A 54210-nucleotide genomic window follows, 5' to 3' on the forward strand; every position below is an offset into this window, starting at 1 on the left:
GAGGGTGCGCGGCATGCCCGGCATCGGGTGTCCGCCAGGGAAGGTATAGACGTCCTCCGGACTCGCCTTCCCGAGATAGATGGAGGCGATGGCGCGTGCATCCTCGGATGAGATGGTCTCTTTCTCGGCGAGAGCGTTCAGCTGGCTCTGAAGCTCCGCAGAAGCAGCGGGGAGGTCGGCGTGCAGCACGGGGTAGACGAGGACAAGTGCGCGAGGGATCGGACCGCCGGCATCACGAAGTCGCACAGCGGCCCCGGCTGCCAGGTTCCCCCCAGCGCTGGCTCCTCCTAGGAAAACCCGATCCGAGTCGCCGCCCCACTCTCGGGCGTTGTCGCGTGCCCAGTGGAAAGCAGTGACGGTCTGGAGCGAGGCGGTCGGGTATGTCGACCGAGGTCCCGCTGCAGCGATCTCAGCTGCCATGTGTGACAGCACATTCCCCGGATCTCCTTCGTCTTCGAGCGGGCTGAGGGTGTAGTCGACCGAGACGACGGTAGTGCCGAGGGCGCTGAGTCGCCGGGCCGTCTCGTCCGCCTCGGGCATCTCCAGGCTTCCGAACATGAACGCACCCCCGTGCAGCCACACCAGTACAGAACCCGACGGGTGCGGTGCCTGATAGACGCGGACGCGGAATCCGAACCCGTTGGCTGTCAGGTCATGGTCGGACGTGCTGTGCGGAGCGGTCATCCTTGTGCGGTGTCAGCGGCGTTGATGCGAGCCAGCAGCAGCTCCATGGTTTCGCGCCCCGACCCCTCGAGGATGGCTACCGACCACAGTGGGATGTCTGCCAGCATGCGCATGTCCTGCTCGGTATATCCCCCCGCGGCGTCCGACCACGTCTGCGACAGCGCATCTAGGAAGCCGGGGTGGGCGGCCGCTTCCGCGAAGGTCGAGTCGATCGTGAGCGGCCGCGCGACAAGCGTTCCCGGAAGATCCACGGCGGCGTGGACGGAAAGATCGCGGCTCGATCCGCCGACCGAGACCGTGTACCGACCCGGCTCGATCTGCCAAGCGTGGGTCTCGAGATCCCAGTACGCGAGGTCGACGGCAGCGATACGCACGGTCACGCGCTCGGAGGCACCCGGCTCGATGAGCACGTCTGTGAATCCCTTCAGCTCCCTCGGCGGGCGCACGATCTCGGAGCGGACTGTCCCAAGGTAGACCTGGACGACCTCACGCCCGGCGCGCGCGCCGACATTGGTCACGGTCACGGAGACGTCCACGTCGTTGTCGGTGGCAACAACAGAGAGATCGGAGTAGGCGAAGGACGTGTAGGACAGGCCGTGGCCGAAGGCGTAAGCCACGGGTGCATCGCGCTGGTCGTAGCCGCGGTAGCCCATGAAGAGTCCTTCACCGTAGCGCACACCGTTTGCATCGCCAGGAAAGAACGGGTGGCTCGGGACGTCCTCGAGGCGCAGAGGAATCGTCTCGGTCAGCTTGCCGGACGGCACCACGAGGCCGAACAGCATGTCAGCGATGGCCGGACCACCGGCCTGGCCGAGCAGCCAGGACTCCACGAGCGCGCGCGTCCGACCCGCGAACGGCACCAGTACCGAGGCACCGTTGCTGAGGACGACCACCACGTTGTGGTTCACGGCAAGTATGTCGTCGAGGAGAGCGAGCTGCTCGTCGGGAAGATCGAGGGTGTCGCGGTCGTAGCCTTCGGACTCGTGGAGCTCGCCGAGGCCCATGAAGACGACCACCGTGTGGGACTCGCGGGCGAGCGAAACGGCAGTCTCATGAGCATCGGCGGGAGCCGGGACGGCCGGGTCGATGGAGAACCCGGGGGTGAACGGCACGTCGCGGCCGAGGAGGGCCTGGATGGAGTCGAGCGCGCTCGGCAGTTTGGTCGGGTTGACGCGACTGGAGCCCGCGCCCTGGTATCTCGGTGTGCGAGCGAACTCGCCGACGATGGCGATGCTCTCGCCTTGGTCGAGCGGCAGGATGCCATCGTTCTCGAGCAGAACGATGGATCGTTCGGCCACGCGACGCGCCAGTGCGTGGTGCTCGTCGACGGCCAGCTCCGGCCGCTCGTTCTCGGCAGCCACCCGGCTGCGACGTACGACGTTGCTCACGCGCTCGTAGGCGGTCTCGACGATCGACGCGTCCAGACGTCCTTCTGCGATCGCTGCTAAGACCGTTCGGGCGTGATCAGGATCAGCCGGCATGGCGAGGTCGAGGCCTGCGCGAAGCGAGGCGACGGGATCCTTGACTGCGGCCCAGTCCGATACGACGAACCCCTCGAAGCCCCACTCCTCACGGAGGACCTCGGTGAGGAGGAATCGGTTCTCGGCGGCGCGGACGCCGTTGACCTCGTTGTAGGAGCACATGACGGTCCAGGGCTGCGCATTTCTCACGATCGTCTCGAACGCGCGAAGGTACAGCTCACGCAAGGTTCGCTCGTCGACCTGCGAGTCCCGGCGCATGCGATCGGTTTCCTGGTTGTTGGCCGCGAAGTGCTTGACCGACGCGCCGACGCCCGTGGACTGCAAGCCCGTGACGAAGGCGGTGCCCAGCGCACCCGTGATGAAGGGGTCCTCGGAGTAGTACTCGAAGTTTCGTCCGCACAGCGGTGATCGCTTCAAATTCACGCCCGGCCCCAGGACCACGCTGACGCCGAGGGCTCGTGCTTCCTGCCCGAGCGCCGCACCGACCGCCTCGACGAGCGCAGGGTCCCAGGTTGCCGCCTGCGCGACCGACGGCGGAAAACAGGTCGACTGGATCGAGTCGTTGAGTCCGATGTGATCGGCGGCACCGGACTGCTTACGGACGCCGTGCGGTCCGTCGGTCACCATCACGCTCGGAAGCCCTGCCTCCGGGACGGCGGACGTATTCCAGAAGTCAGCACCCGACACGAGGGCGACCTTGGACTCCAGAGGGACTCTCGTCATGGTTGATGCTCCTGGTCTGGTCGGACGGATGGGTGGAATGGGTCGCGCACCTCTAGGCGCACCGGTGCCAGCAGTCCCTGCGGTTGAGTCTCGGAGCTCACGTCCGCCCGGTGACCGCTGGCCACGACGGCATTGCGCAGCGCTGTGCGCACCTCGATCTCGAGCGATCCGTCCGGTGTGAGGGCCTCGCCGAGATCGAGACTGTCGCCGGTCGAATAGGCGGGCCCGAAGCTTCGACCCCCAGCACGCACGACGGCTGACCCGGCGAGTCCGTCGAAATGGACTCGAACGCGCGAACCAGGATGGACCTGCGCCGTCGTGCGGTAGATGCCGATGCCGGAGGCGTGGCGCAGCTGCTCGATCTCACGCCAGTCTCCGGGGCCTTGGCCGGGCAGCACGATCGAGCGCGCGCCGCCGGGCTCCTCGGTCCGGACCTCGAGGTCCCAGTCGCTCAGCGTCGCTTCGCCCACGACTCGGTCGCTCGTGTCCGAGGACGTCGACGGCTCGACTGCTTCGCCGAACTCCAGCACATGGAGACCCAGCGGAGCCATCTCGAGCGTGACGAGGAGTCGGCCGTCGACGAGTTGCGACGCCAGGGGCGTCTTCGATCCGGAGGCCAGGTCGATCGTGCGCGCTCCCCCCGCCGACTCCAGTGAGATCTGGGATTCGACAGCATGGTCAGCCGTGTTGTAGAGCACGAGGTATCGCGCCTCGCCGGCGTCTCGCCACTGTGACAGCAAGGGTGCGTCGTCGAAGGCGGCACGCGGACGCAGGCCCGCCCCGATGAGGGCGTCGGCAGCGTCCGCCATGCAGACCGCGCGCAGGGTGGCGGGCCGCGTCATCAGACGCGTGATCGCCTCAGTCACACGGCGATCGGACTCGGCTGTGTCTTCCAGCCCGTCAGCTCGTGACGGCGGCTCGCCGACGATCACGACCCGGACTCCTGCCGAGGCGGCGCGATCCAGCGCTTCGGCTGTGGCGGCTGGTATCGCACGCTCGTCGACGATGACGGCACGATACGCGGGGCCCTCCGGGAAGACCGCTGCGTCGGCGATCGCCCCGTCCTCGGCGAGTCCCTGGGGATCGATGAGCTGCACGCTGAAGCCCACACGTTCGAGCGCCTCGGCGTCGATCAGGCGCTCTGGAGCCGTGTAGTCCTCGGCGACGTCGAAGACGCCGCGAGCCGCTGTCGTCAGGAATCCGTCCCGATAGACCGCTACGTCGCAGCGGGGTACGCCGGTCTCCAGCACGACGGTGCCGCGCGCCCAGTAGTCGGTGAGTCCCCTCCAGTTCGCCCACTCGGGGAAGTGCGTGTGGTTCCAGCTCTCTGCGACGAGGTCGCCGAACCGGTGCTGCGTGGGCCACTCGGCGGCCGGGTCCTGACTGGCGTACCCATGCACGAACGGCCTGGTGATTCCGGCCGCCCATGCCTTGTCGAGCAACTGGCGGTAGTCGCCCAGCGTGTACGTGTACGCCGCTTGGAACTGCGCGCCGAGCTCGGTGCTGATCCGTACCGCGCCCCCCTGATGGGCACCGCCGACGATCGACCGGCACCAGTCGAGCGCGAACCGCCATGTGGGGTGTTTAGCAGACATGGGAATACGGTCACCCGAGTTGAGCGACTCGCCCTCGGCATGGCCGCCGCGACGGACGAATTCGCGATTGCTGCGGACCGGTTCCAGATTCTGGCCGTACGCGACCTGCGCCTTGTGCCTCATGCCATGGCTGAGGGACCACTCCTGCATGACGAGGAGGTGGTCCTCTACGTACAAGTCCGTCAGAAGGCGGTAATAATCGCGCCGGGCGCGTGCGTCGGAGCCGTCGTCGAAGACGAAGTCGGGCGTCGGTTCCTCGTTGGGGACCCAGTACCGGCACATGCCGTGCACGAGAAGGCCGGGCAGGTACGGGCCGAGGTCATAGCCGTAGTGGGACTCGAAGCGTTCGAGCATCGTCAGAGTCCAGAACAGCGAGTCCGCGTTGAGCTCGAGCGAGTCCTCGAAGAGGTCGGTTCCTGTCCGTCGGAGCAAGCCCGAGATGGTGTCGTCGAACTGGTGCTGGTCGAGGTACTCCGTAGCGGCGACTGCCGCGGCGCGGTCGAGGAAGCTGGTCACCGACTGCTCGCTGTCGCGGAGCCAGAAGCCGAACACAGCCCATTCGCCCTCGCGTGAATCCCATGCCAGGGAGCCGTCGACGACTGCGGACGTCACATCCTGCAACGACGACCGCTCGAGCGTGCCGGGCTCCGCTGCACCTCGCACGACCCGTCGCGAGCCGATGATGCTGTCCTCGTACGCCACTTGTGGGGAGGTCCCACGAGAGACCACGCGGGCGGCAATCACCCGCAGGAGGTGCGACGGTCGCGCGAACTGCGGGTCATCGAACGGGGCCGGGATCTGGATCGAGGATTCCCCGTGATCGATGTACGTGACGCCGTACTGCAACTCGCGTGCGGCGTGCGGGGTGCCTGAGGCTGTGTTGGGCGTCTGCAACGGCCACGCGGCACCGAGCGTGGTCGCTACTCCCACGCCGAGTCGCTGCGCCTCTGCGAGCACAGCCGTGAGACCGTCGCGCTGGTCCTGGTCGGCCCAGAAGCCGGGGACGAAGGCGATCTCGACCTCGCCGAAGCCCGCATCGACGATAGCGCGCAACTCGTCCACGAGGACCTCGGGCGGTAGAGGTGACTGCCACCACCAGCGCATCCCTGGTCGGTCGTTGTTGGGCGGGGCAAGGAGCAGATCGCTTTCGATCGCGCCATCGCGCCGCTCAGGTGCGGTTCCAGCGCCGCTCACGAGCAGCGCTTTTGTTCGTTCTGGACCATTACAAGCCTCTCTCGACGGCAACGATGCCGGATGTCTCGCGGTGCGACCATCGTTCAATTTCGACCGCGGTCAGTATTGGCACTGTAGATGATGCCGGCGACGTGAACAAGGACGCCACCAATACTGTCATCTTTCAAATTTGAGCGTGGTCGGTATTGACGTGGGCTTGATTCTGGCTTAACTTCACAAACATCGCTCGCTCGGAGCGACCGCCGGAGCAGGGGTTTCGGCACCACCACAGCCCGACGGCGCGCTGAGCCGCGATCGTCTCCACCCTGGAGGATGAGAGTGTTCTGGACCAATCGATCGACAGCGGACAAGTCCGCGCGATCCACGAGGCGATCGCGCAGGGCGACAGCGGTCGTTGCTGCAGCCATTGCGATCGCCGCGCTCCTCAGCGCCTGCACCGGCGGCGGCGGCTCGGCGTCGGCGGGGCCGTCGGACAAGCTCACGATCGCGCTGGGGTTCGACCCGGGAGCCCTTGACTGGACCACACTCGGAAGCGCCGGCAGCACGCTGTTGCTCTTCCAGACGGCGTGGGACTCCCTTCTGAAGCAGGAGCCCGACGGCACCTTGGCTCCGAATGCCGCGGAGTCGTGGGAGGTGAACGACGACAACACGGAGTTCACCTTTCGCCTACGGGAGGGTATGAAATTCTCCGACGGCACACCCGTCGACGCGGCCGCATCCAAGGCCTCGATGGAGTACCTGCGTGATGCGAAACAGAACGAGTCCGTTTATCTGGCCGGTGCCGAGATCTCCACCCCGGACGATCTGACGGTCGTGGTCGAGATGCCCGCTCCCAACAAGGTTCTACTCGACTACATGGCAGCGTCCGCCGGCATCATTGCGAACCCGACGAGCCTCGGAAACCCCGACGCCGGCCCGCAGGGTTCGGGACCGTACGCGCTGGACACGTCGCGCACGACGACTGGCTCGACCTACACGTTCGTGCGCAACGAGAACTACTGGAACAAGGATCTCTATCCCTACAACGAGGTGGTCTATTCCGTCTTCACGGACGAGACAGCTGCTCTCTCGGCCCTGAGGACGGGCCAGGTCAATGCCTCCTTCGTTCCGACCCAGTCGGTGGCCCAGGTCGAGAACGACAACTTCAATCTGGCGCAGGTGCAGGTGAACTGGGCGGGGCTCCACATCTTCGACCGCGCGGGCACGTTGGTTCCGGCGCTGGGAGAGGTCAGGGTCCGTCAGGCGATCAACATGGTGTTCGACCGTCAAGCCGTCGTCGACGCGTTGTTCCCCGGAGGGGGCGTGGTGTCGAACCAGATCTTCAACCCGACGTCGCAGAGTCCGGGATACGACCCCGAGGTCGCCGACGAGTACCCCTACGATGTCGACGCCGCGAAGGCACTCATGAGGGATGCGGGTTACGCCGACGGCTTCGACATCCAGCTGCCGAAGATCCCCCTCTACGATGCCGCCAACCCGCTGATCATCCAGCAGCTGAGCCTGTTGAACATTCGCGTCGAGGAGGTCGACGTTCCCATGTCCCAGTTCGGGGACGTGTTCGAGGGCAAATATCCGCTGTTCTACTTCACCCTCGGCTCGACGAATTCTGCTGCCCGCACCGTCGACGAGACCTTGCGACCGGACTCGATCTGGAACCCTCGTCAGTCGAGCACGCCGGAGCTCGAGGCTCTGATCGCCACGGCGGACGCGGCGTCCGACGACAACCAGGCGACTGCCTACCAGGCGATCAGTGACTATCTCGTCGATCAGGCCTGGTATGCGCCGTGGGCGTACTTCACCGACACGTGGGCGACCACATCCGACGTCGATGTCACGGCCTGCGTGACGAACCAGGCACCGTTCCTGTACGCGTTCACTCCCGCCAGCTAGCGGCGGCGTCGGTCGGATCCTTGCCCGCTCTGCGGGTACCGGCCGGCGCAGCCACATCGAAGGACGACATGATCAAATATTCCGTGCGTCAGCTGGCGTCGGCCGTGGCGCTGCTGTTCATCGGCACCGCGCTTACGTTCGCCCTGGTCTACGCCAACACGCGAGGAATCGCGCAGCAGATCCTGGGCTTGAACGCTCAGCCGTCGGCCATCGACGCCAAGAACATCGAGCTGGGTCTCGATCAGCCGGTGGTACAGCAGTACTTCCACTGGATGCTCGACGCTTTCCGTGGCGATCTAGGCCGGAGCTACTACACGAGCCAACCGGTCACCGATCTGCTGAGCACCCGACTCCCGGTGACACTCACGCTCGTGTTCCTGTCCGTCGCCCTCACGCTCGTGCTCAGCGTGCTCGTCGGTGTGACCGCAGCTGTCAAGGGCGGATGGATCGACCAGGCACTTCAAGCCATCGGTGTGCTCGGGAGCGCGATCCCCAACCTCATCGTGGCGGTTGGACTCGTCTTCGCATTCGCCGTCAACTGGGAGATATTTCCCGCCACGGGGTACGTCAGTCCCGACGTCAGTGTCACCGAGTGGACAGCGAGTGTGGCTCTGCCGATCACGGCGATTCTCGTCGGCACCATCGCAGGTGCAGCACTGCAGTTCCGAGGCTCGATGATCGACGCGATGTCGCAGGACTTCATCCGCACCCTGCGCGCTCGCGGCGTCAGTGAGCGCGCCATCGTCTACCGCCATGCCCTCCGCAACGCTGCCATCCCTGGTCTCACGACGATCTCGCTGCAGACAATCGGCCTGATCGGCGGGGTCGTCATCATCGAGCGGATTTTTGCCCTCCCCGGCATTGCTGCTCAGCTCAGCGCCAGCTCGTTGCAGCGCGACATCCCCGTAGTCATGGGTGCTGTGCTGGTCACCATCGCAATGGTCATCGTCGTCAACATCACGCTCGGCATCGTCACCGGCTTGATAAACCCGAAGGCGCGAGTCTCATGAGCATCAACATGGCCATCGAGCCCGAGGGTTCGGCTCCCGGATACGTCGCCGAGCGTCATCTGTTGCGACGCATCATCCGCCGCCCGGTCGCTGCGGTCTCCATCGTCTACATCGGCTTGATTACGCTTCTCGGCGTCCTTGCCCCGCTGATCAGGCCGTTCCGCCCGGATTTCACACAGCTCCAGTTGACGAACGCCGCTCCCTTCCAGTCCGAGTACCTCCTCGGCGGAGACCAGGCGGGTCGTGACATCTTGTCGAGACTTCTGACGTCCACCCTCGGTGCCATGAGCAGTGGTGTCATCCTGCTCGTGGTGTCACTGGCGCTCGGCGTCACCACCGGTCTGATTGCCGGATACTACGGCGGACGTGTCGACGGCGTCCTCACCTGGGTCGCGAGCATCATCTTGACCCTTCCTGGCTTCATCCTGCTGGTGGCGATCTACACGCTGGTCGGTCCGAGGATCACTCTGTACATGGTGGTCTTCGGCGTCCTGGTATCGCCCGGGTTCTTCTACCTGGTGAAGACATTGGTGTACAGCATCCGCGGCGAGCTGTACATCGATGCGGCGCGAGTCGCAGGCCTCGGTGATCGCCGCATCATCGCCCGACACGTCTTGCGCGCGGTGCGTGGGCCGATCATCGTGCAGTCGGCCTTCGTCCTCGCATCAGGAATAGCCATCCAGGCCGCTCTCGAGTTCCTCGGGCTCGGTGGCTCGGGCGTCTCGTGGGGCAGCATGCTCAACGACGCCTTCAACAACATCTACCTGGCACCGTGGAACATCGTATGGCCGGCGGCGCTGATCACGTCCGTGACTCTGGCATTCGTGCTGATCGGTGGCGTCGTCCGTGACGTGGTGCAGGAGTCGGGCACACGTCATCCCGCGCTCAGGCCAAAGGTCATTCGTCACCTGCGGGAGCAGCACGCCGCGCAGCGCGACGATGCGCCGCGGGCAGACGGGCAGGTCGCGGCACCGTTACTCGCCGTGAGAGACCTGGTCGTCGGCTATCCGAAGTCCGGCTCCGACATCGAGCCGGTCGTGAAAGGCGTCGACCTGACCGTCGAGCGTGGCGAGATCCGCGGATTGGTAGGGGAGTCGGGATCGGGTAAGTCGCAGATCGCCTTCGCCATCCTGGGCATTCAGCCGACAGAGGCGGTGACGCTCGGAGGTTCCGTCGAGTTCAACGGGCGTGACCTGCTGAAGGACGGCGGCGTGAAGAAGGTTCGCGGCCGTCAGATCGCCTACATCCCCCAGGAGCCGATGAGCAATCTCGACCCGACGTTCACGGTCGGGCAACAGCTCACCTACGGTCTGAGGGCGGTGAAGAAGGTCGGCAAGCGCGAGGCGAAGCGGACGATCGTCCAGCTTCTCGACCGTGTCGGGATCAAGGACTCCGAAGAGGTCTTCAACCGCTATCCCCATGAGATATCAGGGGGCATGGCGCAGCGTGTACTCATTGCAGGCGCTCTCGCAGGCGATCCGGAGCTGATCATCGCCGACGAGCCCACCACGGCCCTGGACGTCACCGTGCAGGCAGGAGTGCTCGAGCTGCTTCGTGATCTTCAGCGTGAACGCAATCTCGGGATGATCCTGGTCACGCACAACTTCGGCGTCGTGGCAGACCTCTGCGACACGGTGAGTGTCATGCAGCAGGGGCGCATCGTCGAGAGCCGGACGGTCGATGCTCTGTTCGCAGCGCCCGAGCACGAGTACACGCGGCTGCTCCTGTCCTCGTCGCTCGCCAACGCCGAGCCGCGCCCCGAGTTCGTCCCCCTCGAGGAGCGACAGGCATGACCAGTTGCTCGCCTCATGCGTCGTCCCAGCCCGCTACACGAAGGTCGAATCGATGAACTCCAACGGTTCAGAGCCGCTGCTCTCCATCCAGGACCTCCGCGTCGTCTATCCCGGGCGAGGCTTGCGAAGGCGTCCGGTCGAGGTCATCAAAGGGGTGTCGCTCGACATCCAGCGCGGTGAGGCGGTCGGCCTCGTCGGCGAGTCCGGATCGGGAAAGACGACGATCGGGCGAGCACTTCTGGGGCTGGCACCCGTCACCGACGGCAAGATCATCTTTGACGGTCGCGACATCTCGCATCCGTCGAAGAAGGACCGCCGAGCACTGGCCAAGGACATCCAGGTGGTGTTCCAGGATCCGTACTCGTCTCTCAACCCCGCCATGACGATCGAGGACATCCTCACCGAGCCGCTGACTGCCAATGGCATCGAGGACAGTCGAGCGCTCGTGCGTGACCTGCTTGCCAAGGTGCAGCTTCCAGCCGACGCGGGCCGCCGGTTGGCGAGGGAGTTCTCGGGCGGCCAGCGCCAGCGCATCGCTATCGCTCGAGCGCTGGCACTGAGTCCCAAACTGATCGTCTGCGATGAGCCGACGAGTGCACTCGATATGACCACGCAGGCCCGCATCCTCGATCTCCTGTTGGAGATCCAGGACCAGACCAACGTGGCCTTCCTGTTCATCACGCATGATCTCGACGTGGTTCGGGCGATGACACACCGGATCGCCGTGATGCTGGACGGTGAGATCGTCGAGTCGGGTACGGCCCGCCAGATATCGACAGCACCGCAGCACGGATACACCAAACGCCTGCAGATGGCGGCTCCGATCGCTGATCCCGGTCGGCAGCGCGAGCGGCGGGCCCGTCTACAGCAGTTGCAGTAAGGTAATGCCGACCGCACCGTCGGTGTCAGCCCCGCGGGCGAGCGCTCGCCGTGCCAGTACTCTCGCGAGCATGTACTCTCCGCGCAGGTATCTCACCGCTGCACCAGATTTGGACACGCATGAGCGCTGAAACAGATTCCACCGTGAAGCCGCGTGGTCCCTATGCCAAGACCGCACGAGTGCGACACGCCATCGCTGCTGCCGCACTCGAACTGGTCATCGAGCGCGGTCACACAGAGATCACCACCGCGGATATCGCTGAGCGAGCAGGAATGGGCAAGACCGCCGCGCTGTACCACTTCCCCTCGCGTGATCACATGCTGATCGCCGCGTTCTTGGAGCACGAGAACCGCACGCACCTCAACGAGCAAAGCGTGAGCCTGGAGGACTTCCCCGAGCAGGCCGAGCGGGGCGTGCGCCGGGACCGAATCGTCCAGCTGTACCAGTCGATGCTGGCCGAGTCGCATCACCCCGACCACCCTGCGCACGAGTACTTCGCCCAGCATTTCGGGGCCGGCAGTGCGTTCTACGGCGACGAGATCCGGTCTCGTCAGGCCAGGGGCCACGTGTCACCTGATGTCGACCCCGAAATGGCGGCACGAGTCATCCTCGCGGCGTGGGACGGCCTGCAGATTCAATGGCTGAACACGCCTTCCTTCAGCATGTCAGCGGCGATGCAGCTCGTCCTCGATTCCGTTCTGAGGCCGCCTCAGGCATGAATCAGAGAGGCGCGGCGGGATACCGATCGAGGTGGTCGATCAGGGCGCTGTGGTCGCTCGGCTCGTCCTGTTGGGCGAATGCCAGCAAGCTTCGCTCGTGGTCGAGAACCGCGGCCATGTCGTCAGCGGCGTCGGGTGGTGCTTGTTCAGCCAGACGCTCGAACAATGGCAACGACTCGCGCGCGATGGACACGGTCTCGTTCATGAATTGGGCCCAGTTCAGGGATCCGACGCGACGCGCGAAATCCTGTGCTGCGTCGACTGCGTCGACTGCGTCGTCGGACGGGTCGAGAGTGTCACCCATGTGGGCTGCGAGTCGGTGCATTGTCGACAGTTCCAAGTCGCGGAGCAGCACGAGGCTGTCGCGATGGTCGGGGTGAGCGCCCGCGTCGAGAAGAGAGTCGAGAAACTGGACGCCGAAAACTTCGCCGCGGTAAGCCCATTCGACCAGTTCCTGGTACGAGGTGCCTGGAACTGCAAGGCCGCTCAATGTGTGCTCTCTCGGGGTACGTCTTCTACTGGTTCGCGCAGTCGCAGGGGGCTGCGGTCCTGGACGACGCGGCGGATGACGAACAGCACGACGCCGACCAGGATGAGTCCGATGCCCAGGAAGACTTCTTTGAAGCTTCCGACGTAGCTCATACCTGGGTTGAGCACTCCGACGACCAGGATGACGATGTTGAACAGGGCGACGAGTACGGCGATCGGGAGCCAGACGCGTCCCAGTTCGATCGGGCGTGGCCAGTTCGGGCGGTCGCGGCGAAGGAGTAGGAAGGCGATCACTGCGAGGGTGATCGCAAGTATGTAACCGAGGTTGCTGGCGATGAGGATCGCGACCGGGTTGCCGATGAACAGCAGAATGGCGAGATTGACGGCCATGGTCGCCCACAGCGCTCGGCTGGGAACGCCGCGAGTATTCAGCTGGTCGAGCTGGGTGATCGACATCTTCTCGGCCGAGAGCCCGTACAGGGCGCGCCCGGCATCGGCTGACGACGAAATCATGCTCAAAAACAGTGCACCACAGAGAATTACGGTAATCAGGCCGGACAGGCCGCCGGAAATGTGGCCGATGCTGACGATCCCGTACGTGATCGGATTGTTTGCGAATTCCTCTTCGGTCAGCTGCCCTGCCGTGGCGAGAGGCACGATGGTGTAAACGCCGACCATGAACAGCGCAATCGACGTGAGTGCGCGGGAAGTGTCTCGGCTGGTATCGCGGTACTCGGGGGCAAAGATTGCACACAGTTCCGATCCGTAGATCGCCCACGCCGAAACGTACATCCAGACCAAGAATGCGGTCCAGTTTCCGTCGAGGTACGACGTCAGGTTCGTGCTGGACCACTGACCTGATGCGAACGGGCCGATGGCCAGGGCGAGCAGAACCAGCACGAATGCGGCACCGATGATTTGGTTGAAGCGCAACGCAACTCGGATACCGAGTACGTTCAAGGCGGTGCATGCGATCACCGCGACCGCCGAAATCACGTGCGGCAAACCGAACGAGACAGTCCCGAGAGTGAACAGTGTCCACGTACTGTCTGCGAACCACTGGGCGTGAATGAGTTCACCGATGGTCAGTCCGACCAATGCGAGCACCAGTGCCCAACCACACCAGTATCCGAACGCAGCAATCGGTGCGATGGGTGTGAAGTGGCGCTTCCATCCCTCGGCCGCGAACATCGCTACGCCGCCTGGTTTTTCGCCGAACATCGATGCCATCTCGGAGAAGAGTTTGTTCTGGCACAGAGCGACGACGGAGAGTATCAAGCAGATAGCGACTGCGGGTACTGCGCCGATGGCTCCGATTGCGTAGCCGACGGAGATGAACAGACCGTTCGCGATCGGTAGGGCGAGCATGAAGCCGTCGTACCATCGCAGGGTCTTCGGAGGGTGTACATCCGATGCGGAGGTCGGGTTCGGCGAGGATGATTCTGCGGTCATTGGGGGCCTCGATGCGTGGAAGAAGTGCGAGGGTGGGTCAGAACGGGCTGATGGCGTCGTCGGGCATGTCGGTCACTTCGATGTCGACGTTGCCGAGCAACTCGGCCATCGACATGAAGGCGGGCAGGTTCTCTGCGTCGGCATTGGCAGCGTCGGCTGCTTCCTTGGTCTCGTAGATCCACACGTCGATCCACGTTCCGTCGGGTCGTTTGCTGCACAGAGGGACTGACCAGAGCGAGGAGTGAGCGGCTTTCACTTCGCGGATTGCGGCGATTCGACGTTCCAGGAACGTATCGACGTCGGCGTCAGCGATGGTGAAGGTGACAATTTCTGCGCAGTAGCTCATTGTGTGGCTTCTTTCAGTTCGTCGTGGATGGTGCGTGCGCTTCGGAGGCCGGATTCGATGGCACCGTCGATGAAGCCGGCCCATCCGCGGGCGTAGTCGGATCCGGCCAGTCGGATCCGACGAGTGGTGTCGCCGGCTGCGCCGGCGACGGCGTCGAGTTGATGGGGAGCCAGCATCGGCCAGGTCTCTCCCGAGAGTGGATCGGAGGCCCAGTCGTGAGCGTCGACAGCCACCACCTCGAGATCGGGGAGCCACTTTCGCAACTCCGACTCGACCGCACGGGGGTCGTTGAGGTCGATCAGTCCGGTGCGCGGGCCGAACGCGACAATGAGACTGTCGCCCTCGAAGGGGTACTCGTACTGCACGAAATTCAGGACCGCGTCGCTGTCGGCCAGTGCGGCGAACTTCCCGACGTCACCCTTGACCCGAACCCATACCTTGACCCCGGTCGACGTCTGTCCTTCGTCGGCGACGGAGGACAGACGATGATCGAGCTCGGGGGTGACGTCGATGGTGTTGAGGATGTTGAGTGGCAATGTCACGATGACCCGTGCGGCGTGCAGTTTCGTACCGTCGTCGGTGGTGACCGTGACGCCGTCGGCCGACTCGTCGATAGCCGTGACGGTGGTGTCGAGCCGGATGTCGGCTGTGTGGGCGTCCCCTGCGATGGCGTCGAGCAACGATCGGGTGCCACGGGCGAGTTTGTACGTTGCGCACGCCTCGAACATCAGCTTCCAGTCACCTCCGGCCAGTGCGCACCAACGCAGGGCCTGGGTATACGCCCCGCGTGCCGGATCTCCGCTGAAGTTCAGTGCCCACATTCCGTCGAGCAACGCTCGCCGAGTCGGGTCGATGTCCAAGGCCGCGATCTTGTCCCTGATACTGACGTGATCGATTGCATCGATTTCCCCGGACAATGGGTAGTAGTCGTACGGCTGGGGGAGGATCGATCGCGCGTCGGCAAGGATCGCGCACATCGACTCGTCGAGCAGATCCAACATTTCCGTGGCCGTGCCGGTCTCGACACGGTCACAGACGCGCCAGTAGGCGTCATCGAGCTCCGGACTGGAGACGAGGGCGAGGTTGTATCGGGTGATCTCCGCCCACACATGCGGCTGAATCCAGTGCACCCAGGTTCCTCCGAGGTCGAGCTCGCGGCCCAACGTGGTCTCACGCGTCCAGGTCCGTCCTCCCAAACGATCCCGAGCCTCGAGCACAGTGGTGCGCACGCCCTGGTGTGAAAGCTCGCGGGCAGCCGTCATTCCAGCGAACCCGCCGCCGATGACGATGACGTCGGTGTCGTGTTCCATGTGGACCTCATGATCTGTCGAAGTTGTGTGGAAGATGCGATGAGCAAGACCGGCGCTCCGCTGCGCCGCGAGAACCCAAACCGGCCAGACGGCCAGTTGTGATGTGGAACATAATATGCCCCAACTCGACGAACTGGTCAAGTGGAAAGCCAAGGCGATTCGGGGCAACGGGCATACTGATGAACGAGTGCCTGGCCATTGCACAGTGGCCGAACCGGACCTGACGAAGAGAGAAGGCGCATGAGTGTCGCCGAGGCCTCGCGTAAGCGGCCGTCACCGAAATATGGAGAAGGACGCACCGCCCTGCTCCATGCGGCAATACGGGTAGTCGCCGATCAGGGGCTACGAAAGTTGACCTATCGTGCGGTGGCGCGCGAAGCCGGAATGTCGCACGGTTCAGTGGACCATCATTTCGGTAGTCGAGACGCGCTACTGGAGGAGGCGCTTCGCTACTCCCTCGATCGAGCGGTCACCTCGATCAGCACCCGTCCGGGTAGCGGCGATCTGAATGCTCTTTTCGACGGACTGTCGACCATGGTCGAGAACAACCCCGAAGATCAAGCATTCCAATACGAGTTGATTCTCGAGTGCAGGCGACGCCCAGAACTCAGGCCGTACGTGGAAAAAATCTACGAGGGATTCATCGCAGTCATCCAGTTCGAACTCGAGTGTGCCGGCATGGTTCACGACGCCTCGCTCGGACACCTTGTGTACACCGCAGCAGACGGGTTGGTGTTTCACCAGATCACCATCGGAACATCGGACATGACCGACCGTGCGCTCGCGCATTTGCGCCGGTTACTGGGGCTGGCCGTCGATTCTTCGAGCACACCGGGCGCGATCGACTGAGCCCTGTGTGCCCGAAGAATCGAGTTCTCCGACACTGTGTTTGGTCAGCCGCTGATGACCTGCGGTGCCGAGACCGATTTGAGTCCCTCCACACCGAACTCCAGGCCGTAGCCGGACATCTTGATGCCACCGAACGGGACCATCGGGTGCACGCCGCCGTGACTGTTGATCCATACCGTGCCGGCTTGAATCCGAGCGGCTATCTTTCGGGCAGCATCGCGGTCGGAACTCCACACCGAAGCTCCGAGTCCGACATCGAGACCGTTGGCGAGTTCGATTGCTTCGTCGACTGTTTCATATCGAACGATGGGTAAGGCCGGGCCGAACTGCTCCTCTGTCACCAGAGCGTTGTCGTTGTCGATGTCCGACACCAGAGTCGTTGGGTAGAAGTGCCCGGGCGCGTCGGCGTCCGGGTTCCCGCCGAGCAGCATGGTGGCACCTGACTCGCGGGCACGCTCGACAAGGTTCGCGACGATGTCGTACTGCGCCTTGTTCTGCAACGGGCCCAACACGTTGTCCTCATCCAGACCGCGGCCCATCGGCATAGCCTCCGCGACCGCCGCGAGTTCGGTGCAGACGGCGTCGTAGACATCGGTGTGCACGTACAGGCGCTTGAGGGCGGCGCAGGTCTGGCCGGTATTGATGAAGGCTCCCCAGAACAGGTCCTGTGCAATGGCTTTGGGATCGACATCCGGCAACACGATACCGGCGTCATTGCCACCGAGCTCGAGGGTGAGCCGCTTGACCGTATCGGCGGAGCTCTTGATGATGGCCTGTCCGGTGCGGGTGGATCCGGTGAACATCAGCTTGTCGATGTCGGGATGCGAGGACAGGCGTGCGCCCAGGTCTCCGTCGCCGGCGACGACGGTCAGTACATCCTCGGGCAGCGCCGAGTTGATGACCGTGGCGAGGGCAATGACGCTCAGCGGGGTGTACTCCGACGGCTTGACGACGGTGGTGTTACCCATCCGCAGTGCCGGTGCGATCTGCCAGACGGTGATCATCATGGGCCAGTTCCACGGTCCGATCGCGCCGACGACTCCGAGTGGGCGGTAGTACATTTCGGCGTTACCGTCGTCGCCGTCGAGCAGGGTTGTGCCGGGCAGTTCGGTTGCCGCAGTGGCGCGCAGCCAATTTGCGCAGGCACCGACCTCGAAGCGCGCGTTGGGTCCGTTGAGCGGCTTACCCTGTTCACGCGACAGCAATTCCGCGAGGGGCTCGGTGGCTGCATCGATGGCGTCGGCTGCCTGCAGGAGACGCGTGCTGCGGTCCTCGTCCGTCAGCGCCGCCCATGCTGGTTGCGCTGCCTTCGCGCGGGCAATGACGGCGTCGAGCACCTCGACACCCTCGGATGGGGCTTTGCCGACGACGTCTCCCGTTGCGGGGTCGAAGATCTCCCGTCCACTGGGGTCTGTGATCTCGCTCAAGAGCGAATCGAATGTGATGGTCACTGTCTGTCCTTTCGACGAATTATGCGGAATGCGGATCAGTAGCTGGTGCGCGCGCTGTGCGCCGATGGAGCGATGAAGCGCTGAGCGAGGGCCTCGGAGCCCCGCGCCAGAATCGCAGCGTCGGCACCGACGAGCAGGAACTGTGCGCCGCCCGCAGTGTAGGAATCGGCACGGTCGGGATCGAAAGCATTGACTCCGAACGGCTTTCCGGTGGATGCGATCGCTGTGAACGCGTCGTTCACTGCGGCCACGACGTCGGGATGGTTCTGTTGGCCGAGCAGACCCATCGAGGCAGAAAGATCGCTCGGTCCGAGGAAGACGCCGTCGATCCCCGGTGTCTCCGCAATAGCCTCTGCGTTGGACACCCCTTCGGCCGTCTCGATCTGGACGTACACCGATACGTGATCGGCTCCGTTCGCCAGATAGTCCTCGATTCGATTCCAGCGGGCCGATCGTGCCAGCGCACTGCCGACGCCGCGCCGACCCACTGGTGGGTACTGTGCCGCGGCGGCCACCTCGCGTGCTTGTTCGGCAGTCGAGATCATGGGCACCAGGATGTTCTGGGCACCCAGGTCCAAGACTTGTTTGATGATCACCGCGTCGCCGACGGGTACGCGCACCACCGGCGTCACGGGGTAGGCCGATACCGCATACAGCTGTGCGAGAACCGATTCGAGGCCGTTGGGTGCGTGCTCCATGTCGATGAGTACCCAGTCCAGGCCCGAACCGGCCATGATCTCGGCGGCGACGGGCGAGCCGGTGGTGATCCAGCCGCCGTACAACGGCCGGTCAGCCTCCGCCAACGCCTCCCGGAAGGTCTTGTTCAGGCGAAGCGGCATGAGATCGTCCCCATCGGTCCGTAGTCGGCGAGCACGCTGTCGCCCTGGTGCACCCACATCGGGCGGGTGAACGATCCGGCCAGCACGATTTCACCGGCTTCGAGCCGATCGTCGTGCTGAGATAGCTTGTTGGCCAACCACGCCACGCCCGTCGCCGGATGATTGAGCACCGCGGCAGCGACCCCGGACTCTTCGATGGTCTCGTTGCGGTAGAGCAGCGCCGAGATCCACCGCATGTCGACAGCCGAGGGGTCGGTGGGGTTGCCGCCGTAGACCATCGCGCCCAGTGCGGCGTTGTCGCTGATGGTGTCGACGATGGTGCGTCCCTCCATTTCGATCCGCGAACTGAGGATCTCGAGGGCAGGGACGACGTACTCGGTTGCCTTCAGAACGTCGAAGATCGTCGCTGTCGGACCGGTCAGTGGGCTCCCGAGAACGAAGGCGAGCTCGACCTCGATGCGCACGTTGGAGAAGCGTCCGTGCTCGATCACCGATCCGTTGTCGAAAACTTGGTCGTCGAAGATCGCGCCGTAGTCGGGCTCGGTGATGCCGGTCGCGACCTGCATCACCTTGCTCGTCAAGCCGATCTTGCGGCCGACCAGGCGTCGACCTGACTCGACCTTGCGTCGACGCCACTCGTTCTGCACCGCGTAGGAATCCTCGAAGGTCATGTCGGGATAGCGAGCTGTGAGCCGCGGGATCATCGTCCGCGTCCGTTCGGCTTCTTCGAGTTGGTCGGCGATGGCCGTGATGGTGTTCGGGGGGAGCATGGATTCTCCTGTGCCGTAGGGGAATGAGTCGTTACTACAGCTGCGCGCCGAGCTTGAACTCGCCCTTCTTCCAGTCCGGCATCTCGTCGGTGTCCTCTTTACGGGTGTACGAGAAGCCGTCCGCCCCGATGGTGACGGCCATTTCGGAATCGTCGGTCCGCGCGATGACCGGCTTGGGGTTGCCGTCGAGATCCAGGACGATCGAGGCGTCGGTGTACCAGCTGGGGACAACCGGGGTGCCCCACCAGTCGCGGCGCTGGTTGTCGTGCACGTCCCAGGTGACTACCGGATTATCGGGATCGCCGGTGTAGTAGTCCTGGGTGTAGATCTCGATGCGGTGGCCATCCGGGTCACGGAGGTAGAGGTAGAAGGCGTTCGAAACCCCGTGCCGTCCCGGCCCTCGTTCGATGTGGTCGGACATCCGCAGCGAGCCGAGTTTGTCACAGATGGCGATGATGTTGTGCTTTTCGTGGGTGGCGAAGGCGACGTGATGCATGCGTGGTCCGTCGCCGCCGGTCATGGCGGTGTCGTGCACCGTGGACTTGCGACGCATCCAGGCCGCGTACGTCGTCCCGGCCGCGTCCTGGATGTCCTCGGTGACACGGAATCCGAGATCCTCCATGTACGCCACGGCGCGGGGGACATCGGGGGTGACCTGGTTGAAGTGGTCCAGGCGTACGAGCGCACCGGGGGTGTAGAGGTGGTAGTGCCAGGCGAGGCGCTCGACGTGTTCGACGTCGTAAAAGAACTCGTACGGGAAGCCGAGCGGATCCTCGACGCGCACCGAATCGCCGATACCCTTGTTGTACCCGTTGGGGTTTCGCTCGACGCGGCAGCCGAGCTCGGAGTAGAACGCAACGGCCTTGTCCAGATCCTCCGGGCTGCGGACTCGATAGGAGAACGCTGCGACACCGGCGACCGGGCCCTTGCGCAGGACGAGGTTGTGGTGAATGAATTCCTCGAACGAGCGAAGGTAGACGGTGTTCTCGTCCTCCTCGGTCACCACGAGGTCGAGCACGTCGACGTAGAACTTGCGCGAACGCTCGAGGTCGGTGACGACCAATTCCATGTAGGCGCAACGCAGTACGTCCGGGGGAGTGGCCTGCGGGGTGGGAACCGGGTTGTCCGATCGGATCGGGCTGCTGCGCGTCACGACGGGCTCGGGGGAATCGGGAGTGATGGTCATGTCATGGTCCTTATCGAAAAGGGAGAGGAGTCAGTGCTTGTCTGCGTCTGCTTTGCCGAATGTCGGGTTGTGTACCTCGCCGAGCGTGATGTGCACGGCCTGCTGCTGGGTGTAGAAGTCGATCGAGCGGTAGCCACCCTCATGCCCCAGACCCGAAGCCTTGACCCCACCGAACGGCGTGCGGAGATCGCGAACGTTATTGGAGTTGAGCCACACCATGCCCGCATCGATGGCCTGGGCGAAGTTGTGCGAACGCTTGAGGTCGTTGGTCCAGACATAGGCTGCGAGACCGTATTTGACGCCGTTCGCCAGCTCGAGCGCTTCGTCGTCGGTATCGAACGGGGTGATCGCCACGACCGGTCCGAAGATCTCTTCCTGGAAGATACGGGCGTCCGGTGAAACGTCAGCGAACACGGTGGGGGTCACGAAGTTGCCCTGGTCGAAGCCCTCTGCCCGGCCGCCGCCGGCGACGAGGCGGGCTTCGCTCTTCCCGATCTCGATGTAGCTCATCACCTTGTCGTAGTGCTCGGGGTGCACCAATGCTCCGACCTCGGTCGTGGGATCGTGCGGGTAGCCCACCTTCACCCGCTTGGCCTGTGCGGCGTAGCGTTCGACGAACTCGTCGTAGATGGACCTCTCGACGAGGATGCGGCTGCCCGCGGTGCAGCGTTCGCCGTTGAGGGAGAACACACCGAAGATCGTGGCATCCACTGCGGCCTCGAGGTCGGCATCGGCAAACACGATGGCTGGGCTCTTTCCGCCCAGCTCCATCGACAGACCCTTCAAGAAGGGGGCTGCATTGCCGAAAATGAGCTGGCCGGTGCTGGATTCGCCGGTGAAGGAGATCAAGGGAACGTCGGGGTGCTTGACGAGTGCGTCGCCTGCGTCTTCGCCGAGACCGTTGACGAGGTTGAACACGCCCTCCGGGAGGCCGGCTTCCTCGAAGATGCCCGCCCACAACGATGCCGACAGGGGAGTGAACTCGGCGGGCTTGAGGACGACGGTGTTGCCGGTGGCCAGTGCTGGGCCGAGCTTCCATGATTCGAGCATGAACGGGGTGTTCCACGGGGTGATCAAACCGGCGACCCCGATGGGGGTGCGGTTGACGTAGTTGATCTGCCGTCCTGGGACCTTGTAGGTGTCGTCGGCCTGAGCCACGATGAGGTCTGCGAAGAACCGGAAGTTCTCGGCGGCGCGCCGAGCTTGACCGAGTGCCTGCGTGATGGGCAGGCCTGAGTCGAAGGATTCGAGTTCGGCCAGCCGTGCATCGCGTGATTCGACGATGTCGGCTATGCGATGCAGGATCCGGGAGCGCTCGCGCGGCAGCATGCGCGGCCACGGGCCTTCCTTGAATGCTTTCTTGGCGGCCTCGACAGCGCGGTCGATGTCGGCCTTCTTGCCGGCGGCGGCCTGCAGATAGACCTCATTGGACACCGGGTCGAGAACGTCGAAAGTGTCGCCGTCGATCGAATCGACGAACGCGCCGCCGATGTAGTGCTGGATCTTGCTGGGAAGGTCGGTGGGGACGTGGCGTTGCGCCTGTTCGGCGACAGTGTTCGTCATGAATGCTCCAATATCGGGATCGGGTGTCTGATCTGATTCAGTAGGCCGGCAGGCCGATGGTTTCGTCGGGGTGCTCGTGGACGAGGTAGGCGTCGAGCGTTGCGGATCGGTGTCGTCGAGCCGCCTTCTCGATTTCGCCCAGGGGTGCACCGATTTCGATGAGCCGCACGATGTTTTCGTGCTCGTGCACCGATTCGCGCGCGCGACCGGGAACGAACGCGAACGTCGATGCGCGCAAGTGTCCGAGGCGGCCCCACTCGGCTTCGACGAGTGTCAGCATTCGTGGGTTCACACATTTCGCGAACAGAATCTGGTGAAACTCCTTGTTCAGCGACGTGAACAGGTGCGGATCGAAATGATCGAGAGACTGAATCATGTGTTCGTTCACGGCACGGGCTTTCCGAATGTCGTCCTCCGACAATCGGCGTGCGGCCATCGCAGTGGCAGCGCCCTCGAGAATGCTCAAACTCTGCATGCTGTAGCGATATTGGGTGTCGTCCACCATCGCCACGTGGGCACCGACGTTCCGCTCGAACGTCACCAGACCTTCCGCCTCGAGTTGCCGGATCGCCTCACGAACCGGAACGACACTCATGTCGAGATCTTTTGCGATCGAGCCGAGTACCAGGCGGTAACCAGGCGTGTATTCCTGCCGCGCTATCCGGTCCTTGATGTAATGGTAGGCGGCCTGCGACTTGCTCTGTGTCACTGAGTGACTCCCTGGCTCTGCCGCCACTGCTCGTACTTACGCTTCCACTCTGCGTTCGGGGGGAAGAGTCCGTCGAGCGGATGCCCGGCAGCCACCTGGTCGGTAACCCACGCATCCTGGTCCTCTTGTGCGAGTGCCTCGTCGACGACCTCCTCGACCAACGCCGGCGGAATCACGATCACTCCGTCGCTGTCGCCGACGATGACGTCGCCGGGCTGTACAGTCGCTCCGCCGCAGGCGATGGTCAGGTCGAAATCCCATGGGACGTGGCGGCGGCCCAACACTGCGGGGTGGGCGGTCGCGGCGAACACGGGGAGGCCGATCTCGGCTACGGCGTCGCGATCGCGGACTCCTCCGTCGGTCACCACGCCGACGGCACCGCGGGATCGGGCTCGCAGGGCAAGTATGTCGCCCAGAGTGCCGGAGCCGAGTTCGCCGCGGGCCTCGATGACGATGATTTCGCCGTCGTTCACGGCGTCGAACGCTCGTTTCTGGGCGTTGTAACCCCCACCGTGGGAGACGAACAGGTCTTCGCGGTTGGGTACGAACCGCAGTGTCCTGGCCGTTCCGACGATCTTGTCGCCGGTATTCAGTGCGCGAACACCGTCGATCGACACGTTGTTCAGTCCCCGCTTGCGAAGCTGGGCCGACAGACCCGCCACCGGTACCCGGGTGAGTTTGTCTCGTAACTGGGGGTTCAAACCTGTTCGAGGCGTGGTGATTCCGGCCGCTTCGGCCGAGCCCCACGCGTCCTCTCGCTGCGCATCGTCTGCCGCCGGCAGAGAGCCGAGCCCTGGGTCGAATTCGTTCTCGCCCTGGGTGACGGTCGTGACGAGGCGACCGGACGTGGCAACGCCGTCGATCGTGCTGACCTCGACCTCGACGATGTCTCCGGGAACGACGACCGATGATCCGGCAGGTGTGCCGGTGAGGATGACATCGCCGGGTTCGAGTGTGAAGTGCTGCGACAGGTCGGCTATCAGTTGAGGCAGCGAGAAGATCAGGCCGGCCGTGGTGTCGTCCTGGGTCGCGGTTCCGTTGACCCAGGTGCGGATTCGCAGTGCAGTCGGGTCGACAGATCGGGCGTCGATGACCTCGGGGCCCAGGGGGGTGTAGCCGTCTGCGCCCTTGGACCGAACGTTGGATCCCTTGTCATTCGCACGCAGATCGTAGAGGCCGAAGTCGTTGGCTGCCGTGATGCCCGAGACGTGGCTCCACGCATCATCGATCGATACCCACCGGGTCGGGGTCCCGATGATCAGGGCGATCTCACCCTCGAACGCGAGAAGCTCGGTGCCTGCCGGACGCTCGATCGTATCGCCTGTGGACGCCAGGGAACTCGACGGCTTGAGGAAGTACGACGGGTGAGCCGGACGGCGGCCTCGCTGATCTGCCCGCGATGCGTAGCTCAGATGTACCGCGACGATCTTGCCGGGCCTGTTTCTCTCGCTCTTCATGTTCCTCCTCGATAGCGACCCTTGCATCGTATCTCAGATCGTATACGATGAGTGATGTAGATCGCAATGAATCCACGCAGTGCTTTGAGGCACTCGAGCCCACAAGAGAATCGGCGAAGGTCCAGCAATGCAATTTCATCACCATGGTTATGTCTCCGGTGACCCCCGAGTCCAGCAAGCCTCGGGAACCGGCATCGACCGACCCGAGGAGCTTCCCGAGTACGTCGATGTGCTCATCGTCGGCACCGGTCCGGCAGGAATGATGACCGCTGCGCAGCTTTCGCAGTTTCCCGGAGTGACGACGCGCATCGTCGAGCGCCGTACGGGGCGGCTCGCTATCGGACAGGCCGACGGGATTCAGGCCCGTAGTGTCGAGACCTTCCAGGCGTTCGGGTTCGCGGATCGCATCACGGCCGAGGCATACCGGATTACCGAAATGGCCTTCTGGAAGCCCGATCCCGAGGATGCCTCGAAGATCGTGCGCACTGCGCGGACGCCCGACGACGCAACCGGCATCAGTGAATTCCCGCATCTGATCGTCAATCAGGCTCGCGTGCTGGATTACTTCGCCGAGGTCATGGCTCTGTCGCCCACTCGGATGAAGCCGGATTTCGGTTACGAATTCTGCACGCTGGAGGTCGGGGAGGGCGACTACCCCGTCACGGTCACGCTCGAACACACCGGTGGCGATCACGTGGGGCAGAAGCGAACGGTCCATGCCAAGTACGTCGTCGGCTCCGACGGTGCACGCAGCGCCGTGCGCGACACGATCGGATGCAAGCCGGTCGGAGACAAGGCGTTCCACGCCTGGGGTGTGATGGACGTTCTCGCTGTCACCGACTTTCCCGACATTCGCCTCAAGTGCGCCATCCAGTCCGGCTCGGGCGGGAGCATCCTGCACATCCCGCGCGAGGGCGGTCACCTGTTCCGCATGTACGTCGACCTCGGAGAAGTTGCCGAGGACGACAACGGCAAGGTGCGCACCACCAGCATCGACCAGATCATCGCGCAGGCCAACGAGATTCTGCATCCCTACACCCTCGACGTGAAAAATGTTGCATGGCACAGCGTCTACGAGGTCGGCCACCGCGTGACCGACCGCTTCGACGATGTTCCGGCCGAGGAGGTCGGCGTGCGTATGCCGCACGTCTTTATTACCGGCGATGCGTGCCACACCCACAGCGCCAAGGCGGGCCAGGGAATGAACGTATCGATGCAGGACGGATTCAACCTCGGCTGGAAACTCGGGCATGTACTCGACGGCCGAGCGCCCGAAAGCCTGCTTGCCACCTACACCGCCGAACGTCAGGTCATCGCACAGAACCTGATCGATTTCGACAAACAGTGGTCGGCCATGATGGCAAAGCGCCCGGAGGACTTCGACAGCCCTTCTGAGCTCGAAGATTTCTACGTCAAGACCGGAGAATTTCCTGCTGGGTTCATGACCGAGTACCAGCCGTCGATGATCATCGGTGACACCACCCACCAGAATCTGGCCACAGGATTCCCGGTGGGCAAGCGGTTCAAGTCGGCACCGGTGGTGCGAGTATGCGATGCCAACCCGATGCATCTCGGTCACCATCACCGTGCGGACGGGCGCTGGCGAATCTACGTTTTCGCCGATGCGGCCGCCGCCGGCATTCACTCGAACAGCGTCGCGTTGAGCAAATTGTCCTCGTGGCTCCTCGAATCACCCGAGTCGCCGATCGTGCGATACACCCCGCAGGGGACCGATGTCGACAGTGCCTTCGACGTCAAGGTGATCTACCAGCAGGACCATGCATCGGTCGACATCGGCGCGGTGCATCCCGTGTATCTCCCCAGCGTGGGCCCGTTCGGGCTCGTCGACTACGAGAAGGTTTTCGCAACCGATCCACAGATCGACATCTTCACCGAGCGCGGGATCGACCGCGACGGCGCAATCGTGGTGGTCCGCCCCGATCAGTATGTGGCCCAAATTCTTCCACTCCATGCAACGGACGAGCTGGCGACGTTCTTCGCAGGAACCATGCTGCCGCGCAACACGGCCTCCAACCCGAAGGAATTGGTATGACCGATCTCGAGAAGAAGCTTCTCGACTCCGTCCCGAACGAACTGTTGATCGGGGGACACTGGCGCGCGTCGTCCTCGGACACAACTCTGGCCGTTCATGATCCGGCAACGGGGGAGGTCGTTCGTGACATCGCCGACGCCACCCCCGAGGACGGGATGGCTGCACTCGACGCAGCCGTCGCCGCGGCCGACTCGTGGGCGTCGACGCCGGCCCGTGAGCGAGCCGAAATTCTGCGGCGTGCTTTCGATCTGCTGCAGGCGCGAAAAGAGGACTTTGCGCTCCTGATGACCATCGAGATGGGCAAACCGTTGGCCGAGGCCAGGGGAGAGGTGGCCTACGGAGGCGAGTTCCTGCGGTGGTTCAGCGAGGAGACCACCCGCGTCCAGGGTCGGTACGGCGCAAACCCCGAGAACACCGGCCGGATGTTCGTCACCCAGCATCCCGTCGGTCCGTGTTTTCTCATCACTCCGTGGAACTTCCCTCTGGCCATGGCAACTCGAAAGATTGCCCCTGCTCTGGCTGCGGGCTGCACTGTAGTGGTCAAACCGGCTGCGCTCACTCCGTTGACGACTCTGCTGCTGGTCAAAATTCTGCAGGAGGCAGGACTGCCCGACGGGGTCGTCAACGTGGTGACCACATCGTCGTCGTCGGCGGTATCCGGTCCGATCATCGCCGACCCCAGATTGCGGAAGCTGTCTTTCACCGGTTCGACCCCCGTCGGTCAGGCTCTGCTGCGTCAGGCCGCGACCGGGGTTCTCCGAACGTCGATGGAACTCGGTGGGAATGCCCCGTTCGTGGTGTTCGGTGATGCCGATCTGGACAAGGCCGTCGACGGGGCCATTGCCGCGAAGTTCCGCAACATCGGTCAAGCCTGCACGGCGGCGAACCGGTTCATCGTGCACAGCTCGATAGCAACCGAGTTTGCGCGCCGGGTCACCGAACGAGTCGACGCGTTCGCAATCGGACGCGGGACCGAAGAAGGGGTGACGATCGGTCCGCTCATCGACGGTAAGGCGGTGGCCAAGGCCGAGGAGTTGGTAACCGATGCCGTACAGCGTGGGGCAACGGTCACCACCGGCGGGGCAGCGATAGACCGGCCTGGGACCTTCTTCGCCCCAACGGTTCTGACGAACGTAGCCCCGGGTAGCGATATCCTCCGTGAGGAGATTTTCGGCCCGGTACTCGCCATCGCAACCTTCGACACGGACGAAGAGGCAGTCTCGTTGGCGAACGACACCGAGTACGGGCTGGTGTCCTACGTCTACACGGAGGACTTCGCGCGCGGTCAGCGCATGATCGAGCGTCTGCAGACCGGAATGATGGGCCTGAACGTCGGTGTGGTCTCCAACGCCGCGGCACCGTTCGGTGGCTGGAAGATGTCAGGCCTGGGACGTGAAGGTGGAGTCGAAGGGATCCACGAGTACCTGCAGACGAAGTACACGCTCACCCCGTCGCCCTTCGCCTGATCGGCTTCGGCGGAACTGAGTATTCTCCACCTGTTGACCGGTGCACTCGTCGGTCGACGGGTGGTGGTCTCGGCTATCCGCTGGATGTAGAGCACCCCGGTTGCGCCGAGGACCCTACGCATTCGTCGGGCAGGCACCGTACGTGTTCCAGGTGATCGTCGGAGGCACTCGGGATGTGAAGTACTGGGCAAGAGTCCGGCTGTCACGAACAGACGCGACGAACCGGTCCGCGATCAGCGCAGTCCCCGCGGCATTGGGATGCAGCTTGTCTTCGAGGAAGGCCTCGTCTGTCGGACCGAAAAGCGTTGGTCCGTCGATGTAGTGGACGGTTTGCTCATCTCTGACGGCAAGCACAGTGGCTATCAAGTCGCGCACTCGGCTCAACGTGAGTGCGTCCTTTCGAGGTGTCTTTGCAGCGCTGGCGATGCCCGCCGCATCCAGCTCGATCGGACCGGCGCTGTGCTCGAAGACAGAACACGAGAACGGAGAAATCAGGATCAGGGGCCTGTCGGGAGAACTGCTGCGGAAACGATCCAGAAAGCCGTGAAGCGCAGGGACGAAGGTACGTTCGATGTGTGAATCCCAATTCACTACGTTGATACCGAGTTCGAGAGAGACGACATCAGCTTCGAGACTTGCCAGTTCCTCCGCGACGCATGGATCGAGCAGGCTGTTGCCAGGCAGGCTGGCATTGAGAACTTCGACTCCGAGTGCGTCGGCCGCTGCTACCGGCCACGCCAGCCGCGGATCGAGTAGATGTCCACCTTGACTGATGGAGCTACCGTGGTGCAGCCACCGAGCCACCGGCAGAGTCGTCCGCGGGCTGACCGCGCCATCTGCCGAAACGCTGATCAATCTCACTGCCGCGCTCGCTGGAAGATAGACATCGATTGCGTCCGACTCGGATTCCGTAGGCCGGATCAACTCGACGATCGCAGTCGGACCGGTGACAGTATGAAGATTCCCGTCCTCGTCCTCCCGCACGGCTCGACCGAAGTCCGGTCCTAATTCCACCGGTTCCCATTCCGTGCTGCTGTCGGTGGCGACGAATACAGCTGAGGGAATGTCGTCGCCCAAAGAGAATCGTTCGAGGGCGACCACCAAACGAATCGTCTGGGCGCAGGTGGTCAATCGCAGTCGGGAACCGCCGGCTGCCGAAGCAACTATGCGAAACCATTCCGAGGGGACCCGATCGGTGACCCATGAGGAGAAATGCGACGGGGCAACGGTCGTAGCGTCGAGAACCACGTGTGCACAGCCGGAAAGGGATTCGACGATTTCGTCCGGTGTCAGAGCATGAGAAAACGTGGAGTCCGAGGACCTTCCGGTTTCAATTCCGTCTGTCGTCATAGCTCCACGTTCTGTTCGGTTCGATGTGTCGAATGTTCATGGTCGCTGGCGGCGGGATGCAGGTGCGTGCCACACGGGTGGAAATGTTGTGGCGACTGCACGTCGCAATCTGTCCAGGTCGCCTGTGATCAGCGCGTGCGTTCGCGCTTGTACGAGAACGTTTCCCAATGCCGTGGCTTCGATCGGACCGGCTACCACGGCGAGTCCGAGTCGATCGGCAAGAGCGGTGCACAGCAGTGTGTTCTGCGCGCCCCCGCCGACGAGGTGCACTTGCCGAACCGTGATGCCGGCGACCGATGCAGCGTCGTGCACTGCGCGGGCGAACGCCGACGCGAGCGATTCGACGATGGCGCGAACCATCTCGGCGCGGGAGTTCGGTGCGCGCAGATCTCTGTCGGTGTACCAGGTGCAAATTCGCTCCGGCATGTCGCCGCGGGGCAAGAAGATCGGGTCGTCGGCATCGAACGAGTGTGGTGGAGCAGGGCAGTCTGCAGCGGCGGCCAACATGGCCGGTAGGTCGACCTGCGTGCCGTCCGCTCGGCTCCATTCGCGAACGGTCTCGGACAGCAGCCACAGTCCCATGACATTGCGCAACAAGCGGTTTCGTCCGTCGACGCCTGCCTCGTTGGTGAAGCCGGCGTCCTGCACGTGGGCATTGACTACGGGTGACCGTGTTTCGGCACCGACCAGCCCCCAGGTTCCGCACGAGATGTAGACCGCCGAATCGGGGTCCATCGGCACCGCAGCGACCGCCGATGCGGTGTCGTGCGAACCGACTGCAGTCACCGCGGCGCTCGTACCGACATCGAGGACACCCGGAAGGACGCCACCCAGAATCGACCCCGGATCGACGCTCGGTGCGAACAGTGATGTACCGATGCCGAGTCGGTCGAGCAGTGCTCTATCGAGCGCTCCGTCTGTACCGAACACACCCGTGGTCGACGCATTCGTGCGTTCGGTTGTCTCGCGGCCGGTCAGCCAGTACGAGATGAGGTCCGGTATCAGCAGTAGTCGGTCGGCGGGTTCGAGCAGACCGTCGGCTCGGTCCACCGCCAGCTGGTAGATGGTGTTGAAGGGTAGGAACTGTAAACCGTTGCGCATGAACAACTCCGCGCGCCCGACCACCGACTCCACCAGCTCGACCCCGCGTTCGGACCGCTCGTCGCGGTAGTGGTGCGGAAGCCCGAGCAATCGACCGGCGCGCAGCAGCCCGTAGTCCACTGCCCAGGAATCGACGCCGATACTGACCAGGTTCTCGCCGGCGCGTACTGCGTCGTCGAGTCCTCGGCGGACGTGACCGAACAGGGCGGGCACGTCCGTGTGCAGAGCTGCCCGCGTTCCGTTCCACAATCTGAGCGGTTCGTTCGGGAACCGCGCGACGACGTCGAGTTCGAGGACGTCGCGCCCGGATGTGTCGGTGCCGACCGTACCGACCACGACGCGACCGCTCGTCGCGCCGAGGTCGACAGCGGCGACCTGTGCCGTACTCATCTCAGGAATGCGGCCGCGACACCCGCGTCGACGGGTACGTGCAGACCTGTGGTGTGCGAGAAGTCGGAGGTACACAGTGCGAACGCGGCATTGGCGATGTTCTCGGGCAACACTTCTCGCTTCAGCAGAGTTCTCTGTGCATAGAACTTTCCGAGATCGGCTTCGTCGACGCCGTAGACCGCGGCGCGCGAGGCACCCCAGCCTGCGGCGAAGATGCCGGATCCTTGGACGACTCCGTCCGGGTTGATGCCGTTCACTTTCACGCCGTGTTCGCCGAGTTCGGCAGCGAGAAGTCGCACCTGATGCGCCTGATCTGCCTTGGTGGCGGAGTACGCGATGTTGTTGGGCCCGGCGAACACCGAGTTCTTGGAGGAGATGTACAGAATGTCGCCGCCCATCTTCTGCGCGATCAATGCCGCCGCCGCTGCACGTGAGACGAGGAACGACCCCCGCGCCATGACGTCGTGCTGCAGATCCCAGTCGGCGACGGTCGTCTCGAGAAGCGGTTTGGACAGTGAGAGTCCGGCGTTGTTCACGACGAGGTCGATCCCGCCGAAGGCCAGGACCGTGGCGTCGACAGCGGCCTGCACCGCGGCCTCGTCGGTGACGTCGGCGCGCACACCGATAGCTACGTCGGTGCTGCCGATCTCGGCGGCCACGTCGGCGGCTTTCTGCGCGTCGAGGTCGGCAATGACGACGCATGCGCCTTCCGCCGCGAGACGGTGAGCGATGGCCTTGCCGATGCCCGAGGCCGCGCCCGTCACCAGTGCGATGCGAGTGGCGAGAGGTTTCGGCTTCGGCATCCGAGCGAGCTTGGCTTCCTCGAGCGCCCAGTACTCGATGTCGAACTTCTCGGACTCGTCGATCGGGCTGTACGTGGAGACCGATTCGGCACCGCGCATGACGTTGATGGCGTTGACGTAGAACTCGCCCGCCACGCGTGCGGTCTGTTTGTTGGCCCCGAAGCTGAACATGCCCACGCCGGGAACGAGCACGATTGCCGGATCCGCACCGCGCATCGCAGGGGAGTCCTCGGTCGCGTACCGCTCGTAGTACGAGCGATAGTCCTTGCGGTATTCCTCGTGCAGGGTCTGCAGACGTTCCACCGACTGTTCGATCGAGGCGTCGGCGGGCAGATCGAGAACGAGTGGCGTGACCTTGGTGCGCAGGAAGTGGTCCGGGCAGCTGGTTCCCAAGGCGGCCAGTCGCGGATGCTCGGTTGCGGCCAGGAAGTCCAGCACCACATCCGAATCCGTGAAGTGGCCGACCTTCGGCTCGTCCATCGAGGCCAGGCCGCGGATGTGCGGTGCCAACGCTGCGGCTTTGGCCCGGCGTTCGGCCTCCGGCAGGGCTGCGTACCCGTTCATTGCCGGACCGAACGGCTCCGAACGACCGTGTTCGGCGAGGTAGGTCTGTGCGGCGCGGATGATCTCCAGCGAATTTGCCTCCGACTCCTCGGAGGTGTTTCCCCAGGCGGTGATGCCGTGGCCGCCGAGGATGCATCCGATTGCTTGCGGATTGGCGGCTTTGATTGCCGAGATGTCAAGTCCGAGTTGAAATCCGGGGCGACGCCAGGGAACCCACACCACGGTGTCGCCGTAGATCGTGCGCGTCAGCTCCGGGCCGTCGGCCGCTGTGGCGATCGCGATGCCGGAGTCCGGGTGTAGATGGTCGACGTGTGGGGCGTCGACCAGTCCGTGCATGGCGGTGTCGATGGACGGTGCTGCGCCGCCCCTGCCGTGCAGTGTGTAGTCGAATGCGGCGACCATCTCGTCTTCACGGTCGATACCCGGGTAGACATCGACCAGTGAACGGAGACGATCCAGGCGCAACACGGCCAGGCCGTTCTCGGTGAGAGTGCCGAGATCGCCACCGGATCCCTTGACCCACATCAGTTCGACGTCGGAGCCGGTCACCGGGTCGGTGTCGGTGCCTTTGGCCGAGGTGTTCCCGCCGGCGTAGTTCGTGTTGCTGGGGTCCGAGCCCAGACGATTGGATCGGGCCAGCAGCGCTTCGACGGTCGGGTTCATGGTTGTCACTTCCTGATCGTTGGTCATCGGTCATGCTCCCCAGGAGGTTTGGGTTCCGCCGACGCGGTCGGTCTCGATCTTCTGCTGGTAGCCCGAGTCGGCGAACGCCCGCATCGGATCTGCGGGCAGACCGCGACGTTCGCGCCACTCGGCAAGGAAGGGGCGGACGTCGGTGTAGAAGGCGTCCATGAAGATGCCGTTGGCACCGAGCACGTCTCCGGACTCCTGCGCCGCGGTCAGAGCTCCGTTGTCCACAAGAGCGGCACGCAGCGTCATCTCCTGGACATTGAGAACCGAGCGAATCTGGCCGGGGATCTTCGCTTCCACGTTGTGGCATTGATCGAGCATCAGGGCCAGCGCGGAGGACGGGGCGAGTCCGCCGCCGCGAATGACCTCGAACATGATACGGAACAGTTGGAACGGATCGGCAGCCCCGACGATGAGGTCGTCGTCGGCGTAGAAACGAGAGTTGAAGTCGAACGATCCGAGCTTTCCGAGGCGTAGTAGCTGGGCGACGATGAATTCGATATTGGTTCCCGGCGCGTGGTGGCCGGTGTCGAGGCAGACTGCAGCACGCTCGCCGAGAGCGACCGTGTGCGCGTACGACGTTCCCCAATCCGGGACGTCGGTGACGTAGAAGGCGGGCTCGAAGAACTTGTATTCCAACACCAGTCGTTGTTCGGCACCGACGTGCTCATAGATTGCCGACAGCGACTCGGCAAGCCGGTCCTGACGACCGCGGATATCGCCCTGCCCTGGGTAATTCGTGCCATCGGCCAGCCACACCTTCAAATCTCGCGATCCGATGTCCGACATGATCTCGAGGCAGCGCATGTGATGGTCTATTGCCTTCTGCCGCACTGCTTTGTCGGTGTGCGTGAGGCTGCCGAACTTGTAGTCGTCATCCTGGAAGGTGTTGGAGTTGACCGTCCCCAACTGCACGCCGAGCTCGGCGGCATACGTCTTCAGTGCGCCGAAGTCATCGACCAGGTCCCATGGAATGTGCAGTGCAACAGCCGGAGCCAGTCCGGTCATCCGGTGGACGGTGGCTGCGTCGGCGATCTTCTCTTCGATCGTGCGCGGTGTTCCGGGCGTTCCGAAGACCTTGAATCGGGTACCGGAGTTTCCGAACGCCCACGACGGTAGTTCGATGGCAAGGGCATCGAGAACGGCCGACGCGCTGTCGGTCAGAGGTCTGGTCACTGAACTTGCTCCTCGGTGCTGGCCGGGCGACTGCAAGCCGGCTGGGGGGTGCTCTCCGAGCTCATCGTGAGCTTCGCTCGGTTGGATTGAAACGTTTCATTAATTCGTCGACTGTAAATGCAACGGTTCGGGTACGTCAATCCCTCTTCGTGGCGGGGTTACCGCCGCATCCGTCGAGAAGCTCTCACCGTGGTGCGCCGATGAGGTAACCTCGCAGGAATTGAACGGTTCAAAAGTGGAGGAATATGACCATCGAGCGGCGCAGCTCCGACAACCGTTCCGTCGGCGTCCGCGACGTCGCCGAGGTAGCCGGAGTATCGATGGGCACCGTCTCCAACGTCCTGAATCGGCCGGATACGGTCAGCGCCAAGACCCGGGCGCGAGTGCACTCCGCTATCGAGCAACTCGGATTCGTCCGTAACGAATCTGCCCGCCAACTGCGCGCCGGCCGGTCGCGAACCGTCGGGTACATCATGCTCGACGGCACCAATCCGTTCTTTGCGGACGTGGCGCAGGGGATCGAGCACGAGGTCGAGCTCAACGGCCTGACTCTGCTCCTGTGCAATAGCGACAATCGTCCCGATCGAGAGCGGACATATCTGACCCACCTCGAACAACAGCGAGTGCAAGGGATTCTGATTACCCCATCCGATCCCGATGCCGACATTCTCGACGAATTGCCTCGTAGGGGAACACCGGTGGTCATCGTCGACCGGACTCGACGAGCCGGGACCCACTGTTCGGTGTCCGTCGACGACGTGCTGGGGGGCGACCTTGCGGTGGAGCACCTTCTCGAGATGGGCCACAGGAGAATTGCGTTCCTCGGGGGCCCGTTGACCATGGGTCAGGTCAACGATCGTTGGATCGGGGCAGAGCGTGCTTTCGCCCGGTCGGGTCTACCGGAGGTGGGCCTGACGAAGGTGGATACCGGCGCTCTGACCGTGTCGGGAGGTAAGTCGGCCGCCGAACGGTTACTCGGCCTCCCGTCGCGGACTCGTCCCACAGCGGTGTTCTGCGCCAACGATCTTCTGGCGCTGGGTTTCTTGCAGGAGTGTGTGAGCGCCGGAGTCGGTGTGCCGGACGATATGGCAATCGTCGGCTACGACGACATCGAGTTCGCCGCCGCAGCCGCCGTTCCACTGAGTTCGGTCCGACAGCCACGGAAAAAGATCGGCCGTACAGCGGCGATGTTGCTGGTGCGCGAAGAGGAGGATGCCGATCACGCACACGAACAGGTGCTGTTCGCACCGGAATTGGTCGTACGCCGCTCATCCCGCGCTCTGGCCTCGGGGCGCGGACCGGATCCGGCGTTCGACAGAGCGACCGGCCACCCAGCTACTGACTGATCTTTGCTTCGGCGCTTCGGACGATGTCAATCCAGACCCCTCGCAGGAGAGTTCGTCGATACGTGTGTACGACGCAGAACGCGGTGGGTCCCCGGAGCCAACGAGTCGAAGCCGTCGTCGGAACGAACCAGCAGGCGCACCGGTGACTCGATCCGCATCTCTCGGCCCGAAATATCGATCAGCAGTGGACCGTTTCGTGTGATCACAGTTGCGGATAGATCCTCTAGCCCGCCGAGCGATGGCGCAAGTTGCCACGTCCTCCCGGAATCGCCGACCGGTTGCGCACCGAGAACGTGTTTGACGAGGTCACGTGTTGGCGCACTGCTCCATCCGTGCACAGCGGTGCCCCACCCCCACCCTTCGCCGAAGGTGTCGTACCCGTCGTGCAGGAACTCTCGCCAGTCGCGAACCGCGCGAACCAGCTCGGGGATGCACCCTGCTCGAGCCAGGGCGTCGTGCACTACCGCAGAACCGAATGGTTGTGCACGTACGATCTGTGCGTCGACGTCCCAGTCGGGTTCCGGTGCCCGCTGGTTCCATTCTTCGATGGCAGTCGGGTCGAAGCCGAGTTCTGGGTGCCCGATCCACGAGCGTCGGGTGAGTACGGCTGGATCGGCGATCTTCTTGGCGATTGCAGCCCATCGGCTCTTCGGTGCCAGTCCTGACACGATCGCACCGGCAGACGCCAACTGGGATGCAGAGCGGGATCGACGTGAACCGTCGTTCGGTCGATCGAGATAGATCCCGCGGCGTGAATCCCAGAACACCTCGAATCCTGCACGGACGCGGTCGTATTGCACTTTCGCCCACCCCGCTGATCGCTCGTCTCCGCATGCGCGCGCGACGTAGATGTGGTCTTCGAGAGCTCGAGCCCACAGTCCGGTGAGAATACTGCTGCGGCCATCGGTGTACACCGAAGACCAGTCGACGAAGGTCCAGCCGGGCACGTCGCTGAGCACGCCGTCGGGTCCTAGGTAGGGGGTGAACCACCGAAGAATTCGTTCCATGACCGGAAGGTACGACTCGATTTGTTCGGTGACTCCGCGGTGCTCGACGTACAGCGACACGGCGTGAATCCAATGCAGGGACCACGCCGGAGCTGTTGTCCCAGCGGCGGCTTCCACGTCCCCGCCTACGCTCATCGGAAGGAGCCCATCAGCGCGCGGCGAGGCTGCCAATTCGAGATAGCGTTCGGCCAGACTCAGATCCGCATTGGTGTAGAGGTCGACCTCCAGATGTACGACGCCATCGCCGACCCACGCTCGTTGCTCTCGGGTAGGGCAGTCCAAGTAAGCATCTTGGCTGTTCACCTCGACCGTGCGTACGCCCGCCGTCCACAAGGCATCGAGGTCGGGATCGGAACTTGTGAACCTCGCGCCGCCGACCCTGGGATGCAGGCGTTCGCGGACACGAAGAGAGGGGATTTCGAACTGCGTGTCGCCTGCGTCGAGCAGTAGGTAACGGAGACCGTGAGACTCACTCGAAATGAACTTGTCGTCATGTCCACGGCAGATGTATCGAAGGCCGTGTAGTGGCTCGTCCTGGCGTTCGATCGGGTTCTCGCGGAGGTCGAAATTGCACACGGTGCCCGCCGGTGCTTCGATCTCGATCTCGATGATTCCAGCAACTATCCGGCCGAAGTCCACTTCGAGAATCTTTCGGCCGGCGGTCCCGGACGGTTGATCGGCGGCAAGCTTCCGACGAACCGCTCGACTCGGGTGGTCCGCGGCTGAATCGTGAGTCCCCGTGTGGCCGTGGCTCAGCCACCTTCGAGAAACGGGTAGTCGGACGCATTCGAAGGGGTGTGCGAGGAGGCTGTCGGCCACTGGACCGTAGGGGTCTGCGGGTGGACATGCGCGGGCCGCGCCAGCCAGATGACCTACGGCAAGGATGTCAGACCACCCCCACACCGATTCGTCGTCGATGTCGGGCTCCGTCCATCGCGAATGAACAGCTCTGCCGTCCTGGATCTCCGGGGGTAGTCCTTCGACGTCGCTGCGCTCTGCTCGGCTTGCGCCGAAACGCTCCCGAACTCTCCATGAGTCTCCGGAGCGAACCTCGAGTGAGCCGCTATCACCTGTTTGCAGTTCCAGCAGAAGGGCTGCCGTTGTTCCGAGTCCGCCCGTAGCGACTGCTGGCATCCAGATGGCGTTCGCGGTTCCGAAGTAGGTGACCGTGACGGCAATTCTGTTCAGTCCGCGGTTGAGGAACGAGGTCACATCGACCACGTCGGCGAGAAGTCGACCCGGTTGTGATCGAACTGGACCGCGGGCTACTTCGGCACCGTTCAGCCACACGATGTGGCGGCTGTCCGAGGCGACGCGCAGTAGTCCCGAGGCAGGCACTTCGTCCAGTCGAAAGTCGTGTCGAAAGTCGACGACCTGATACTCGCCGGTGAGCGGCACGCCGTCGAGGCCGGCAATGGACCCATCCACTGTCGGGGCACCCGGCGCGGTCATCCACTCGGCTCGCCACCGGTGCTGCGCATTCGGAGTGAACGCGGCTACCTCAGTCTCCATCGAGGGCTCCTCGGGTAGCGGCCGACACCGAGGTAGCGATGACCATGACAGGGTCCTGGAATTCAGCAAGCATCGATCTCGTCCTGACGGTCGTAACAGGGTTGTTGATGTTCGACCCTACTATCCATTTGGAAAGTTTCTTATCCATTTGGACGACAATTTTGGGCGATGGGTCCTAAAGTGCTCTCCAGCGCTTCTCGCCGCACTGGCGTCGTCGACTACGAGAGGATCCACAATGTCCGAGACCTCGAATGTGACTGCCGGGCGTCCACCTAGTGCTCCGCACGGGGACACCGGTTCACCGATCTCCAGACCTGCCACCCGAATCCTCGCGCCGGCCGTCGGGCTCTACAACCTCGGGGTCATCGCAGCGGGGTTGGGGTTCACCACCGTGCTTCTGCCCAATCAGCTGACAGCGCTCGACGCAGACAACAAGGTGACCAATCTGGCCTTGATCTCGTCCATCTCCTTGGTGATGGGAGTTATCGGTCAGCCCGTGGTGGGTGCGATCAGCGACCGCACCCGAAGTCGCTTCGGGCGACGGTTACCGTTCATCGTCGCAGGTGGTCTCCTGATGGCAGCCTCTCTGTTGGCGCTGGCGGTCGTGAACTCGGTGTTCGCCATCCTGGTTCTCGCCTGCGTCGTACAGCTGGGTATGGCCCTCTTCGGAGCTCCTCTGCAGGCGATCGTTGCGGACCGTTACCCCTTGGACAAGCGCGGTTGGATATCGGCCTGGATCGGTCTCGGACTGAACGCGGGATACGCAGCGGGCGTGTTCGGCGCGGGAATGCTGGCAACCGATCTGGGCACGGCGTATGTGACGCTAGGTCTGGTCGTGGCGGCAGCACTGCTCTTCTTCGCGTTTGCCGCACGTGACAGCTCGAGTCTCGACATGGTTGTGCCACAGGCGAGTTGGCGAACGGTGATCGCGGGCTTCTGGATCAATCCGGTCCGACACCAGGACTTCGCCTGGGCCTTCGTCTCGCGCTTCTTCTACATCTTGGCTTACTTCGTCGTGTTCAACTTTCAATTTTTCATCTTGACCGACTTCATCGGACTGAGTCTGGACGACGCGAACGTGGAGATCGGCCTGCTGGCGATCGTAGCGCTAGCCCCGGGTGTACTCGCCTCATACGCGACTGGATGGCTCGCAGACAAGCTGGGCCGGCGCAAGATCTTTCTCTATCTGTCCTGCGTCTTCACCATTCTCGGATACGCGTCGCAGCTGGTATGGCCCACGTTGGAAGGGCAGTACCTCATGGTCGTCCTCACGAGTATCGGGTTCGGCATGTATCTCACCAGCGATATCGTGATCGTGACCCAGGTCTTGCCCGACGCGAGCGGCGCGGCGGCGAAGGATCTGGGAATTCTCAACCTGGCCACCGCGCTGCCGCAGGCCCTCAGCTCGATCGTGGCGGCATTCTTGATTGCGACGTTCGGTGGCTACGACTCACTGTTCGTCACCGGGGCAATAATCGCGGTGGCGGGAGCTCTCAGCGCAACCCAGATAAAGCGCGTCCGATAACCCATGCCGGGTGAGGTCTCCGTTGGACTCGGAGTCGCCGTTCGGGTCCATCGGGATCGTCGAACACCGTCCACGTCATTGTCCGTCGACCGTAGTGCGATCATGAGCTCATGATTTTCACTGGGCGGCGCGAGGGAGATGAGCCGGTCAACGCGCGGGAAGCGCTGATACGGGCAGCTGTTCGAGTAATCGCACGTGATGGTTTACGGGGAATGACCTATCGGGCTGTCGCAAAGGAGTCCGACCTGTCTCACGGTTTGATTGCGTTCCACTTCGGCTCGCGAGCCGCATTGATCGAGGCGACGATGGACTATGCCGCGACACGCAGCTTGTCGGACGCGACCTCGACAGCTGCGACGGCCGACGACCTCACCGAGATCGGTTCTCACCTCCGCGATGTTGCCGAGGACGCCGAGGCCACGCTTGCTTTCCAGCAAGAGATGATCGCCGAGGCGCGTCGTCGTCCCGAGCTGCTGCCACTGGCTCACCGGCTGATTGCCGGGTACGAGCAGGCAGTGGGGGAGCAGTTGCGATCGCGTGGATGGCACGACACCGATCTGGAACTTCTCGTCGCCGCCACGATGGATGGTTTGGTTCAGAGGCAGACCGTGACCGGAGACGGTGATGCCACGGACAGAGGCATGGACAAGCTTCGTGCTCTGATACGACTGGTCGAACCGGACGCCCCGACCCCGTCCAACGTCGAAGATCCTGTCGGATCGTGAGGATTGGGTTGAACCCAGGAACAACGAAGGCGTCCGCCGACCCGGCCACGATCGAACACCTGGCCGCTGCCGTGGAGTAACACAAGGCTCAACGTGCTTTGCATCGAAGGATCCGACAGCTCGATGAGAAGTGGATCGCAGGCGGATCGGAGATCGATGGCACGATATCGTCATGGATGAAGCCGACGGACCTTTTCGACATGTCGGTGCCCGAGAGGCCCTCATCCGTAGCGCGATTCGCGTCATCTCCAAGCACGGCTTGAGGGGAATGACGTACCGCGCCGTAGCCGCAGAGGCCGGTCTCCCGCACAGCCTGATCGCGCACCACTTCGGATCGCGCCAGGCCTTAATGGAAGCGAGCATGCACTACGCCGTGCAACGTGGACTTCGCGATGCCGAGGGTTCCCACTCACGCGGAATCGATGCGGTCGGCTCGCACCTTCGTAAGGTTGCGGACGACGGGGACGGCGTCATTGCGTTCCAACGCGAGATGCTCAACGAGGCTCGTCGTAGGCCCGAGCTCAAACCACTTGCCGAGCGCATGATTCTGGATTTCGAGACAGCCGTACGTAAGCAGTTGCTCGCTGCTGGGATAGACGATGCCGATTTGGTAGTACTGGTCGCGGCGGCAATGGAAGGGCTCGTTCGACGACAGAGCGTCGTCGACGATCAAGACGCGATCGACCGCGCTATGCGACTTCTCCGACATCTGCTCCAGTTGCGAGAGTAGTCATTCCTCCTCGGGCAGGATGATCGCCCTCGCGCGGCGGGCGGCGGGCTTTCCGAAGTGAGAGGCAGTTGCTGTGAGCTGCCGGTCGATGTCTCCCACTCAGTCTCATGGGGAGTGAGCGCGCAGGGTACTCAGTGCTGCACCCAGTCGGCCATGACGTCGGCGAGTGCCTGCACGCCGACATTGCAGTCGTCGGGTTCGGCGAACTCGTCGGGCGAGTGAGAGACGCCGGTGGGATTGCGTACGAACAACATTGCCGTCGGGACCTTGGCGGAGAGAATTCCGGCGTCGTGTCCGGCGGCGGTGGGAATGACCGGAACGTCCCCGAGATGAGCCAATGCGCGTCGGAGCTTCTCTCTCGGCCCCGCCGGGAATTCGACGATGGGCGTGATGGACTCGGCGAACACGTTCAACTCTATTCGGTCGGTCGACGAGTGGGCACGCGCTTCGGCCTCGATGGCAGCGACGAGAGTGCTCAGTGTCCCTTCGTCCGCGGCACGAGCGTCGAGCCATGCCTTGATCTGAGACGGGATGGCATTTGCTCCGTTCGGAAGTACGTGCACTTTTCCGAACGTTGCCACAGCCCCGTGCGCTGTGGCCGCCTCCCTTGCGCTGTGCACCGACGACGCGAAAGCAAGCATCGGATCTCGACGGTCCACCAGTCTCGTCGCGCCCGCGTGGTTCGCTTCCCCGGTGAACGTGAACTCCCACCGGCCATGCGGCCAAATCGATGACGCGACGGCGATGGGCTTGTCGACCAGATCGAGTGCCCGACCCTGTTCGACGTGTAATTCGACGTAGACTCCGACGCGATCGACGAGCGAGTGATCGGCACCGATGTGTTCGGGTGTGCGACCGGCCGTCGTCATTGCCTCGGCGAGTGTGATGCCGTCGGCGTCCCTCAATCCGAGTGCCCGCTCGGGTGTCAGTGCCCCGGTGGTCAATTGGCTACCGACGCAGGCCACCCCGAACCTGGCACCCTCTTCGTCGGAGAATGCGGTGACGGCGATCGGTATGGCGGGCTCGATGCCGCGTTCTCTCAGGATATCGATGGCCGCGAATGCCGAGACGACACCGAGTGGACCGTCGAATGCGCCGCCATCGGGTACGGAGTCCAGATGCGAACCGGTGACGAACGCTCCCGTCGGTTCGCCGACCCAACCTGTGGGCATCCACCACGCCCACAGGTTGCCGTTGCGATCTTCTTCGACGTCCATGCTTCGCGAAGTAGCCTCGCTTCGGAACCATTCGCGCAGTGTCAGATCAGCCTCACCCCAGGCGAAGCGACGATAGCCGCGCGTCGAATGATGCTGTCCGACGTCGAGTATGGATTTCCAGAGGCTGTCGAAGGCCGTCATGGTGCGATGTTGTCCTCTCGGGTAACGAAGGGGGAGTCAGTAGCGGCCGGGAATCCAGTTGGTGCCGGCCAGTGGAACGCGCGCCATTGCCGACGCCTCGACGGTGAGTGCGACGAGGTCCTCGGGTTCGAGGTTGCGCAGATGCGACTTGCCGCACGCACGGGCCAGGGTCTGAGCTTCCATCGTCAGGACGCGCAGGTAGTTGGCCAGGCGTCGTCCGCCTTCGACGGGGTCGAGGTTCTTGGACAATTCCGGATCCTGGGTGGTGATGCCCGCGGGGTCGCGCCCGGCTTGGAAATCGTCGTAGAAGCCGGCGGACGTGCCGAGTTCCTCGTACTGCTTCTGGTAGCGAGGACTGTTGTCTCCGAGCGCAATCAGTGCTGCCGTACCGATGGCAACGGCATCGGCACCGAGCGCCATGGCCTTGGCGACATCGGCACCGGAGCGGATTCCGCCGGACACGATCAACTGCACCTTGCGGTGCACTCCCATCTCCTGGAGCGCCTGCACTGCCTGGGGGATCGCCGCGAGAGTCGGGATGCCGACGTGCTCGATGAACACGTCCTGGGTGGCCGCGGTGCCGCCCTGCATGCCGTCGACGACCACTACGTCAGCGCCTGCCTTCACCGCGAGTTTGACGTCGTAATAGGTACGGGTGGCACCGACCTTGATGTAGATCGGTTTCTCCCAGTTGGTGATCTCACGTAGTTCGATGATCTTGATCGCGAGATCATCGGGCCCGGTCCAGTCGGGGTGGCGGCAGGCCGAGCGCTGGTCGACGCCCATCGGCAACGTACGCATCCCGGCCACGCGCTCGGTGATCTTCTGGCCCAGGAGCATGCCGCCACCACCTGGCTTGGCACCCTGGCCGAGAACGATCTCGATGGCGTCGGCTTTGCGCAGATCGTCCGGGTTCATGCCATAGCGCGACGGAAGATACTGGTACACCAGGTTTTTGGACTGACCACGCTCCTCGGGCGTCATACCTCCGTCGCCGGTGGTGGTGGACGTGCCGACTTCGCTGGCCCCGCGGCCGAGAGCTTCCTTGGCCTGGCCGGACAGTGCGCCGAAGCTCATGCCCGCGATCGTGATCGGAATATCCAAGTGAAGCGGGAACTTGGCGTGGGTGTCACCGAGAACCACGTCGGTGTCGCACTTCTCGCGGTATCCCTCCAAGGGGTAGCGCGACATCGATGCACCGAGGAACAGTAGGTCGTCGAAGTGGGGGAGCTTGCGCTTGGCACCCCATCCGCGAATGTCGTAGATACCGGTCTCTGCGGCGCGCTGTATCTCGGCGATGACGCCGCGGTCGAAAGTGGCAGACTCGCGCGGCTGGGTGTTGGGGGTAGTCATCTCGAGTCTCCTAGTACGCGCTGGCGTTGTCGACGTGGAAGTTGTACAGCTGGCGGGCGGAGCCGTAGCGGGTGAATTCGGTTGGACTGTAATCGAGCCCAGCGGTAGTGAGTAGTTCTTGCAATTCCGCCAGGTGTTCGTCGCGCATCTCTTTCTTGATGCAGTCCGCACCGAGGGACGCGACGGTTCCGCGGACGTAGATACGAGTCTCGTAGATCGAATCACCCAGTGCCTCACCGGCATTGCCACAGACGACGAGACGACCGGCCTGTCCCATGAATGCACTCATGTGACCGATGTTGCCGCCGACGACGATGTCGACGCCTTTCATCGAAATCCCGCATCGCGCGGCAGCATTGCCGTCGATGACAAGTAGGCCGCCGTGAGCGGTGGCACCAGCGGATTGGGATGCGTCGCCTCTGATGTGGACTCGTCCGGACATCATGTTCTCGGCGACGCCGACGCCGGCGTTGCCGGTGACAGTGACGGTGGCCTTCTGGTTCATGCCGGCGCAGTAGTAACCGACGTGTCCTTCGATGGTGACGTCGAGCTCGGCGTCGAGACCGCAGGCGAGAGCATGTGCGCCCTGCGGCCTGGTGATGGTCAGCGCGGTCGGTGCGTCGGGCGAGCTGAGGAGTTCGTTGACCTCACGGGTGGTCGAGGTCTGCAGATCTACGGTCGTCACCTCGCTCGGTGCGGCGGCCTCGATCTGTTCTGTGGTCACTGACGGTGCCATACGTACACCTCTTCCGGTTCAGGCTCGAAGATTCGGGCGTTCTCTATGCCTGGCAGGTGCGCCAGAGCGCGGTATTCGGAGGCCATGGCCACCCAGCGATCGGTCTCGGCGATGATCGCCGGCTTGCAGGAGATGGCGTCGCGTACAACAGCGAACGAGTCGCTGTTGGAGACGAGCAGGGTATAGAAACCGTCGAACGTCTCGTTGAGCATCAACAGTGCCTTCTCGAGATCCACACCTTCGGCGAGCTGCTTCGCCACGAAGCGGGCACCTACTTCGGTGTCGTTCTCGCTGTCGAAGCTCACGCCCTCGCGTTCGAGATCGTGCTTGATCGACATGTGATTGGAGAACGAACCGTTGTGCACCAGGCACTGATCGGGCCCGACGGCGAACGGATGCGAACCCTCCGCTGTAACAGCGGATTCGGTGGCCATGCGGGTGTGCGCGACGCCTTGCCAGCCGCTGGCCTGAGGCAGCCCGAATCGGTGGGCCAGGTCGGTGGGGTTTCCCATGCCCTTGAGGACAGTGAGGTCGTCACCGAATCCGATGATGCGAGCCTCGGGCACCACCTCGCGCACCGCGTCGGTGATGTCATCGGCAGCGGCCGGTGCGTGCAGAACGATGGTCGGTTCCAGATCGAGTCCGGTGACCGTGACACCCAATTTCTCACCGACCTTGTCGGCGAGTTCACCGGCGGCAATGGGTGAATCGAGAAGCGACACAGTCGCTTCGCCTTCCGGTGACCAGGTAGGGTCGCCGTAGACGGCCATACCGGCCGAGTCGGGGCCTCGATCGCACATCGCGTCGAGCATGTCGGTCAGTAGTGCACCGAGTTGGGGGTACAGCGTGGCGTCACGGAGGTGAAGCCCGACGATTCCACACATGAAAGTTCCTTTCCGAGTGTTGCCGGTGTTAGAAAGCGGTGAGGTAGTGGTCGATTTCCCAGGCACTGACGGTGTTGTGCCAGGCGAAGAACTCCTCGCGTTTGGTCCTGGCGAAGTACTCCGCGACGCCCGGTCCTGCGATATCGAGTGCGCCGGTCATGACCTGGTCGGCCTCGAAGGCGTCCATTGCGTGCAGCAGCGTCATCGGAAGCATGTCGCTGGGCGAGTCTCCGCTTCCGGGTTTGCCCGGGTGCAGGTTTCGCCTCACACCGTCGAGCCCGGCAGCGATCGCGCCCGCCGCCGCGAGGTACGGGTTGGCCGATCCGTCTCCGCCGCGAAGCTCCACGCGGTTCTTGTCCGGGATGCGGAGGTAGTGGGTTCGGTCGTTGCCGCCGTAGGTGGCGAACCGCGGCGACCACGTTGCCCCGCTGGCTGTGGCCGTAGCGCCGGTTCGCTTGTATGAGTTGACTGTCGGGGCGATCAGACCCTGCAGCGCGCATGCATGTTCGAGAATCCCCGCGACGAAAGAGTATGCGGTGGGGGAGATGCCCAGGCCCTGCTCGTCGCTCGAGTCCGGGAACACCGGTCCGGCATCATTCCAGAGCGAGAGGTGCATGTGCAGTCCGCTACCGGTGCGCGTGGTGAACGGTTTGGGCATGAATGTCGCTTGCATGCCGCGCTTCTCGGCGATGACCGACAGCAGGTACCGGAGTGTGATGACGCGGTCGGCGGTGGTCATGGCGTCGGCGTAGTCGAAGTTCTGCTCGAACTGACCGTTGCCGTCCTCGTGATCGTTGGCGTAGTTACCCCAGCCGAGGGTGTTCATGGCATCGGCGACCTCGGTGAGGTGGTCGTACATCCGGGTGACGTCGCGGGCGTCGTAACAAGGGTTCTTGCTGGTGTCGCCGCGGTCGGCGGTGACGAGCTCGCCGTCGACGCGATTGACGAGGAAGTACTCGATCTCGGCACCGACGTTGACCGTCATACCTAGTTCGGCTGCCTTGCGCAGCTGTTCCTTGAGGATGACCCGAGGCGCATACGGCCACGGCTTGCCCTCGACGTGGGGATCGCAGTGCACGATCGCCAGACCCGGCTTGATGAACGGGATCGGGGTGAACGACGACACGTCCGGAATGGCAACGAGGTCGGAGTCCTTGGGCTCCTGACCCATATGGCCTGCTGCGTATCCGGCGAATCCGACGCCGTCCTGTTCCAATTGCCCGACTGCCTGGATGGGAACGAGCTTGGCACATGGTTTTCCGGACAGGGTCACGAACAGTGCGAGGATGAACGTGGTCCCGCTGGCGCGAGCGACCTCCGTCAGAGTCGGAGCCCGATGTTCGGTCTGTAGTTCGGCTTCGGCGGTATCGACAGCCATCGCGGTGTCCTTTTCGCTTCGAGTATCGGTGAGCGTCATCGCATTTCCCCTGCGCCCTCGTAAGGATTGAGGCTGAACAACAGATCGCCTTCCGCGAAGCGCGAGTATCGAAAGTCCCGCGGGTTCACGTTCGGCAAGGTGGTCTCACCGTCGATCAGCAGGTCGGCAACGAGCTTGCCGACTGCCGGGGAGATCTTGAACCCGTGCCCGGAGAATCCGGTCGCGAGGAAGAGACCGTCGACGGGGGAGGGCCCGATGATGGGGTTGTAGTCGGGGGTGACGTCGTAGGCACCGACGTAGGAGCTGGTGATGCGGGGGTCGGGCATATCGGGTAACCGGTGTCCGAGCTTCATGATGTTCTTCTCGATCGCGGCGTCGTCGGCCCGATTGACGTACTTGTCGGGGTCGATGTACTCCGGTGCCTGGTGATCGGAGTTACCCACCAGCAGTTCCCCGTTGGGTTCGCGGCAGATGTACTGCAGGCCGGCGAGATCGGACAGCACCGGCACCTCGGGCGTCGGAACACCCTGGTCGATCAAAACCAACTGAGCGCGTTGTGCTTTGACGTCCAGATCGACCCCGACGCTCGCGGCGAGCGCAGGTGCCCAGGGGCCCGTCGCGAGGACGACGTGATCCGCGTGAATTTCGGAACCGTCTTTCAGTGTGACCCCGTAGACCGCGCCTGCGTCGTTCTGCAGCAACCCGACCACCGGCGTGCTCTGCCTGATCTTGACGCCCATTTTTCGAGCGGTCGCGGCGAATGCCATTCCGGCCATGTAGGCCTCGCCGCGGCCGCCGAGGGGTTCGTAGGCGAAGAGAGCAAAGTCGTCGAGGTGCAACCCCGGCCAGAGTTCGGCCATCTTGTCGTGGGCGATGAATTCCGTTGCGATGCCGAGTGATTGCATCATGGCGATGTTGGCTTCGAGTGGTTTGATGTTGTTCTCGCCGACGCCGACGACGTATCCGCACTGACGGAACGCCATGTCGTCGTCGAACAATTCTGTCGCCCGCGTGAAGATGTCGACGCCGTACCAGCTCATAGCGGCGAGCGACGGCGTGCCGTAATGGCAGCGGACGACTCCGCTGGACTTACCTGTCATGCCGGAGCACAGGGTGTCTCGCTCGACGACGAGGATGTCGGTCTCGCCGCGCTCGGCGAGGGAATAGGCGATGGCCAGTCCTTCGAGGCCACCCCCGATGATCAAGAATGTGGCTGAATCTGTCACGTGTTTTTCCTCCGAGAGGGCGAGGTGGCGCGAAACCGGTTCTGGTCCGTCTACCGCGCTGTTTCTTGCTGTGAATCGTGGTCTTCCAATATGAAACAGCAGTTCTGTGACGTCGAAGTTACACCGGCATCAGCAGGCCGTGAACTACTTCGTCGCCACTGCGGTCACGCGAGCAATCAAAATGGTGGCGTCGCCTGTCCACAAGGCTCCGCACTCCCTGGCCAACAGGCATTCGCCCATTGTCGCGACCACCGTGCCGGCCACGGCCCGTCCGGACCGAACGAGCGCAAGGGTGGTGTGGTGTGCACTTGTCCTGATGGATGCTGATTCGAGGTCGTGCAGTTCCACTTCGACCGCGGCGCGCCTACTGTCGACCATCGCATTGAATGCACTCGTTGCTGCACTCGGCCTGCAGAGGGGTCCGTCCGCGCCTGGGAACCGAACAGGCTTCCACGGCAGCACCTCGCGGGACTCCGCCGAGAAATCGAGATGGACCCACGCGCCGCCGATGATGGTGAAAACGCGGTCCATGCCGTCGAAGGGCGAGAATCGCGTACTTCGGTTGGATAGGGTCGCAATGCTGAACCGCCACAAAGGAATTCCGTCGGACTCAGGACCGGCGGCGATCTCGACAGTCGTTCCCGCGCCGTTCTTCCACGGGGTGTGTGGTAGCTCGGATGGCTGAATGAGGAGGGTTTGGTGGGAGGTCATGGTCTCCTTCGTATTTACATACATTTCACGCACGGCCGTTCGCGCGCTACATGAATCTAGGTTTACTGTCCGTGTACAAAAGTTACTGACGAGAATCATCTCATGACATCCGACGGACATCCTCAGAGACAAAGGTGAATTCCCATGAACGAAGCAGTGGCGGCAGCAGATACGGCGTGGTTGCTCGCAGCGTTCGCGGCCGTAGCACTGATGGTGCCCGGTCTGGCGCTCTTCTACGGCGGCATGGTGAGTATCAAGAGCACGCTCAACATGGCGATGATGACGTTCGGGGCATTCGCGGTCGTCGGCGTCCTGTGGATCCTGTTCGGTTACTCCGCGGTGCTCGGGAACTCCATCGGCGGGGCGGGGATACTCGGCAACCCGGTGGAGTTCTTAGGCTCGAACATGCTGCTCGACGCACCAGCCGAACCGGGCCTCCCACCCGCGCTGGTGTCTGCGTTTCAACTTCTGTTCGCGGGCATCACCGTCGCCTTGATCTCCGGGGCCGTGGCGGACCGGATGAAGTTCGGATCTTGGATGGTGTTTGCCGGTCTGTGGGCGACGTTGGTGTACTTTCCCGTCGCGCACTGGGTGTTCGCGTTCGATTCGGAGGACGGGACGATCACCGGTGGCTGGATTGCCAACAAGCTCGGCGCTGTCGACTTCGCGGGCGGCACAGCAGTGCATATCAATGCCGGTGTCGGCGCACTCGCACTGGTGCTGGTGCTCGGTCGTCGTACCTCTTTCTCCAATCCCCCTAGGCCACACAGTCTTCCACTGACGATGCTCGGGTCCGGGATACTGTTCTTCGGTTGGTTCGGCTTCAACGGCGGGTCGGCCCTGGCCGCGAACAACAGTGCAGCGGTCGTCGTGCTGAACACCGTTGCCGCCGCCTGTGCGGGAATCGTCGCGTGGCTGATCACCGAAAAGTTACGCAGAGGCCACGCGACGTCACTAGGCGCGTCGTCGGGTCTGGTCGCTGCACTGGTCGCCATCACCCCGGCATGTGGGGCTGTCTCACCTGTCGGAGCGCTCCTTGTCGGTGGCCTCGCCGGCGCAGTCTGCTGCCTGGCCGTGTCGCTGAAATACCGGCTCGGCTATGACGACGCTCTGGACGTGGTCGGTGTTCATATGGTCGGTGGCATTCTCGGCACCGTGCTGGTCGGCCTGTTGGCAACCGAGTCCGCACCGAATGGTGTGGCAGGGTTGTTCTACGGTGGCGGGTTCGACCTCGTGTGGCGTCAGGTTGTGGCGGTGGTGGCAGTTCTTGCGTATAGCTTCTTCGTCACATGGGTCATTGCCGCCGTGATGTCCATAATCTCCGGCATCCGCGTTGCTCGGGATGTCGAGCAGGAAGGCGTCGACGTGGCAGTGCACGGAGAGACTGCTTACGTTCTCGACGCACACAGCCCGGTTGGGCGGGCGGTCGCCGGCGCAGATGCCGTCGCGACGGCAGAAGAAATCACGCAGTCGGCAACCGTCGAGGACTCGGCCAAAGCTTGAGGGCTCCGAGCCGCCGCCCGATGTGGTGTGTTCGTTCGTAGCGGGCGAACACACCACATCGTCTTACTCCGTGTGCGTGTCCGGATAGGCGGTGATTGCCAGGAAACGGATCGGTAGCCGCACCAGATCATGCGGTCCATGCAGTCCCTCGCCGTCGAGAAGCAACGAATCACCTGGCCGCAGCGTGTATTCGGATTCTCCATGTCCGTAGATCATGACGCCCTCGAGCATGTACAGCATTTCCGTCCCCGCGTGCTGGAACAGAGGAAAGACCTCGCTGGAATCCGTCAGTGTGACGAGAACCGGCTCCAGCCTTTTGTGTTGTCCCCGAAGTGAACCCAGTAATTCGTAGTGGTGTCCGATGCGCGTGCCGCGACCGACGATCACAGCACCGTGGCCTGCTTCCACATACACGGCCTCACGGGCTGAGTCCGCACCACGAAACAGAGACGTCACCGGAACGTCCAGGCCGGCCGCGAGGCGCGCGAGAGTGTTCAGGCTGCACGAGGTCTGCGCGTTCTCGATCTTCGACAACATCGCCTTGGAAATACCGACTTTCGTGGCCATGTCTCCCACTGACAGTCCGGTTGCCCGGCGCAGTGTGCGGACCTGGTTGGCGATCACCCGTTCCAGGTCAGGACCGGTCGCAGCGTCGCCGGGGACTTCCCGTTGAACGGGCGCTGGATCGCCGGTGTCGCGATGGGTCGGTTGTTCCTTCGAGGTCACGTACCCAGTTTAGCGTGGGTTAACTGTCAGTAGACTTCCGTGGTCCATCTACGGGATCGATCTCGGCTTTATTCACACGATCGAAGTGGTTGAAACGCCGTTGTAACAGATTTTCGTGGTTTCATAATAGTACGCAACGTCCACTGACAATATCCGCAACCTAACGTAAGCGCGACGCACCAATCTTTGACAAAGGGAGTAAAACCAATGGTCCAGACCGACAAAACATCCATGATCCCGTTCCGGGTCACGTCCGGGTTTCACGAGTCTCTTCCTCAGATGCCTGTTGCCGATTACCCCGGCACCAAGGGTTTCATCGACGACGTTTTCGCCAACCCGGACGGCTCGGAGATGTCGGCCGGATATTTCGCCCTGGAACGTACGGATCGGGTTCTCGACTACTTCTACGAGTACGACGAGATGAAGGTTGTGCTCGAAGGTGAGTTCAGATTGGAGAACCCGGCTACAGGCCAGGTGGTCATCGCCAGGAAACACGATGCAATCTTCTTCCCGAAGGGATCACGAATTTTGTTCTCGACGCCGGACCGGGCGTTGGCCTACTTCGTCGGCCACCGATCGTTTGCGCCCTAGCAATCGTGGTCGTGAGTATGCGAACGACCAGTGTCCCGCAGTGGAATTCGGACGTCGCGAAGCTCGACTCGAGCCTTACCGAAATGTCCATGAGCCGTCTCGTCGTGATTGCAGACTCCACAGTGAGCGAGCATGACGTAGATCGACTGGTGGCCAGGCAGTCCGCGATCTCGACCCACATGGTGCGGGTGGAACAGTTCGGGAATTCAGAGCAGAGGCGGTTGGGGGACGTTCTCCTCGACGCACGAGTCGGATGGCGTTTTCTGGTTGTGGCAGCGGAGGCGACGGCCGGACGTATACGTGCGGAGTTGCTGCGGAGCGGGGCTATCGCGGCAGAAGTGCTGATGTTGGTCACGGAGGAGCCGGACCTCGAGTCCACTCGTTTCCGACATGTGTTTTGCGCTCACTGTCACGAAACTACTGTCACGGAGTCGGCTGTCGATGCGACCGTTGCATGCTCTGGGTGTTCGACAAATCTGACCGTCTATTACCACTATTCACGACGGCACGGCGCTTACCTCGGCTTCGCGGCCGATGCGGAGGGGATCGAATGAACGGTCGAAACGAGCGGCGACCGACCGCTGATGGGCAGCGCAACTCGATGTATCTCCGTGTCGTAGACACGCGTCTACTGTGTTCCGACATTCGAGAGGTGTCATTCGAGTCGGCCGACGATGTGGCGCTTCCTTCGTTCACTCCGGGCAGCAATCTTTCTGTGGAGTGGTCTGCTGGCCGAAGGAATTCTTATTCACTGACGGGCCCGTCGGTCGAGCCGGACCGATACTCGATCTCGGTCAGGCTCGATCCGTCGGGCAGTGGTGGATCTCGCTGGATGCACAATTTGACCATCGGCGACGTTGTCAGCGCGGGGCACCCGCGAAGTGCATTCGCACCGGTGTTGACCGCACGCCATCATGTGTTCGTCGCCGGCGGCATCGGAATTACGCCGATCTTGTCTCATGTTCGCGCCGCACTCGAGTGGGACCGTTCGTTCGAGGTGTTCTACGTCTTCCGCACCGGGCATGGTGCCCACGTCGACCAGATGAGGGATCTCTGCGGTGAACGCTTGACGATTGTCACATCGGCAACCGAGCTGCGGACACTGCTGGTGACCTCGCTGTCAGATCAGCCTCTGGGTACGCACCTCTATTCGTGCGGGCCCCTGTCGATGATCGATACAGTCGCAGGTTTGGCCCACACTGCTGGTTGGCCCAGGCAACGCGTTCATTCCGAGGCCTTCGGGTCGGGACCATTCGCACCTGGGCGGCCATTCGCCGCGAAGCTGGGGCGTTCGGGGATGCTCGTTCCGGTCGAATCCGACGTGTCACTACTCGAGGCGCTGCTGGACAAGGGGATCGACGTCCCGAACCTCTGTAGGCAGGGTGTGTGCGGTGAGTGCCGGTTGGCCGTCCGTGGAGGTCGAATAGACCACCGCGATCTGTTCCTGACCGAGCAAGAAAAGGCTGCGGGCGAGTCGATCATGCCCTGTGTATCCAGATCGGTCGGCGACTTACTGGAATTGGAGCTCTGACATGACATCTCGGACCATTGGTTACAGCGCAGCAGTGAAGCGATACCCATTCCCTTTCTCGCAGGACCGCTATCGCTACAGCACCAACATCGAACCATCGGGCAATGACCAACGAACCGCAGTGGGAAGTTGGGGCGAGCAGAGGGTGGTGATCGACGAAAACTATTGCACCGAAATCGCCCTCCGAAGTTCCATTCTCGAGAAGGATCCATCCCGGTATCAATGCTTGCCACACATGGCACCGGCAGCATGGGACTGCATGCTGACACTGATGCGAGACCTCGCGCGTGACTACCCCGAATCGATGTCGTTGGACAGGATAGGAAGCGAATGGCGCTGGCGAAACTCGCTTCTCGGTGTCGACCAGCAATTTGTGGTAGGAGACGACTCCACATTGCCGACACCACCCTTGCAGTACATCTGCAGTCAGATTCAGGAGGACATCGTCCTACTCGATCAGCGCGAGGATCAATTGTGGGGTGATGCAGGTGTGGTCACCTTTGCTGCTGACTGGTCGTTCGGCTTCGATACAGGGATGAGCTTCCTCGAGATCCATGGCCCGGTCCCGCGAGTGCACACCGAGAACATCGTCACCCGTGCGCACAACTTTCTGATGAAACTCGAATCCGGGCAAAGTTACCGGCGTACGAACTGGACGTTGACAGTCGATGGAAAGCTGGATACCTCTACCGAGACCTATCTGCAATGGGGCAAAGATCGGCAGGGCATTGCAGAGGGGCCGCTGGAAGAGGTCGGCGATCGGTTGTTCCTACGCACAGAAGTGCAACACCTTGTCCGCCTTCCCAACTCGAACGCAATCATGTTTTTGATCCGCACCTATCTGTTGTCGTTCCGTGAAATTTCGACGGTTCCGCAGTGGGCCGAGCGCTTGCATCACGTGTTGGAGGATCTTCCGTTCGACATGGCCGAGTACAAGGGAATAGACCGAACCCGGGGCCCGGGAATGCGATGGCTTCGAGTACACGGGGGAGTTTCGCTGTGAAGCGTCGACACTATCTTTGATCCCGGTATCCGACCAAGGGACTGTCCCGATCCAGGGCTACAAATCCTTGCCGTATCCATGAGAAGGGCAGCGGTGGAGTTCGTTGACGCAGATGTTGGCCTCATCAGATCCGCCCAGAGGATTGAGGTGTTCACCAGATCGGACACCGGGTCCACGTAGATACGGGAGGGACCGCACTGATCCGGGTGCGTCCTGCCGTTTGTTCTCGTTGACACGAGAGTGACACATCTCGGTACAGATGGGCATGGATTGCCATGCACCTCCATGGACGAAAACTCTTGTGGGGCAGAATAATATGGATTCATGTGTCAGCGGTCACGTAATTCCCCAGGCTTGAGGGGTTGTCCGTCACGTAATTCCT

General features: G+C 63.0%; 44 protein-coding genes (1 of these 44 only partly in view). 17 read left to right on the forward strand and 27 right to left on the reverse strand.

The window, feature by feature from the left end:
• The 3 genes in view from AC5WEY_RS17595 to AC5WEY_RS17605 are tightly spaced (each overlapping or abutting the next) and all read right to left on the reverse strand, a layout consistent with a single transcriptional unit that may run on beyond the window.
• Positions 1 to 684: the 5' portion of an alpha/beta hydrolase fold domain-containing protein gene (locus tag AC5WEY_RS17595; RefSeq protein ID WP_495646865.1), read on the reverse strand. The gene continues 186 nt to the left of window position 1, outside the view; only the first 684 of its 870 coding nucleotides appear in the window; its start codon is at positions 682 to 684; the stop codon falls past the left edge of the window.
• Positions 681 to 2888, reverse strand: a complete 2208-nt coding sequence (locus tag AC5WEY_RS17600; protein WP_495646866.1) for a glycoside hydrolase family 3 C-terminal domain-containing protein — start codon at positions 2886 to 2888, stop codon at positions 681 to 683. Before AC5WEY_RS17600 ends, AC5WEY_RS17595 begins: the two co-directional genes overlap by 4 nt.
• Positions 2885 to 5677 carry a glycosyl hydrolase gene (locus tag AC5WEY_RS17605; RefSeq protein ID WP_495646867.1) on the reverse strand — a complete coding sequence of 931 codons (2793 nt, stop codon included), beginning with the start codon at positions 5675 to 5677 and terminating at the stop codon, positions 2885 to 2887. Before AC5WEY_RS17605 ends, AC5WEY_RS17600 begins: the two co-directional genes overlap by 4 nt.
• Before the next feature lie 318 nt (positions 5678 to 5995).
• Between AC5WEY_RS17605 and AC5WEY_RS17610 the strand changes: the two genes are divergently transcribed.
• The 5 genes from AC5WEY_RS17610 (at position 5996) to AC5WEY_RS17630 (ending at position 11969) form a co-directional block, all read left to right on the forward strand.
• Complete coding sequence (locus AC5WEY_RS17610; protein ID WP_495646868.1) at positions 5996 to 7567, forward strand: ABC transporter substrate-binding protein; 1572 nt, start codon at positions 5996 to 5998, stop codon at positions 7565 to 7567.
• A 68-nt stretch (positions 7568 to 7635) separates the two neighbouring features.
• Positions 7636 to 8577 carry an ABC transporter permease gene (locus AC5WEY_RS17615; RefSeq protein ID WP_495646869.1) on the forward strand — a complete coding sequence of 314 codons (942 nt, stop codon included), beginning with the start codon at positions 7636 to 7638 and terminating at the stop codon, positions 8575 to 8577.
• Positions 8574 to 10370, forward strand: coding sequence for a dipeptide/oligopeptide/nickel ABC transporter permease/ATP-binding protein (locus AC5WEY_RS17620; protein WP_495646870.1), 1797 nt, complete (start codon positions 8574 to 8576; stop codon positions 10368 to 10370). The genes AC5WEY_RS17615 and AC5WEY_RS17620 overlap by 4 nt, the downstream gene beginning before the upstream one ends.
• A 52-nt stretch (positions 10371 to 10422) precedes the next feature.
• Complete coding sequence (locus tag AC5WEY_RS17625) at positions 10423 to 11250, forward strand: ATP-binding cassette domain-containing protein (RefSeq protein ID WP_495646871.1); 828 nt, start codon at positions 10423 to 10425, stop codon at positions 11248 to 11250.
• Positions 11251 to 11369: 119 nt separating this feature from the next.
• The gene (locus tag AC5WEY_RS17630; protein WP_495646872.1) at positions 11370 to 11969 is read left to right on the forward strand and encodes a TetR/AcrR family transcriptional regulator; all 600 of its coding nucleotides are present in this window, start codon (positions 11370 to 11372) and stop codon (positions 11967 to 11969) included.
• 1 nt (position 11970) lies between these two features.
• On the opposite strand, the gene AC5WEY_RS17635 is transcribed toward AC5WEY_RS17630, so the two are convergent.
• From AC5WEY_RS17635 to AC5WEY_RS17650, 4 genes are read right to left on the reverse strand one after another with little or no spacing between them, the layout of a single operon-like run.
• Complete coding sequence (locus AC5WEY_RS17635) at positions 11971 to 12459, reverse strand: hypothetical protein (RefSeq protein ID WP_495646873.1); 489 nt, start codon at positions 12457 to 12459, stop codon at positions 11971 to 11973.
• Positions 12456 to 13910: an APC family permease gene (locus AC5WEY_RS17640; protein ID WP_495646874.1), complete on the reverse strand. Its 1455-nt coding sequence runs from the start codon at positions 13908 to 13910 to the stop codon at positions 12456 to 12458. Before AC5WEY_RS17640 ends, AC5WEY_RS17635 begins: the two co-directional genes overlap by 4 nt.
• A gap of 37 nt (positions 13911 to 13947) precedes the next feature.
• Positions 13948 to 14256 (reverse strand): hypothetical protein, encoded by a 309-nt coding sequence (locus AC5WEY_RS17645; RefSeq protein ID WP_495646875.1) that lies wholly within the window; start codon positions 14254 to 14256, stop codon positions 13948 to 13950.
• Complete coding sequence (locus tag AC5WEY_RS17650) at positions 14253 to 15566, reverse strand: flavin monoamine oxidase family protein (protein WP_495646876.1); 1314 nt, start codon at positions 15564 to 15566, stop codon at positions 14253 to 14255. The genes AC5WEY_RS17645 and AC5WEY_RS17650 overlap by 4 nt, the downstream gene beginning before the upstream one ends.
• Before the next feature lie 240 nt (positions 15567 to 15806).
• On the opposite strand from AC5WEY_RS17650, the gene AC5WEY_RS17655 reads away from it, so the two are divergent.
• Complete coding sequence (locus AC5WEY_RS17655; protein ID WP_495646877.1) at positions 15807 to 16415, forward strand: TetR/AcrR family transcriptional regulator; 609 nt, start codon at positions 15807 to 15809, stop codon at positions 16413 to 16415.
• Between the two features lie 44 nt (positions 16416 to 16459).
• Here the strand turns inward: AC5WEY_RS17655 and AC5WEY_RS17660 are convergent, their stop codons facing one another.
• The 7 genes from AC5WEY_RS17660 to AC5WEY_RS17690 are packed head-to-tail and all read right to left on the reverse strand — an operon-like array spanning position 16460 to position 24390.
• Positions 16460 to 17866, reverse strand: coding sequence for an aldehyde dehydrogenase family protein (locus AC5WEY_RS17660; RefSeq protein ID WP_495646878.1), 1407 nt, complete (start codon positions 17864 to 17866; stop codon positions 16460 to 16462).
• A gap of 35 nt (positions 17867 to 17901) precedes the next feature.
• Positions 17902 to 18705 (reverse strand): HpcH/HpaI aldolase family protein, encoded by an 804-nt coding sequence (locus tag AC5WEY_RS17665; RefSeq protein WP_495646879.1) that lies wholly within the window; start codon positions 18703 to 18705, stop codon positions 17902 to 17904.
• Positions 18690 to 19475, reverse strand: coding sequence for a 2-oxo-hept-4-ene-1,7-dioate hydratase (hpaH, locus tag AC5WEY_RS17670; RefSeq protein WP_495646880.1), 786 nt, complete (start codon positions 19473 to 19475; stop codon positions 18690 to 18692). Before hpaH ends, AC5WEY_RS17665 begins: the two co-directional genes overlap by 16 nt.
• Positions 19476 to 19509: 34 nt before the next feature.
• On the reverse strand, positions 19510 to 20661 hold the full coding sequence (gene hpaD, locus AC5WEY_RS17675) for a 3,4-dihydroxyphenylacetate 2,3-dioxygenase (RefSeq protein WP_495646881.1): 1152 nt from the start codon (positions 20659 to 20661) through the stop codon (positions 19510 to 19512).
• Positions 20662 to 20691: 30 nt separating this feature from the next.
• Positions 20692 to 22224 carry a 5-carboxymethyl-2-hydroxymuconate semialdehyde dehydrogenase gene (gene hpaE, locus AC5WEY_RS17680; RefSeq protein WP_495646882.1) on the reverse strand — a complete coding sequence of 511 codons (1533 nt, stop codon included), beginning with the start codon at positions 22222 to 22224 and terminating at the stop codon, positions 20692 to 20694.
• 37 nt (positions 22225 to 22261) lie between these two features.
• A complete protein-coding gene (locus AC5WEY_RS17685) occupies positions 22262 to 22933 on the reverse strand; it encodes a GntR family transcriptional regulator (RefSeq protein ID WP_495646883.1) in 672 nt (223 codons plus the stop codon).
• Complete coding sequence (locus AC5WEY_RS17690) at positions 22930 to 24390, reverse strand: fumarylacetoacetate hydrolase family protein (protein WP_495646884.1); 1461 nt, start codon at positions 24388 to 24390, stop codon at positions 22930 to 22932. The genes AC5WEY_RS17685 and AC5WEY_RS17690 overlap by 4 nt, the downstream gene beginning before the upstream one ends.
• A gap of 127 nt (positions 24391 to 24517) precedes the next feature.
• Between AC5WEY_RS17690 and AC5WEY_RS17695 the strand changes: the two genes are divergently transcribed.
• Both AC5WEY_RS17695 and AC5WEY_RS17700 read left to right on the forward strand, forming a co-directional pair.
• Positions 24518 to 26443 (forward strand): FAD-binding monooxygenase, encoded by a 1926-nt coding sequence (locus tag AC5WEY_RS17695; protein ID WP_495646885.1) that lies wholly within the window; start codon positions 24518 to 24520, stop codon positions 26441 to 26443.
• Positions 26440 to 27909: an NAD-dependent succinate-semialdehyde dehydrogenase gene (locus AC5WEY_RS17700; protein ID WP_495646886.1), complete on the forward strand. Its 1470-nt coding sequence runs from the start codon at positions 26440 to 26442 to the stop codon at positions 27907 to 27909. Before AC5WEY_RS17695 ends, AC5WEY_RS17700 begins: the two co-directional genes overlap by 4 nt.
• Positions 27910 to 28023: 114 nt before the next feature.
• Here the strand turns inward: AC5WEY_RS17700 and AC5WEY_RS17705 are convergent, their stop codons facing one another.
• From AC5WEY_RS17705 to rhaI, 4 genes are all read right to left on the reverse strand, one after another.
• Positions 28024 to 29010, reverse strand: a complete 987-nt coding sequence (locus AC5WEY_RS17705; RefSeq protein ID WP_495646887.1) for a GDSL-type esterase/lipase family protein — start codon at positions 29008 to 29010, stop codon at positions 28024 to 28026.
• Positions 29011 to 29295: 285 nt separating this feature from the next.
• Positions 29296 to 30750: a rhamnulokinase gene (locus AC5WEY_RS17710; RefSeq protein ID WP_495646888.1), complete on the reverse strand. Its 1455-nt coding sequence runs from the start codon at positions 30748 to 30750 to the stop codon at positions 29296 to 29298.
• Entirely contained in the window at positions 30747 to 32807 is a 2061-nt protein-coding gene (locus AC5WEY_RS17715) for a bifunctional aldolase/short-chain dehydrogenase (RefSeq protein WP_495645691.1), read from the reverse strand. Before AC5WEY_RS17715 ends, AC5WEY_RS17710 begins: the two co-directional genes overlap by 4 nt.
• Positions 32808 to 32810: 3 nt before the next feature.
• Positions 32811 to 33983 (reverse strand): L-rhamnose isomerase, encoded by a 1173-nt coding sequence (gene rhaI, locus AC5WEY_RS17720; RefSeq protein ID WP_495645692.1) that lies wholly within the window; start codon positions 33981 to 33983, stop codon positions 32811 to 32813.
• 245 nt (positions 33984 to 34228) lie between these two features.
• Here rhaI and AC5WEY_RS17725 point away from each other — a divergent pair, with 245 nt between their 5' ends.
• Positions 34229 to 35329 (forward strand): LacI family DNA-binding transcriptional regulator, encoded by a 1101-nt coding sequence (locus AC5WEY_RS17725; RefSeq protein ID WP_495646889.1) that lies wholly within the window; start codon positions 34229 to 34231, stop codon positions 35327 to 35329.
• A gap of 26 nt (positions 35330 to 35355) precedes the next feature.
• Here the strand turns inward: AC5WEY_RS17725 and AC5WEY_RS17730 are convergent, their stop codons facing one another.
• On the reverse strand, positions 35356 to 37848 hold the full coding sequence (locus AC5WEY_RS17730; protein ID WP_495646890.1) for an alpha-L-rhamnosidase-related protein: 2493 nt from the start codon (positions 37846 to 37848) through the stop codon (positions 35356 to 35358).
• Positions 37849 to 38083: 235 nt separating this feature from the next.
• Here AC5WEY_RS17730 and AC5WEY_RS17735 point away from each other — a divergent pair, with 235 nt between their 5' ends.
• The 3 genes from AC5WEY_RS17735 (at position 38084) to AC5WEY_RS17745 (ending at position 40828) form a co-directional block, all read left to right on the forward strand.
• Positions 38084 to 39373: an MFS transporter gene (locus AC5WEY_RS17735; RefSeq protein ID WP_495646891.1), complete on the forward strand. Its 1290-nt coding sequence runs from the start codon at positions 38084 to 38086 to the stop codon at positions 39371 to 39373.
• A gap of 110 nt (positions 39374 to 39483) precedes the next feature.
• Positions 39484 to 40098 carry a TetR/AcrR family transcriptional regulator gene (locus AC5WEY_RS17740; RefSeq protein WP_495646892.1) on the forward strand — a complete coding sequence of 205 codons (615 nt, stop codon included), beginning with the start codon at positions 39484 to 39486 and terminating at the stop codon, positions 40096 to 40098.
• A 172-nt stretch (positions 40099 to 40270) separates the two neighbouring features.
• A complete protein-coding gene (locus AC5WEY_RS17745; protein ID WP_495646893.1) occupies positions 40271 to 40828 on the forward strand; it encodes a TetR/AcrR family transcriptional regulator in 558 nt (185 codons plus the stop codon).
• 131 nt (positions 40829 to 40959) lie between these two features.
• Here the strand turns inward: AC5WEY_RS17745 and AC5WEY_RS17750 are convergent, their stop codons facing one another.
• The 7 genes from AC5WEY_RS17750 to AC5WEY_RS17780 all read right to left on the reverse strand — a co-directional run bounded on the left by AC5WEY_RS17750 (position 40960) and on the right by AC5WEY_RS17780 (position 48474).
• Complete coding sequence (locus tag AC5WEY_RS17750) at positions 40960 to 42186, reverse strand: allantoate amidohydrolase (protein WP_495646894.1); 1227 nt, start codon at positions 42184 to 42186, stop codon at positions 40960 to 40962.
• Between the two features lie 36 nt (positions 42187 to 42222).
• Complete coding sequence (locus AC5WEY_RS17755; RefSeq protein ID WP_495646895.1) at positions 42223 to 43539, reverse strand: FMN-binding glutamate synthase family protein; 1317 nt, start codon at positions 43537 to 43539, stop codon at positions 42223 to 42225.
• A 10-nt stretch (positions 43540 to 43549) separates the two neighbouring features.
• Positions 43550 to 44275 carry a protein glxC gene (locus AC5WEY_RS17760; protein WP_495646896.1) on the reverse strand — a complete coding sequence of 242 codons (726 nt, stop codon included), beginning with the start codon at positions 44273 to 44275 and terminating at the stop codon, positions 43550 to 43552.
• Entirely contained in the window at positions 44260 to 45159 is a 900-nt protein-coding gene (locus AC5WEY_RS17765) for a class II glutamine amidotransferase (protein WP_495646897.1), read from the reverse strand. The genes AC5WEY_RS17760 and AC5WEY_RS17765 overlap by 16 nt, the downstream gene beginning before the upstream one ends.
• Positions 45160 to 45187: 28 nt before the next feature.
• Positions 45188 to 46537, reverse strand: a complete 1350-nt coding sequence (glnT, locus tag AC5WEY_RS17770) for a type III glutamate--ammonia ligase (protein ID WP_495646925.1) — start codon at positions 46535 to 46537, stop codon at positions 45188 to 45190.
• 35 nt (positions 46538 to 46572) lie between these two features.
• Positions 46573 to 47763 carry an NAD(P)/FAD-dependent oxidoreductase gene (locus AC5WEY_RS17775; RefSeq protein WP_495646898.1) on the reverse strand — a complete coding sequence of 397 codons (1191 nt, stop codon included), beginning with the start codon at positions 47761 to 47763 and terminating at the stop codon, positions 46573 to 46575.
• Between the two features lie 144 nt (positions 47764 to 47907).
• Complete coding sequence (locus tag AC5WEY_RS17780) at positions 47908 to 48474, reverse strand: HutD/Ves family protein (protein WP_495646899.1); 567 nt, start codon at positions 48472 to 48474, stop codon at positions 47908 to 47910.
• Between the two features lie 144 nt (positions 48475 to 48618).
• On the opposite strand from AC5WEY_RS17780, the gene AC5WEY_RS17785 reads away from it, so the two are divergent.
• Positions 48619 to 49977: an ammonium transporter gene (locus AC5WEY_RS17785; RefSeq protein WP_495646900.1), complete on the forward strand. Its 1359-nt coding sequence runs from the start codon at positions 48619 to 48621 to the stop codon at positions 49975 to 49977.
• 63 nt (positions 49978 to 50040) lie between these two features.
• On the opposite strand, the gene AC5WEY_RS17790 is transcribed toward AC5WEY_RS17785, so the two are convergent.
• A complete protein-coding gene (locus AC5WEY_RS17790; RefSeq protein WP_495646901.1) occupies positions 50041 to 50703 on the reverse strand; it encodes a helix-turn-helix domain-containing protein in 663 nt (220 codons plus the stop codon).
• Positions 50704 to 50910: 207 nt separating this feature from the next.
• On the opposite strand from AC5WEY_RS17790, the gene AC5WEY_RS17795 reads away from it, so the two are divergent.
• The 4 genes from AC5WEY_RS17795 (at position 50911) to AC5WEY_RS17810 (ending at position 53828) form a co-directional block, all read left to right on the forward strand.
• The gene (locus tag AC5WEY_RS17795) at positions 50911 to 51294 is read left to right on the forward strand and encodes a cupin domain-containing protein (protein ID WP_495646902.1); all 384 of its coding nucleotides are present in this window, start codon (positions 50911 to 50913) and stop codon (positions 51292 to 51294) included.
• Positions 51295 to 51473: 179 nt separating this feature from the next.
• Positions 51474 to 51848 carry a dimethylamine monooxygenase subunit DmmA family protein gene (locus tag AC5WEY_RS17800; protein WP_495646926.1) on the forward strand — a complete coding sequence of 125 codons (375 nt, stop codon included), beginning with the start codon at positions 51474 to 51476 and terminating at the stop codon, positions 51846 to 51848.
• A gap of 47 nt (positions 51849 to 51895) precedes the next feature.
• Complete coding sequence (locus tag AC5WEY_RS17805; RefSeq protein WP_495646927.1) at positions 51896 to 52825, forward strand: PDR/VanB family oxidoreductase; 930 nt, start codon at positions 51896 to 51898, stop codon at positions 52823 to 52825.
• Position 52826: 1 nt separating this feature from the next.
• Complete coding sequence (locus tag AC5WEY_RS17810) at positions 52827 to 53828, forward strand: heme-dependent oxidative N-demethylase family protein (protein ID WP_495646903.1); 1002 nt, start codon at positions 52827 to 52829, stop codon at positions 53826 to 53828.
• The last annotated feature ends 382 nt before the right edge of the window (positions 53829 to 54210 follow it).

Source organism: Rhodococcoides sp. S146-33, assembly GCF_059489205.1.

Coding starts and splice junctions, on each gene's coding strand:
- hpaE (WP_495646882.1), bottom strand. CDS start 22,224: ATGACGAACACTGTCGCCGAACAGGCGCAACGCCACGTCCCCACCGAC.
- AC5WEY_RS17795 (WP_495646902.1), top strand. CDS start 50,911: ATGGTCCAGACCGACAAAACATCCATGATCCCGTTCCGGGTCACGTCC.
- AC5WEY_RS17800 (WP_495646926.1), top strand. CDS start 51,474: ATGGTGCGGGTGGAACAGTTCGGGAATTCAGAGCAGAGGCGGTTGGGG.
- hpaD (WP_495646881.1), bottom strand. CDS start 20,661: ATGACCATCACTCCCGATTCCCCCGAGCCCGTCGTGACGCGCAGCAGC.
- AC5WEY_RS17700 (WP_495646886.1), top strand. CDS start 26,440: ATGACCGATCTCGAGAAGAAGCTTCTCGACTCCGTCCCGAACGAACTG.
- AC5WEY_RS17745 (WP_495646893.1), top strand. CDS start 40,271: ATGGATGAAGCCGACGGACCTTTTCGACATGTCGGTGCCCGAGAGGCC.
- AC5WEY_RS17785 (WP_495646900.1), top strand. CDS start 48,619: ATGAACGAAGCAGTGGCGGCAGCAGATACGGCGTGGTTGCTCGCAGCG.
- AC5WEY_RS17695 (WP_495646885.1), top strand. CDS start 24,518: ATGCAATTTCATCACCATGGTTATGTCTCCGGTGACCCCCGAGTCCAG.
- AC5WEY_RS17725 (WP_495646889.1), top strand. CDS start 34,229: ATGACCATCGAGCGGCGCAGCTCCGACAACCGTTCCGTCGGCGTCCGC.
- AC5WEY_RS17715 (WP_495645691.1), bottom strand. CDS start 32,807: ATGACCAACGATCAGGAAGTGACAACCATGAACCCGACCGTCGAAGCG.
- AC5WEY_RS17615 (WP_495646869.1), top strand. CDS start 7,636: ATGATCAAATATTCCGTGCGTCAGCTGGCGTCGGCCGTGGCGCTGCTG.
- AC5WEY_RS17645 (WP_495646875.1), bottom strand. CDS start 14,256: ATGAGCTACTGCGCAGAAATTGTCACCTTCACCATCGCTGACGCCGAC.
- AC5WEY_RS17750 (WP_495646894.1), bottom strand. CDS start 42,186: ATGACGGCCTTCGACAGCCTCTGGAAATCCATACTCGACGTCGGACAG.
- AC5WEY_RS17810 (WP_495646903.1), top strand. CDS start 52,827: ATGACATCTCGGACCATTGGTTACAGCGCAGCAGTGAAGCGATACCCA.
- hpaH (WP_495646880.1), bottom strand. CDS start 19,475: ATGCTCCCCCCGAACACCATCACGGCCATCGCCGACCAACTCGAAGAA.
- AC5WEY_RS17740 (WP_495646892.1), top strand. CDS start 39,484: ATGATTTTCACTGGGCGGCGCGAGGGAGATGAGCCGGTCAACGCGCGG.
- AC5WEY_RS17735 (WP_495646891.1), top strand. CDS start 38,084: ATGTCCGAGACCTCGAATGTGACTGCCGGGCGTCCACCTAGTGCTCCG.
- AC5WEY_RS17600 (WP_495646866.1), bottom strand. CDS start 2,888: ATGACGAGAGTCCCTCTGGAGTCCAAGGTCGCCCTCGTGTCGGGTGCT.
- AC5WEY_RS17710 (WP_495646888.1), bottom strand. CDS start 30,750: ATGAGTACGGCACAGGTCGCCGCTGTCGACCTCGGCGCGACGAGCGGT.
- glnT (WP_495646925.1), bottom strand. CDS start 46,537: ATGGCTGTCGATACCGCCGAAGCCGAACTACAGACCGAACATCGGGCT.
- AC5WEY_RS17730 (WP_495646890.1), bottom strand. CDS start 37,848: ATGGAGACTGAGGTAGCCGCGTTCACTCCGAATGCGCAGCACCGGTGG.
- AC5WEY_RS17630 (WP_495646872.1), top strand. CDS start 11,370: ATGAGCGCTGAAACAGATTCCACCGTGAAGCCGCGTGGTCCCTATGCC.
- AC5WEY_RS17805 (WP_495646927.1), top strand. CDS start 51,896: ATGTATCTCCGTGTCGTAGACACGCGTCTACTGTGTTCCGACATTCGA.
- AC5WEY_RS17650 (WP_495646876.1), bottom strand. CDS start 15,566: ATGGAACACGACACCGACGTCATCGTCATCGGCGGCGGGTTCGCTGGA.
- AC5WEY_RS17760 (WP_495646896.1), bottom strand. CDS start 44,275: ATGGCACCGTCAGTGACCACAGAACAGATCGAGGCCGCCGCACCGAGC.
- AC5WEY_RS17620 (WP_495646870.1), top strand. CDS start 8,574: ATGAGCATCAACATGGCCATCGAGCCCGAGGGTTCGGCTCCCGGATAC.
- AC5WEY_RS17655 (WP_495646877.1), top strand. CDS start 15,807: ATGAGTGTCGCCGAGGCCTCGCGTAAGCGGCCGTCACCGAAATATGGA.
- AC5WEY_RS17665 (WP_495646879.1), bottom strand. CDS start 18,705: ATGCCGCTTCGCCTGAACAAGACCTTCCGGGAGGCGTTGGCGGAGGCT.
- AC5WEY_RS17625 (WP_495646871.1), top strand. CDS start 10,423: ATGAACTCCAACGGTTCAGAGCCGCTGCTCTCCATCCAGGACCTCCGC.
- AC5WEY_RS17780 (WP_495646899.1), bottom strand. CDS start 48,474: ATGACCTCCCACCAAACCCTCCTCATTCAGCCATCCGAGCTACCACAC.
- AC5WEY_RS17690 (WP_495646884.1), bottom strand. CDS start 24,390: ATGAAGAGCGAGAGAAACAGGCCCGGCAAGATCGTCGCGGTACATCTG.
- AC5WEY_RS17765 (WP_495646897.1), bottom strand. CDS start 45,159: ATGTGTGGAATCGTCGGGCTTCACCTCCGTGACGCCACGCTGTACCCC.
- AC5WEY_RS17640 (WP_495646874.1), bottom strand. CDS start 13,910: ATGACCGCAGAATCATCCTCGCCGAACCCGACCTCCGCATCGGATGTA.
- AC5WEY_RS17755 (WP_495646895.1), bottom strand. CDS start 43,539: ATGACTACCCCCAACACCCAGCCGCGCGAGTCTGCCACTTTCGACCGC.